This is a genomic window from Streptomyces ovatisporus (assembly GCF_042653885.1).
GTDB lineage: Bacteria > Actinomycetota > Actinomycetes > Streptomycetales > Streptomycetaceae > Streptomyces > Streptomyces ovatisporus.
On record NZ_JBHSFH010000012.1, the window covers coordinates 1 to 56,107 of the forward strand.

The 56,107-nt window shown below is 70.7% G+C and carries 51 protein-coding genes (1 of these 51 cut by a window edge); 28 read left to right on the forward strand and 23 right to left on the reverse strand.

Going from position 1 to position 56,107, the window contains the following annotated elements; translation table 11 throughout:
* Positions 1 to 139: 139 nt before the first annotated feature.
* From ACFPA8_RS20710 to ACFPA8_RS20740, 7 genes are all read left to right on the forward strand, one after another.
* Positions 140 to 793, forward strand: coding sequence for an HAD family hydrolase (locus ACFPA8_RS20710; RefSeq protein ID WP_386450713.1), 654 nt, complete (start codon positions 140 to 142; stop codon positions 791 to 793).
* A gap of 48 nt (positions 794 to 841) precedes the next feature.
* Positions 842 to 2,023, forward strand: coding sequence for an acetoin utilization protein AcuC (locus ACFPA8_RS20715; protein ID WP_386450715.1), 1,182 nt, complete (start codon positions 842 to 844; stop codon positions 2,021 to 2,023).
* A gap of 59 nt (positions 2,024 to 2,082) precedes the next feature.
* Positions 2,083 to 2,664 (forward strand): phosphatase, encoded by a 582-nt coding sequence (locus ACFPA8_RS20720; protein ID WP_386450717.1) that lies wholly within the window; start codon positions 2,083 to 2,085, stop codon positions 2,662 to 2,664.
* Positions 2,665 to 2,831: 167 nt separating this feature from the next.
* The gene (locus tag ACFPA8_RS20725; protein ID WP_158677109.1) at positions 2,832 to 3,041 is read left to right on the forward strand and encodes a helix-turn-helix domain-containing protein; all 210 of its coding nucleotides are present in this window, start codon (positions 2,832 to 2,834) and stop codon (positions 3,039 to 3,041) included.
* A gap of 151 nt (positions 3,042 to 3,192) precedes the next feature.
* Positions 3,193 to 3,291 (forward strand): 30S ribosomal protein bS22, encoded by a 99-nt coding sequence (locus tag ACFPA8_RS20730; RefSeq protein ID WP_003948845.1) that lies wholly within the window; start codon positions 3,193 to 3,195, stop codon positions 3,289 to 3,291.
* Between the two features lie 233 nt (positions 3,292 to 3,524).
* On the forward strand, positions 3,525 to 4,613 hold the full coding sequence (locus ACFPA8_RS20735) for an NAD-dependent epimerase/dehydratase family protein (protein WP_386450910.1): 1,089 nt from the start codon (positions 3,525 to 3,527) through the stop codon (positions 4,611 to 4,613).
* Entirely contained in the window at positions 4,606 to 5,652 is a 1,047-nt protein-coding gene (locus tag ACFPA8_RS20740) for a lysophospholipid acyltransferase family protein (protein WP_386450719.1), read from the forward strand. The genes ACFPA8_RS20735 and ACFPA8_RS20740 overlap by 8 nt, the downstream gene beginning before the upstream one ends.
* 121 nt (positions 5,653 to 5,773) lie before the next feature.
* On the opposite strand, the gene ACFPA8_RS20745 is transcribed toward ACFPA8_RS20740, so the two are convergent.
* The 3 genes from ACFPA8_RS20745 to ACFPA8_RS20755 all read right to left on the reverse strand — a co-directional run bounded on the left by ACFPA8_RS20745 (position 5,774) and on the right by ACFPA8_RS20755 (position 9,600).
* Positions 5,774 to 7,087: a DUF5667 domain-containing protein gene (locus ACFPA8_RS20745; protein ID WP_386450721.1), complete on the reverse strand. Its 1,314-nt coding sequence runs from the start codon at positions 7,085 to 7,087 to the stop codon at positions 5,774 to 5,776.
* Between the two features lie 280 nt (positions 7,088 to 7,367).
* Positions 7,368 to 8,234, reverse strand: a complete 867-nt coding sequence (locus ACFPA8_RS20750; protein WP_386450723.1) for an ECF subfamily RNA polymerase sigma factor, BldN family — start codon at positions 8,232 to 8,234, stop codon at positions 7,368 to 7,370.
* A gap of 409 nt (positions 8,235 to 8,643) precedes the next feature.
* Complete coding sequence (locus ACFPA8_RS20755) at positions 8,644 to 9,600, reverse strand: HAD family hydrolase (RefSeq protein WP_386450912.1); 957 nt, start codon at positions 9,598 to 9,600, stop codon at positions 8,644 to 8,646.
* Between the two features lie 271 nt (positions 9,601 to 9,871).
* Here ACFPA8_RS20755 and ACFPA8_RS20760 point away from each other — a divergent pair, with 271 nt between their 5' ends.
* From ACFPA8_RS20760 to hemB, 6 genes are all read left to right on the forward strand, one after another.
* Positions 9,872 to 10,108, forward strand: coding sequence for a glutaredoxin family protein (locus tag ACFPA8_RS20760; RefSeq protein ID WP_386450725.1), 237 nt, complete (start codon positions 9,872 to 9,874; stop codon positions 10,106 to 10,108).
* A gap of 229 nt (positions 10,109 to 10,337) precedes the next feature.
* Complete coding sequence (locus ACFPA8_RS20765) at positions 10,338 to 11,117, forward strand: redox-sensing transcriptional repressor Rex (RefSeq protein WP_386450726.1); 780 nt, start codon at positions 10,338 to 10,340, stop codon at positions 11,115 to 11,117.
* Positions 11,114 to 12,628: a glutamyl-tRNA reductase gene (locus ACFPA8_RS20770; protein WP_386450728.1), complete on the forward strand. Its 1,515-nt coding sequence runs from the start codon at positions 11,114 to 11,116 to the stop codon at positions 12,626 to 12,628. Before ACFPA8_RS20765 ends, ACFPA8_RS20770 begins: the two co-directional genes overlap by 4 nt.
* A gap of 142 nt (positions 12,629 to 12,770) precedes the next feature.
* Positions 12,771 to 13,772 carry a hydroxymethylbilane synthase gene (hemC, locus tag ACFPA8_RS20775; RefSeq protein WP_386450730.1) on the forward strand — a complete coding sequence of 334 codons (1,002 nt, stop codon included), beginning with the start codon at positions 12,771 to 12,773 and terminating at the stop codon, positions 13,770 to 13,772.
* Complete coding sequence (locus ACFPA8_RS20780; RefSeq protein ID WP_386450732.1) at positions 13,769 to 15,430, forward strand: bifunctional uroporphyrinogen-III C-methyltransferase/uroporphyrinogen-III synthase; 1,662 nt, start codon at positions 13,769 to 13,771, stop codon at positions 15,428 to 15,430. The genes hemC and ACFPA8_RS20780 overlap by 4 nt, the downstream gene beginning before the upstream one ends.
* On the forward strand, positions 15,427 to 16,431 hold the full coding sequence (hemB, locus tag ACFPA8_RS20785) for a porphobilinogen synthase (RefSeq protein ID WP_386450734.1): 1,005 nt from the start codon (positions 15,427 to 15,429) through the stop codon (positions 16,429 to 16,431). The genes ACFPA8_RS20780 and hemB overlap by 4 nt, the downstream gene beginning before the upstream one ends.
* Before the next feature lie 122 nt (positions 16,432 to 16,553).
* On the opposite strand, the gene ACFPA8_RS20790 is transcribed toward hemB, so the two are convergent.
* The 5 genes from ACFPA8_RS20790 to argS all read right to left on the reverse strand — a co-directional run bounded on the left by ACFPA8_RS20790 (position 16,554) and on the right by argS (position 22,787).
* Positions 16,554 to 17,348 (reverse strand): MerR family transcriptional regulator, encoded by a 795-nt coding sequence (locus ACFPA8_RS20790; RefSeq protein ID WP_386450736.1) that lies wholly within the window; start codon positions 17,346 to 17,348, stop codon positions 16,554 to 16,556.
* Positions 17,349 to 17,554: 206 nt separating this feature from the next.
* Complete coding sequence (locus ACFPA8_RS20795) at positions 17,555 to 18,358, reverse strand: SAM-dependent methyltransferase (protein WP_386450738.1); 804 nt, start codon at positions 18,356 to 18,358, stop codon at positions 17,555 to 17,557.
* 243 nt (positions 18,359 to 18,601) lie between these two features.
* Positions 18,602 to 19,282 carry a nucleoside/nucleotide kinase family protein gene (locus tag ACFPA8_RS20800; RefSeq protein ID WP_386450740.1) on the reverse strand — a complete coding sequence of 227 codons (681 nt, stop codon included), beginning with the start codon at positions 19,280 to 19,282 and terminating at the stop codon, positions 18,602 to 18,604.
* 16 nt (positions 19,283 to 19,298) lie between these two features.
* On the reverse strand, positions 19,299 to 20,768 hold the full coding sequence (locus ACFPA8_RS20805; RefSeq protein WP_386450741.1) for an FAD-binding protein: 1,470 nt from the start codon (positions 20,766 to 20,768) through the stop codon (positions 19,299 to 19,301).
* A 243-nt stretch (positions 20,769 to 21,011) separates the two neighbouring features.
* Positions 21,012 to 22,787: an arginine--tRNA ligase gene (gene argS / locus ACFPA8_RS20810; RefSeq protein WP_386450743.1), complete on the reverse strand. Its 1,776-nt coding sequence runs from the start codon at positions 22,785 to 22,787 to the stop codon at positions 21,012 to 21,014.
* A gap of 131 nt (positions 22,788 to 22,918) precedes the next feature.
* Here argS and lysS point away from each other — a divergent pair, with 131 nt between their 5' ends.
* The gene (gene lysS / locus ACFPA8_RS20815) at positions 22,919 to 24,703 is read left to right on the forward strand and encodes a lysine--tRNA ligase (RefSeq protein ID WP_386450913.1); all 1,785 of its coding nucleotides are present in this window, start codon (positions 22,919 to 22,921) and stop codon (positions 24,701 to 24,703) included.
* A 129-nt stretch (positions 24,704 to 24,832) separates the two neighbouring features.
* Here lysS and ACFPA8_RS20820 read toward each other — a convergent pair whose 3' ends face one another.
* The 3 genes from ACFPA8_RS20820 to ACFPA8_RS20830 all read right to left on the reverse strand — a co-directional run bounded on the left by ACFPA8_RS20820 (position 24,833) and on the right by ACFPA8_RS20830 (position 28,232).
* On the reverse strand, positions 24,833 to 26,362 hold the full coding sequence (locus tag ACFPA8_RS20820) for a DUF2637 domain-containing protein (protein ID WP_386450915.1): 1,530 nt from the start codon (positions 26,360 to 26,362) through the stop codon (positions 24,833 to 24,835).
* 127 nt (positions 26,363 to 26,489) lie between these two features.
* A complete protein-coding gene (locus ACFPA8_RS20825) occupies positions 26,490 to 27,194 on the reverse strand; it encodes a DUF3558 domain-containing protein (RefSeq protein ID WP_386450745.1) in 705 nt (234 codons plus the stop codon).
* 27 nt (positions 27,195 to 27,221) lie between these two features.
* A complete protein-coding gene (locus ACFPA8_RS20830) occupies positions 27,222 to 28,232 on the reverse strand; it encodes a hypothetical protein (RefSeq protein ID WP_386450746.1) in 1,011 nt (336 codons plus the stop codon).
* Positions 28,233 to 28,546: 314 nt separating this feature from the next.
* Here ACFPA8_RS20830 and ACFPA8_RS20835 point away from each other — a divergent pair, with 314 nt between their 5' ends.
* A complete protein-coding gene (locus tag ACFPA8_RS20835; RefSeq protein ID WP_386450748.1) occupies positions 28,547 to 29,740 on the forward strand; it encodes an RtcB family protein in 1,194 nt (397 codons plus the stop codon).
* A 150-nt stretch (positions 29,741 to 29,890) separates the two neighbouring features.
* Here the strand turns inward: ACFPA8_RS20835 and ACFPA8_RS20840 are convergent, their stop codons facing one another.
* The 3 genes from ACFPA8_RS20840 to ACFPA8_RS20850 form a co-directional block, all read right to left on the reverse strand.
* Entirely contained in the window at positions 29,891 to 30,652 is a 762-nt protein-coding gene (locus ACFPA8_RS20840; protein ID WP_386450750.1) for an SDR family NAD(P)-dependent oxidoreductase, read from the reverse strand.
* A 231-nt stretch (positions 30,653 to 30,883) separates the two neighbouring features.
* Positions 30,884 to 31,219, reverse strand: coding sequence for a YnfA family protein (locus tag ACFPA8_RS20845; protein ID WP_386450752.1), 336 nt, complete (start codon positions 31,217 to 31,219; stop codon positions 30,884 to 30,886).
* Positions 31,220 to 31,228: 9 nt separating this feature from the next.
* Positions 31,229 to 32,896, reverse strand: coding sequence for an FAD-dependent oxidoreductase (locus tag ACFPA8_RS20850; RefSeq protein ID WP_386450754.1), 1,668 nt, complete (start codon positions 32,894 to 32,896; stop codon positions 31,229 to 31,231).
* 100 nt (positions 32,897 to 32,996) lie between these two features.
* Between ACFPA8_RS20850 and ACFPA8_RS20855 the strand changes: the two genes are divergently transcribed.
* Positions 32,997 to 33,641, forward strand: coding sequence for a TetR/AcrR family transcriptional regulator (locus ACFPA8_RS20855; RefSeq protein WP_386450756.1), 645 nt, complete (start codon positions 32,997 to 32,999; stop codon positions 33,639 to 33,641).
* A 191-nt stretch (positions 33,642 to 33,832) separates the two neighbouring features.
* Positions 33,833 to 34,270: an SRPBCC family protein gene (locus ACFPA8_RS20860; RefSeq protein WP_386450758.1), complete on the forward strand. Its 438-nt coding sequence runs from the start codon at positions 33,833 to 33,835 to the stop codon at positions 34,268 to 34,270.
* Between the two features lie 125 nt (positions 34,271 to 34,395).
* On the opposite strand, the gene ACFPA8_RS20865 is transcribed toward ACFPA8_RS20860, so the two are convergent.
* Positions 34,396 to 34,950, reverse strand: a complete 555-nt coding sequence (locus ACFPA8_RS20865) for a hypothetical protein (protein WP_386450917.1) — start codon at positions 34,948 to 34,950, stop codon at positions 34,396 to 34,398.
* Between the two features lie 192 nt (positions 34,951 to 35,142).
* On the opposite strand from ACFPA8_RS20865, the gene hemL reads away from it, so the two are divergent.
* The 6 genes from hemL (at position 35,143) to ccsB (ending at position 41,761) form a co-directional block, all read left to right on the forward strand.
* Positions 35,143 to 36,459 (forward strand): glutamate-1-semialdehyde 2,1-aminomutase, encoded by a 1,317-nt coding sequence (gene hemL, locus ACFPA8_RS20870; RefSeq protein ID WP_386450760.1) that lies wholly within the window; start codon positions 35,143 to 35,145, stop codon positions 36,457 to 36,459.
* A gap of 101 nt (positions 36,460 to 36,560) precedes the next feature.
* On the forward strand, positions 36,561 to 37,205 hold the full coding sequence (locus tag ACFPA8_RS20875) for a histidine phosphatase family protein (RefSeq protein WP_386450919.1): 645 nt from the start codon (positions 36,561 to 36,563) through the stop codon (positions 37,203 to 37,205).
* 127 nt (positions 37,206 to 37,332) lie between these two features.
* A complete protein-coding gene (locus tag ACFPA8_RS20880; RefSeq protein ID WP_386450762.1) occupies positions 37,333 to 37,935 on the forward strand; it encodes a TlpA family protein disulfide reductase in 603 nt (200 codons plus the stop codon).
* Between the two features lie 7 nt (positions 37,936 to 37,942).
* Positions 37,943 to 38,758 (forward strand): cytochrome c biogenesis CcdA family protein, encoded by an 816-nt coding sequence (locus tag ACFPA8_RS20885; RefSeq protein ID WP_386450764.1) that lies wholly within the window; start codon positions 37,943 to 37,945, stop codon positions 38,756 to 38,758.
* Between the two features lies 1 nt (position 38,759).
* Complete coding sequence (resB, locus tag ACFPA8_RS20890) at positions 38,760 to 40,673, forward strand: cytochrome c biogenesis protein ResB (RefSeq protein WP_386450766.1); 1,914 nt, start codon at positions 38,760 to 38,762, stop codon at positions 40,671 to 40,673.
* Complete coding sequence (gene ccsB, locus ACFPA8_RS20895; RefSeq protein WP_386450768.1) at positions 40,670 to 41,761, forward strand: c-type cytochrome biogenesis protein CcsB; 1,092 nt, start codon at positions 40,670 to 40,672, stop codon at positions 41,759 to 41,761. The genes resB and ccsB overlap by 4 nt, the downstream gene beginning before the upstream one ends.
* Positions 41,762 to 41,818: 57 nt before the next feature.
* On the opposite strand, the gene ACFPA8_RS20900 is transcribed toward ccsB, so the two are convergent.
* On the reverse strand, positions 41,819 to 42,376 hold the full coding sequence (locus ACFPA8_RS20900) for a PLD nuclease N-terminal domain-containing protein (protein WP_386450770.1): 558 nt from the start codon (positions 42,374 to 42,376) through the stop codon (positions 41,819 to 41,821).
* 161 nt (positions 42,377 to 42,537) lie between these two features.
* On the opposite strand from ACFPA8_RS20900, the gene ACFPA8_RS20905 reads away from it, so the two are divergent.
* Positions 42,538 to 43,989 (forward strand): menaquinone biosynthesis decarboxylase, encoded by a 1,452-nt coding sequence (locus ACFPA8_RS20905; RefSeq protein WP_386450772.1) that lies wholly within the window; start codon positions 42,538 to 42,540, stop codon positions 43,987 to 43,989.
* Between the two features lie 56 nt (positions 43,990 to 44,045).
* Positions 44,046 to 44,942, forward strand: a complete 897-nt coding sequence (mqnP, locus tag ACFPA8_RS20910) for a menaquinone biosynthesis prenyltransferase MqnP (RefSeq protein ID WP_386450921.1) — start codon at positions 44,046 to 44,048, stop codon at positions 44,940 to 44,942.
* Between the two features lie 144 nt (positions 44,943 to 45,086).
* On the opposite strand, the gene ACFPA8_RS20915 is transcribed toward mqnP, so the two are convergent.
* The 3 genes from ACFPA8_RS20915 to ACFPA8_RS20925 form a co-directional block, all read right to left on the reverse strand.
* Complete coding sequence (locus ACFPA8_RS20915) at positions 45,087 to 45,719, reverse strand: rhomboid family intramembrane serine protease (protein ID WP_386450774.1); 633 nt, start codon at positions 45,717 to 45,719, stop codon at positions 45,087 to 45,089.
* A gap of 90 nt (positions 45,720 to 45,809) precedes the next feature.
* Positions 45,810 to 47,000 carry a hypothetical protein gene (locus ACFPA8_RS20920; RefSeq protein ID WP_386450776.1) on the reverse strand — a complete coding sequence of 397 codons (1,191 nt, stop codon included), beginning with the start codon at positions 46,998 to 47,000 and terminating at the stop codon, positions 45,810 to 45,812.
* 85 nt (positions 47,001 to 47,085) lie between these two features.
* The gene (locus tag ACFPA8_RS20925) at positions 47,086 to 47,757 is read right to left on the reverse strand and encodes a UbiX family flavin prenyltransferase (RefSeq protein ID WP_386450778.1); all 672 of its coding nucleotides are present in this window, start codon (positions 47,755 to 47,757) and stop codon (positions 47,086 to 47,088) included.
* 351 nt (positions 47,758 to 48,108) lie between these two features.
* On the opposite strand from ACFPA8_RS20925, the gene ACFPA8_RS20930 reads away from it, so the two are divergent.
* A complete protein-coding gene (locus tag ACFPA8_RS20930) occupies positions 48,109 to 48,564 on the forward strand; it encodes an Lrp/AsnC family transcriptional regulator (protein WP_386450780.1) in 456 nt (151 codons plus the stop codon).
* Between the two features lie 85 nt (positions 48,565 to 48,649).
* On the forward strand, positions 48,650 to 49,816 hold the full coding sequence (gene mqnE, locus ACFPA8_RS20935) for an aminofutalosine synthase MqnE (protein WP_386450782.1): 1,167 nt from the start codon (positions 48,650 to 48,652) through the stop codon (positions 49,814 to 49,816).
* 259 nt (positions 49,817 to 50,075) lie between these two features.
* On the opposite strand, the gene ACFPA8_RS20940 is transcribed toward mqnE, so the two are convergent.
* Together ACFPA8_RS20940 and ACFPA8_RS20945 are read right to left on the reverse strand one after the other, a co-directional pair.
* Complete coding sequence (locus tag ACFPA8_RS20940; RefSeq protein WP_386450784.1) at positions 50,076 to 51,368, reverse strand: NAD(P)-binding domain-containing protein; 1,293 nt, start codon at positions 51,366 to 51,368, stop codon at positions 50,076 to 50,078.
* Positions 51,353 to 52,795 (reverse strand): carboxylate--amine ligase, encoded by a 1,443-nt coding sequence (locus ACFPA8_RS20945; protein ID WP_386450785.1) that lies wholly within the window; start codon positions 52,793 to 52,795, stop codon positions 51,353 to 51,355. The genes ACFPA8_RS20940 and ACFPA8_RS20945 overlap by 16 nt, the downstream gene beginning before the upstream one ends.
* A gap of 144 nt (positions 52,796 to 52,939) precedes the next feature.
* On the opposite strand from ACFPA8_RS20945, the gene ACFPA8_RS20950 reads away from it, so the two are divergent.
* Positions 52,940 to 54,193: a glycoside hydrolase family 26 protein gene (locus ACFPA8_RS20950; protein ID WP_386450787.1), complete on the forward strand. Its 1,254-nt coding sequence runs from the start codon at positions 52,940 to 52,942 to the stop codon at positions 54,191 to 54,193.
* Positions 54,194 to 54,224: 31 nt separating this feature from the next.
* On the opposite strand, the gene ACFPA8_RS20955 is transcribed toward ACFPA8_RS20950, so the two are convergent.
* The gene (locus ACFPA8_RS20955) at positions 54,225 to 55,436 is read right to left on the reverse strand and encodes a GNAT family N-acetyltransferase (RefSeq protein WP_386450788.1); all 1,212 of its coding nucleotides are present in this window, start codon (positions 55,434 to 55,436) and stop codon (positions 54,225 to 54,227) included.
* A protein-coding gene (locus ACFPA8_RS20960; protein WP_386450790.1) for a YveK family protein crosses the window boundary here: on the reverse strand, positions 55,433 to 56,107 show its end. Its footprint extends 711 nt past the window's final position; 675 of the gene's 1,386 nt are visible here — the last part of the coding sequence; its start codon lies off the right edge, out of view; it ends in the stop codon at positions 55,433 to 55,435. Before ACFPA8_RS20960 ends, ACFPA8_RS20955 begins: the two co-directional genes overlap by 4 nt.

Below are 56,107 nucleotides of genomic sequence, written 5' to 3' on the forward strand. Positions count from 1 at the left end.
TAAGCCTTTCAGCGCCGATGGTACTGCATGCGGGAGCGTGTGGGAGAGTAGGACACCGCCGAACTATCTTTGGAGAAAGCCCCGTTGACGGGATACCACGTCAACGGGGCTTTTCTCATGCCCACGTACAGTTGCCTGCATGGGCAGGTATGACATGGTCGTCTTCGACAACGACGGTGTACTGGTGGACAGCGAGCCGATCTCCAATCGGGTGCTCGCTGCTTTTCTCACCGAGTCCGGTCACGCGACAACGTACGAGGAATCGATCCGGGACTACATGGGCGCGGCTCTGCACCGGGTGCACGACGTCGTGCTGGAGCGCTCCGGGAAGAGGCTCCCCGAGGACTTCGACGACATCTTCCACGCCCGCGTGTTCGCCGCCTTCCGGCAGGAGTTGGAGCCGGTGGCCGGCGTGCCCGAGCTGCTGGCGAAGCTGGATGCGGAGGGACAGCCGTACTGTGTGGCGTCCTCCGGAAGTCACGAACGCATCCGGGTCACCCTGAAGAAGGCGGGGCTGTACGAACACTTCGGCGAGCAACGCATCTTCAGCTCGCAGGACGTGGGGCGGGGGAAGCCTGCGCCGGATCTCTTTCTCCATACGGCCGATGCGATGGGGGTCCGCCCGGAGCGGTGTGCCGTCGTCGAGGACAGTCCCCTGGGCGTGCTTGCCGCAGTTGCCGCCGGGATGGACGTGTACGCGTATGCCGCGATGACGCCCCGGGAGCGCCTCTCCGCCGCCGGTGCACGTGCGCTCTTCGACGACATGGGCGAATTGACGGCGCTGCTGGCCTAGGCGCCGGGCAGCTTCGGTGTGCGGCACCGCCCCCGGTACGGTGTCGGGATGAGCGGTGGCGCGCAGTTGATGTGGGACGAGGCAGTCACGGACTACGACTTCGGCCCGGGGCACCCGATGGATCCGATTCGCCTCGCTTTGACGATGCGGCTCGTCGAGGCGCTCGGCCTCGACGCCCAGAAGGGGCTGAAGGTCTCCGCAGCGAAGTCGGCAGGGGATTCGACCCTGCGGCTCGTGCACCGGCAGGACTACATCGACGCGGTACGCACGCTGTCCGCGGACCCCGGCTCTGCGAACGGCGAGTACGGGCTGGGCACGCCGGACGATCCGGCCTTCGCGGGCATGCACGACGCGTCCGCCCTCATCGCCGGACAGTCCGTGGCCGCTGCTGAAGCGGTGTGGCGGGGCGAGGTGAAGCACGGCGTCAACTTCGCCGGCGGGCTGCACCACGCGATGCACGCGTCGGCGGCGGGCTTCTGCATCTACAACGACGCTGCGCTGGCCATCGCGCGTCTCCTGGAACAGGGTGCCGAGCGGGTCGCGTACATCGACATCGACGTACACCACGGTGACGGCGTCCAGGACGCGTTCTGGAACGACCCGCGTGTGCTGACCGTCTCGCTGCACGAACACCCCCGCATGCTCTTCCCCGGAACCGGCTGGCCCGAGGAGAACGGCGGACCGGAAGCGGAGGGCGGGGCGGTGAACCTGGCCCTCCCCGCCGGAACGGGTGACGAGGGCTGGCTGCGTGCTCTGCACGCCGTGGTGCCCCAACTGCTCGCGGACTTCCGGCCTCAGGTGCTGGTGACCCAGCACGGCGCCGACACACACTTCGAGGACCCTCTCGCGCATCTCGCGGTGAGCGTGGACGCCCAGCGCGTCGCCGCCGAATCACTCCACGACTGGGCCCACGAGTACGCGGACGGGCGGTGGCTGGCGCTCGGCGGCGGAGGCTATGCGGTGGTCGACGTCGTGCCGCGCACATGGACGCATCTGGTGGCGATCGCCGCGGGCGCGCCGCTGCCGCCGGAGACGGAAGTGCCGGAGTCCTGGCGCCAGTTGGTCTACGCCCGTACGGGAAGCCCTGACGCTCCACGGCGGATGACGGACGGCCGGGACGTGGTCGTACGCAAGTGGGAGGAGACGGGGTACGACCCCGCCGATCCGCTCGACCAGGCGGTTCGCGCCACGCGCAACGCCAGCTTTCCCGCACGCGGGATGATGCCGTAGCGGGTCTGCACCTCCGGGAGCGGGACGTCCCGGCCTCACGTCGGCACGCGCCCGGGGCGATGGGGCGACTCGCTACGAGTGCGCTGATCGTCCAGGGCCCGAACGCGTCCGGAAAGCAAGGCAGTTGCCGACCCCCTCGCTCCGGAGATCCGGTGTCTGTCGTTCCGGCCGGGCGGATTCCGGGCTCTGGACGCGGGAACCCGAGCCGACTCCTGGGCCGCTACGCCTCATTCGTCCCAGGGCTCTCGTCGGTGTCGTGCACTGTTCTCGCATCAGAACAGTGGAGACGTGTCGACATAACGACCCGGTTCGGCGTACGCCATCTCATCGCCGGCCATGCGTCAGGGGCTGCGTCGATCCGCGGCGCCGGAGCGCGTTCGGGCCGTGGTGCGCCGGGAGTTCACACCCGCTCGCACCTCCCGGACCGTGAGCGCCTCGCTGCCGCGAAGGCGGGGGTTGGGCCCCTGCGTGAGGTGGTCGGCGGTGGTCGCCAACGAGTCTGCGCAGCAGGTCAGTTGGGTAGTAGAACCATCGGGCCCGATACGGAGGGCGACCCGTCGGCTCTCGGGCCGCGCGCGGCGGAAGGCTCGCGGTGGCGCCTGTCGATGACGCTGCGCGGTCCGGCTACTACCGTCTGCTGACGCGCTATGTACTCAATCGGGCCCGTCTGTCACAGTAGGAGACCGATCGCTACTCCTCTTCCCCACTTGCATCACCCGCCCCTAATCTGGGGAGGAGCGCGCATGCGAGCGGGAGTCGCCGGAAGGGGAAGCCGGTGACCGACATGTGCGGAAGGTTCAGGTGTGACATGGCTGCTGGCAAGGGACCTCTCAACGAGGTCAACTTTCTGACCGTGGCGGAAGTCGCCTCGGTGATGCGAGTGTCCAAGATGACCGTGTACCGGCTGGTGCACAGCGGTCATCTGCCGGCGATCCGGGTGGGAAGGTCATTCCGGGTCCCAGAGCAGGCCGTCCATGAATACCTCCAGGAGTCGTACGTGGGGGTGGAGACCGCCTGACGGTGGCCCGCTGACCCACCCTCGGATTACGAGCTGCACCCCGTGGCGGGTAGGCTGGACCTCATGTAGGTCGTGTGGGCTCGGACGCCCCGCGCCGAGTGAAGGCAGTTCCCTCCGCATCGGCGGGGATGATTTGTGAGCGAGGGTAGTCGTGGGCTCTGTTATCAAGAAGCGGCGTAAGCGGATGGCCAAGAAGAAGCACCGCAAGCTCCTCAAGCGCACGCGTGTGCAGCGTCGCAACAAGAAGTGAGCGAGCGCCGGGTACGTAAGTGACCGCCGTTCTGTCGCCCGCACCGAGGTGTGCGGGATGGCAGGGCGGCGGTTTCGTCTGTCCTCGCTCCTCCCGTCTCCCGTCCGTCTCCGGTTCTGTCCGCACGGACCGGTTTCGGGGGCGGGAGTGAGGACAGGCGGTACACGGAAGGCGCAGCCGCGCCGTCGAGCCGCAGTACGGACGGACCGTGAGCGGGCGGCATGGGAGGAATCTTGGGCAGGGTCGTGCTCGTCACCGGGGTCGCCCGCCAGCTCGGCGGGCACTTCGTCCGCCGTGTGCAGCGCGAGCCCGACGTGGAGCGTGTCGTCGGTGTGGACGTGCTCCAGCCCTCGCACCACATGGGCGGCGCAGAGTTCGTGCGGGCCGACATCCGGCAGCCCGAGATCGGCAGGGTGCTGGCGGAGCACGGTGTCGACACGGTCGTGCACATGGACGTCCACGGGACGCCGCTGGCCGTGCCGGGCAGCGGCAACCGCAGCTCGGTGAAGGAAACCAACGTCATAGGGACGATGCAGCTGCTCGGCGCCTGCCAGAAGGCGCCCTCGGTGCGGCGGCTCGTCGTGAAGTCGACGACGAGCGTGTACGGCGGCGCGCCCCGCGACCCGGCGCTCTTCGACGAGTCGACGCCCGCCAAGTCGCTGCCCAGCGGCGGCTTCTCGAAGGACGCCATGGAGGTGGAGGGGTACGTACGGGGGTTCGCCCGGCGCCGCCCCGATGTGTCGGTGACGGTGCTGCGGTTCGCGCACGTGTTCGGTCCGTCGGTCGACTCTCCCCTCGCGGCGTACTTCGCCCTGCCGGTCCTCCCGACGGTGCTGGGGTACGACCCGCGGCTGCAGTTCGTGCACGAGGACGACGCCGTCGAGGTGCTGCGGCTGGCTGCCCGTGAGCCGCGGCGCGGCACCCTCAACGCGGGGACCTTCAACATCGCCGGTGAGGGCACTCTGCTGCTCTCCCAGTGTGCGCGGCGGCTCGGCCGGCCGACGGTGCCGCTGCTGCTCCCCGCCATCCGGTGGGGCAGGACGCTGCTGCAGTCGGTCGGGGCGACCGACTTCTCGCCGGAACAGGTGCGGCTGCTGACCCACGGCCGGGTCGTACGTACGGTGCAGATGCGCGAAGTCCTCGGCTTCGAACCCCGGTACACGACGGCGGAGACGCTGGACGCCTTCAGCCGCAGCAAGGGTCCGGGGCTGCTGCCGCCGGAGGCTCTCGCGCGCACTGTCGACAGGCTGGCAGGGCTGGTACGTCCCGCTCCTGCGGGAGAACGAGAGCGAGAGGGCGAGGAGGCCGGAAGGCATGGGTGAGGCGAAGGTCATCCCGTTCGGCTCTCCGGACGACGAATCCGGGCGTGGCCGCCGCGGCAACGCGCAGGGCGGACAACGGGGTTCGGGCGGCGCGGGCGCTGCCGGAGCCTCCGGACACGAGCCGGGTGCGGGGCCGGCGGACTCGGCGGAGCCCGGAGCGGGCGGTCCGGGCGCGGAGACCGGCAGTGCGGTACCGGGCGGGACCTGGGACCAGAAGGTCGCACAGGGCCTCGCCTTCCTGCGCCGGCGGGTGACGGGGGAGTACGAGGTCGACGACTTCGGATACGACCCGGAGCTGACCGACCAGGTGCTGATGTCGCTGCTGCGCCCGCTGTACGAGAAGTACTTCCGCGTCGATGTACGGGGCGTGGAGAACATCCCGGACGACGGTTCGGTTCTGGTCGTCTCCAACCACTCGGGCACACTGCCCCTCGACGGGCTGATGCTTCAGGTCGCCGTCCACGACAACCACCCCGCTCAGCGCCATCTGCGCCTGCTGGCGGCTGACTTGGTGTTCATGCTGCCGGTCGTCAACTCGCTCGCGCGCAAGGCGGGTCACACGCTGGCATGCGCGGAGGACGCGGAGGCGCTGCTGGGCAGGGGAGAGGTCGTCGGGGTGATGCCGGAGGGGTTCAAGGGCCTGGGCAAGCCCTTCTCGGACCGCTACAAGCTGCAGAGGTTCGGACGCGGAGGCTTCGTCTCGACGGCACTGCGGGCGGGGGCGCCCATCGTGCCGTGCTCGATCGTCGGGGCCGAGGAGATCTACCCGATGGTGGGCAACTCCCGTACGCTCGCCCGGCTGCTGGGCTTTCCGTACTTCCCCGTCACGCCGACGTTCCCCTGGCTGGGGCCGCTCGGCGCCGTACCGTTGCCGACGAAGTGGACGATCCAGTTCGGTGAGCCGATCGAGACGGACGGGTATCCGGCGGGGTCGGCCGACGACCCGATGCTGATGTTCAACCTCACGGACCAGATCCGGGAGACCATCCAGCACACGCTCTACAAGCTGCTCGTGCAGCGAAGGTCTGTGTTCTTCTGAGGACTTCGGCGGGGCGGCCCGTGGTCCGCCCCGGTGTGGCGCGTCAGGCCGAAGGCCCCTCCCCGCGCCCGGTCTCGTACGTCCGGGTGCACAGGAAGGGGCCTCGGGCCCGCGTGCGCGGTCAGTCGTCCCTCGTCGAGAGATCCCGCAGGTCGGGCAGTACCTCCGGGAGGATGGGCGGAAGGGTGACCTCGGAGCCCGGCAGCGGGCGCCCGCCTTCGCCGGAGGCCGGGCGGGAGGGATCGCTGTGCTGGTCCCCGTCCGGGTCCAGGAGGCCGCCACCGCCGATGAGTTCGCCCGAGCGCGGCGTCGAGCCGGACGGCGCGGGCGCGTCGCTCGTCTCGTCCTCCCGCTCGCGGGTGTCCTGGGAGCCGGCGGAGGAGCGGGGCTCGGGGGAACCGCCCTTCTCCGTACGGTCCGCACCGTCCTTCCGGGGAGTGCGCGGGGCGTCCTGTGCCGGGTCGGCGAGGAGCCCGGCGAGCGGCTCGATGTCGTCGTCCATGGCGTCGAGGACGGAACTGACCTCGTCGCGCACGTCCGAGAGCTGGGGCGGCAGCCGGTCCTTCATCCGGGACCAGCTCGCCCCGTGGTCCGCGCGGAACGACGAGAGGGAGCGCATCGGTTCGATGCTGCCGTCCCTGGCGTACGCGGCGCTGAGCAGCCTGTGGCCGTCGGCTGCCTCGTTGCGCATTCCGGAGAGGGCGCGGCGTACGTCCGCGAGCGACTCGTAATCCAACTCGGCGCCGCCTCTTGCCCGTTCCATGAGCCGGCGGGCTTCCTGCATGCGCGTCGAGGCATGGTCGAGGTGGACGAGGCCGCGGTTGGCCTCGTCGTCGGCCATGTCCAGGCGGAGGTCCTCCATGCCGCGCTTGAGGCCGTAGAGCGAGTCGCCGGGGAGGGCCTCGCTGCTCGCCGCGGCGACGCCGCCGAGAGCGGAGGCGGCCACACCGACACCGAGACCACCGGCGGCGAGTCCCTTGGTCAGCCGGGACCGTGGGCGGAGCTTGCTCATGGGGCCGGGGGCCGGTGCGCGGTGAGCGCCCTTCTTGCCGCGTCCGTCCCGCTGTTCGGGGACCTGACGGGCGCGTGCCTCCGGTGAGGCGAACTCGGCCTCCATGGCGGCGATGAGCTGCGCCCGCTGGACGGTCTTCACTTCCGGGGCAAGCGCGGGTCTGGGCAGCTCTCCGAGTCTGTCCGCGACCTCCAGGAGCCGGGTGTGCTCGGAATCGCCGCCACCTCCGTACGAGGTGTCGGCACCGCCTCCGCCAGTCCCGCCCCCGCCGGTCGCCGGCGGAGGTTCAGGGACGGCCTGAAAGACACGTGCGCCCCCGTCTTCCGCCGTTCGGCCGGCCGCCGTCGCCTCTTCGAGCTCGTGCTCGTCCAAGGCCCCGGCGAAGGCGGTTGCCCGCCTGCTCGTGGCTACGGACCCGATCACGGGCGGCACCTCCTCTCGTCAGCACGGTCCACTCCCCGGCACGATTGGAAGGTCTGAGGCAAAACCGCTCGTCTTCACTCGGAAGGGTGAGTGACTACTTGCGCGCCACGGTTGCGGGGAGTCTGCAACTCCCACAACGAGCCGCAAGCCAGTCGGGTTACGGACTCACGATGATGTGACCGCATGCGTCGTGAGGGTCACTGAAGGTCACCGGACTGCCGCTTGCAACGGCCTTGCCGGCAGCGGCAGTTCCGGACGGTCCTGCGGGTGCGGGGTGCCCTCAGCGGGCGTCCTGCGGGAGCAGACGCGCGAGAGTGCGGACCGCCCTGTACTGCAGGGTCTTGATGGCGCCCTCGTTCTTCCCCATGGCACGTGCGGTCTCCGCGACCGAGAGCCCCTGCAGGAAGCGGAGCGTCACGCACTCCTGCTGCTGGGGGTTGAGCCGGCGTACGGCCTCCAGCAGCGCGGCGTTGGAGAGCGACTCGAGGACGGAGTCCTCGGGGCTCCGCTCGACCTCGTTCGCGTCGAGCATCTCCCCGGTGGTCACCTCCAGCCGGAACCGGCTGGACTTGAAGTGGTCGGCGACAAGGTTGCGCGCGATGGTGACCAGCCAGGCGCCGAAGTCACGGCCCTGCCAGGTGAAGGTCCCGATGCGCCGGAGAGCCCGCAGGAACGTCTCGCTTGTGAGGTCCTCGGCCGTCGCCTTGCCGCCCACGCGGTAGTAGATGTAGCGGTACACGGTGTCGCTGTACTGGTCGTAGAGGCGGCCGAAGGCCTCGGACTCGCCGGACTGGGCGCGCTCGACCAGGTCCATCATCCGGCGGCTGTCGGTGTCGGTCGCGGCGGGACGGGCCCGGCGGGCGGTCGAGGTGCCCGCGCTGCCCGAGGCGCCACCGCGGGTACGTCTGCCGATGTTCCCGGCAGGGGCCGCGGCCGCGGTCGACTGCGCCGCACCCGCGGGGGCGGCGCCCGCCGTTGATCGGTCGTTCAGCGCGTGGCGACGGCCGGCGGGGACGGGTGCGGCCATGGCGAACGCGGGGACGGCGTACGTGTGGGGGACGAGTGCGCATAGCCGGCCGACAGCGGCAACGACCGTGCTGCGCAGCGTAGCCAGGCCCGAGGCGTCAACCCCGACGTGTGGGTACACGGGACTCCCAGAGGCAGAGCTTCCATCACGTGCAGTACGGAACCGTTCGACCCGGATTGGGACGGGTGGGTACCGATTGCGTCTGAGGAGAATAACGCTTCGTGCAGACAGTGCTACGCGTAGTTGCTGAAATCGCCGGTTCAGTCGGTTGTGTTACGCATTGGTGCCTACCTGGCACTGACTGTGATCGGCTCTATGACCGCTTCTTGTTCGCAGTTTGTCGTTTGAGTGACGTGTTGTGCTCGAAGGTCCGAAGCGTGACTGGCGGGAGCGGGGGTCGGGCGAGACGCCTGAATTGCCTCACGTCGCGGGCGCGCAGAGTGAGTTCGTGCAGCGGGCGCGGGGGGAGGGCGCGGGTCTTGAGGCGGCGCTGTCGCGGGCTGAGGCCCTGGACGAGGCCTCTGCGGACTCAGCGCCGGCGTCGCTGCAGGGCGACCGCGGCGGCGGCACCGCCTGCCACCGCGCCGACTCCGGCAGCCGCGGGGATGCTTGCCTTCGCCGCCTTGCGCGCGGTGCGGTAGTCGCGCAGCCGCCAGCCCATTTCGCGGGCGTGACCGCGAAGCCGGCTGTCAGGATTGATCGCATACGGATAGCCGACGAGCGAGAGCATCGGTATGTCGTTCGCCGAGTCGCTGTAGGCCGCGCACCTGCCCAGCTCCAGATCCTCCGCGGCGGCGAGCGCCCGTACGGCCTCCGCCTTGGCCGGGCCGTGCAGCGGCTCTCCGACCAGTCTGCCCGTGTACACGCCGTCGACGGACTCCGCGACGGTGCCCAGGGCGCCCGTCAGGCCCAGCCGGCGGGCGATGATCGTCGCCGTCTCCACGGGGGCAGCCGTGACGAGCCAGACCTTCTGGCCGGCGTCGAGGTGCGCCTGGGCGAGGGCGCGGGTGCCGGGCCAGATGCGGCCGGCCATGTACTCGTCGTAGATCTCCTCGCCGATGGCGGCCAGTTCACTGACGCTGTGGCCCTGGACGATGGAGAGTGCGCTGGACCGCACGTCCTCCATGTGTCCGGCGTTCTCGCTGCCCGCCATCCGGAACCAGACCTGCTGCCAGGCGAAACGGGCGAGTTCGCGCTTCTCGAAGAAGTCGCGCTTGTAGAGGCCCCTGCCGAAGTGGAAGAGGGCGGCACCCTGCATCACGGTGTTGTCGAGGTCGAAGAAGGCGGCCGCGCGGGTGTCCCCGACGACCGGGAAGACCTCGTCCTCGGGCCCGGCCGCGGGCAGTTCGCGCCCGGCCTGCGCCAGCTCCTGCTTCCTGGCGGCCTCTGCCGAAGCCTCACCCGCCAGCACACTGCGCGCAGTTGCGGACCGGCTGCGGTGCGCGAGCCAGGCCCAGGCGCGTCGGGGAGAGGAGCGGGAGAGCATGCCATCGAGGATAGCCACCGCATGCGCCGGTCCTGTTACGGCAGGGTGTCCGGCTGTGGGCGATCAGGCACACGGACGGGACGCGTCCGGGGCCTGCGGCTGCCGGGGAGAGGGGAGAGTCAACTCACCGGCCGGACGGGGGCTTCGCGCAGGTCGGCGTGGTGCCGGGTGGAAGGGCGCCGGCTCGCGGAGGGGACCGGAGGCGGGGATGCCGGATGTGAAACGGGGCGGACGTGCCGTGTGGTGTCCGCGAAGCGTGACAATGGCGCGTATGAGGACTGTCACGCTGATCGGGAAGCCCGGCTGCCATCTGTGCGACGTCGCGCGGGACGTCGTCGTCCGGGTCTGCGAGGAGACCGGGGCCGCCTGGGAGGAGAAGGACATCAACCAGGACGAGGAGCTGTACCGGAAGTACTGGGAGCAGATCCCGGTTGTGCTGGTGGACGGCGCGCAGCACGATTTCTGGCGGGTGGACCCGGAGCGGCTGCGGAAGGCCCTGGCCGGCTGAGGCGCCGCGCACGGGCGTCGCGCACGGGCCGGCCGCTCCGTCGTGAAGTGGGCGTGAGGAGTGGCTCGTGTTGCTGCCGGGGCATGTGGCGCCGGTCACGTTGAACGGACAAATCGGACACCAGCTTTGTGCACGCGTTCACAAAGGCATAGCCTGGTCGCGACGGAGCGGTCCGGGCGCGCACCCGGCGAAGGATCGCTCACCGCTTCGCGCAACCGGCAGGAGCACCGTGGCAACTGGCCGAAATCACCGACCGGCGACGAGCCGGAGCCGAGGAATCCCCGAGGCCACCGTCGCCCGGCTACCGCTGTACCTGAGGGCGCTCACCGCACTGTCCGAGCGCTCGGTGCCCACGGTCTCCTCCGAGGAACTGGCTGCCGCTGCCGGGGTCAACTCCGCCAAGCTGCGCAAGGACTTCTCCTACCTCGGGTCGTACGGCACCCGCGGTGTCGGCTACGACGTGGAGTACCTCGTCTACCAGATCTCGCGCGAGCTGGGACTGACGCAGGACTGGCCCGTCGTCATCGTCGGTATCGGCAACCTCGGCGCCGCCCTCGCCAACTACGGGGGCTTCGCCTCCCGCGGCTTCCGTGTCGCCGCGCTCATAGACGCCGACCCCACCCTGGCCGGGCGCACCGTGGCGGGCATCCAGGTCCAGCACACCGACGGCCTCGAGCAGATCATCGCCGACAACGGCGTCTCCATCGGCGTCATCGCCACTCCCGCGGGGTCCGCGCAGCAGGTGTGCGACCGGCTGGTGGCCGCCGGTGTCACCTCGATCCTCAACTTCGCACCCACGGTGCTGTCCGTGCCGGAGGGTGTGGACGTACGCAAGGTCGACCTCTCCATCGAGTTGCAGATCCTCGCCTTCCACGAGCAGCGCAAGGCCGGCGAGGAAGCCCCCGAGGAGGAGGAGACCGCGCCTCCGGCGGCTCCGCCCGCCGCGGCAGTGACCAAGCGCTCCGAGCCCGGACCAGACGGGGACGTCCCCGCCGTGATGCCTGCATGAGTCTGCTGGTCGTCGGGCTGAGCCATCGCAGCGCGCCGGTGAGCGTGCTGGAGCGGGCCGTACTCGCCCCGCAGGTACGCGGGAAGCTGCTGCAGGACGCGGTGAGCGCGGAGCCTGCGGCGGAGGCGGCGGTGCTCTCGACGTGCAACCGGATCGAGCTGTACGCCGACGTGGACAAGTTCCACGCCGGGGTCGCCGAGCTCTCGACCCTGCTCGCCCAGCACAGCGGTGTCGGACTGGACGAGCTGACTCCTCACCTGTACGTGCATTACGAGGACCGGGCAGTCCACCATCTGTTCTCCGTGGCCTGCGGCCTGGACTCGATGGTCGTCGGCGAGGGGCAGATCCTCGGCCAGATCAAGGAAGCGCTCGCGCTCGCGCAGGACCAGCACACCGCGGGGCGCCTGCTGAACGATCTCTTCCAGCAGGCGTTGCGTACGGGGAAGCGCGCGCACAGTGAGACGGGCATCGACAAGGCCGGTCAGTCGCTGGTCACTTTCGGTCTCGAACAGCTCGCCGGTCCCGTGCCGGTCGGGGAGTGGGTGCGCGGCAAGCGTGCCCTGGTCATCGGCGCGGGATCGATGTCCTCACTGGCGGCCACGACGCTGGCGCGCGCCGGTGTGGCCGAACTGGTGATCGCAAACAGGACGCTGGACCGCGCCGAACGGCTCGCCACCGGCCTGACGTCCGGGCTCGCAGCGGGCGCGGCACCCGCTGCCGCGCTGAGCGGCGGCGACGGCCCCCGAGCGCACGCCCTGCCGATGGACGGGATCACGGCGGAGCTGCCCCGCGCGGACGTCGTCGTCTCCTGCACCGGCGCCACCGGGCTGGTCCTCACACTCGACGCCGTACGCGACGCACTCGCGCAGCGGGCCCAGGACAAGACCTCGTCGCGTGCGTCCGCCGAACCGATGGCTCTGCTCGACCTGGCCATGCCGCGCGACATCGACGCCGCCCTGCACCGCTCCGGGACCGTCGGGGTCCGGCTCGTCGACATCGAGTCGCTGGCCGGAGCGGCCGCGGACGCGCCGCTGGCCGCCGACGTGGACGCGGTGCGCGGCATCGTCGGCGAGGAGGTGGCCGCCTTCGGCGCCGCTCAGCGGGCGGCGACGATCACGCCGACCGTCGTCGCTCTGCGCACCATGGCGGCCGACGTCGTCGCCTCGGAGATGGCGCGGCTCGAAGGACGCCTGCAAGGGCTGGACGACAAGCAACGCGCGGAGATCACTCAGACGGTGCGCCGTGTCGTGGACAAGCTGCTGCACGCCCCGACGGTGCGCGTGAAGCAGCTCGCGGGGGAGCCCGGCGGCGCCGGCTACGCCGACGCACTGCGCGAGCTCTTCGACCTCGACCCGCAAGCGGTCGCCGCGGTCAGCAGCAGTCCGGCACCGGAGGGCGTCCCGCCGAAGGGCGTTCCCGCGCCCGCAGAGGCGCCGGACCGCGCAGCACAGCACGCTCCGGGACGTACGCCGGAACGTTTTCCGGATCCGACGACGGGCGGGCGGCCATGAGTACGGCCCACACAGGGCGAGGCGGCGGACAGCGGGTCCGGCACCACGGGCCCGGCAGGCACGAACGGCACTCGCAGGCCGGGCAAGTCAACGATGGACGCGTCCCGTGCGGAAGCGCGGACGGGCACGACGAGGTGAGCGCATGACCCACACGCCAGCAGCACCGGCCCTCCGGCTGGGCACCCGGCGGAGCAAGCTCGCCATGGCCCAGTCCGGCCTCGTGGCCGAGCAGGTGCGCCGGGTGACGGGACGTCCCGTCGAGTTGGTCGAGATCACGACGTACGGAGACACCAGCAAGGAGCACCTGGCCCAGATCGGCGGCACCGGCGTCTTCGTCACCGCGCTGCGCGACGCGCTGCTGCGCGGTGAGATCGACTTCGCGGTGCACTCGCTGAAGGACCTGCCGACCACGCAGCCCGACGAGCTGACCGTCGCGGCGATCCCGGCACGCGCGGACGCCCGTGACGTGCTCATCGCCCGCGACGGCCTGGACTTCGAGCAGCTGGCGCTCTCCGCGCGTACGACCGGGAAGGCCGCGACGGTCGGTACCGGCTCGCCCCGCCGGATGGCGCAGCTGAACTCCTGGGCGCGGTCCCTCGGCGCGCAGGTGGAGACGGTGCCGATCCGGGGGAATATCGACACGCGCATCGGGTATGTGCGCTCAGGCGAACTCGACGCAGTGGTACTGGCAGCCGCCGGGATGGAGCGCACAGGCCGTCTCGACGAGGTCACCGAGCTGCTCAGCCCCGACGCTGTACTGCCCGCCCCCGGCCAGGGGGCACTGGCCGTCGAGTGCGCGTCCGCCAACGCGTATCTGGCTGTCCAGCTCGCCGAGCTCGACGACCCGTACACACGGGCCGCCGTGACCGCTGAGCGAACCCTGCTCGCCGCCTTGGAGGCCGGCTGCAGCGCGCCTGTGGGCGCACTCGCCGACCTGCTGGGCGACGGGCAGGCTGTCACCGAAATGCGCCTGCGTGGCGTCGTCGGAACCATCGACGGCGAGACGCTGGTGCAGCTGTCCACCACCGGTCCCGTACCGGCATCCGCCGACGGCACGACGGTCCCGCAGAACATGGGCCGTGAGCTCGCCGACGAGATGCTCGCCAAGGGTGCGGCCGGTCTGATGGGGGAGCGAGCACTTTGAGCCCCACCACTGCCCACAATTCGACAACTCAGCACCTCTACGGTGCACACGGACACGTCACCTTTCTCGGTGCCGGGCCCGGAGACCCGGGTCTGCTGACGCTGCGCGCCGTCGAGGCACTCGCGCAAGCCGATGTGCTTGTGGCCGACCCCCAGGTGTACGACGTCGTCCGCACCCACGCTCGGGCAGGGGTGGACACGCCGCTTCGGAAGGCTGACGACGCGTCAACTTCCCCCGCGCCCGCGGGTGGTGCAGCAGATCTTGCCATGGCTGCCGCACGCGCGGGCAAGCGGGTGGTGCGTGCGGTCACGGGTGATCCCGGGCTGGACGCCGATGCCGCGAGGGAGATGCTGGCATGCGCGGCGGAGGGCATCCCCTTCGAGGTCGTGCCCGGTATCGCGACCGCTGTGGGCGTCCCCGCGTATGCGGGCGTGCCCCTGCGGAATGGCCACGGCACCGACGTCCGCTTCATCGACGCGCGTACAGCGGACGAAAGATGCTGGACGGAGGTCGGCGCGAGCGATGCCACGGTGGTCGTCTCGACCACGCTGGAGTCCGTCGTCTCCGTCTCGGGCGAACTGGTCGCGGGCGGCCGCAAGCCGGAGACCCCGCTGACGGTCACCGCCGCGGGCACCACCACCCGCCAGCGCACCTGGACGGCGACGCTCGGCACCATCGGGCAGGTCCTGAAGTCCGCGAAGGTGCTTCCGTCCTCCGACGGCGGCCAGTCGGTGATAGCCGTGGTCGGGGAGCGCAGCGCAGCCGCGGAACGGCCGCAGCTGGCGTGGTTCGAGTCCAAGCCGCTCTTCGGCTGGCAGGTCCTGGTACCTCGTACGAAGGAGCAGGCGGAGTCGCTCTCCGACCAGCTGCGCAGCTACGGCGCCGTGCCGGCCGAGGTGCCGACGATCGCCGTCGAACCGCCGCGTACACCGCAGCAGATGGAGCGGGCCGTGAAGGGCCTGGTCACGGGGCGGTACGAGTGGATCGCCTTCACCTCCGTCAACGCGGTGAAGGCTGTGCGGGAGAAGTTCGAGGAGTACGGACTGGACGCCCGCGCCTTCGCCGGGATCAAGGTCGCGGCGGTCGGTGAACAGACCGCCAAAGCGCTCGTCGAGTTCGGCGTGAAGCCGGACCTGGTGCCCAGCGGCGAGCAGTCCGCCGCCGGGCTGCTGGACGACTGGCCGCCCTACGACCCGGTCTTCGACCCCATCGACCGCGTCTTCCTGCCGCGGGCCGACATCGCGACGGAGACTCTCGTGGCCGGGCTCATCGAGCTGGGCTGGGAGGTCGACGACGTCACCGCGTACCGCACTGTGCGGGCCTCGCCACCGCCCGCCGAGACGCGTGAGGCCATCAAGGGCGGCGGCTTCGACGCGGTGCTGTTCACCTCGTCCTCGACGGTGCGGAACCTCGTCGGCATCGCGGGCAAGCCGCACAACGTCACCGTCATCGCCTGCATCGGACCGGCCACCGCCAAGACGGCGGAGGAGCACGGCCTGCGGGTCGACGTCATGTCCCCCGAGCCGTCGGTGCACAAGCTGGCGGAGGCCCTGGCGGACTTCGGCGCCAAGCGGCGCGCGGAGGCCGTCGCCGCGGGCGACGCCGTGAAGAGGCCGAGCGAGAAGCGCCCGGCCCGGAGGAGGGCACGTACATCTTGAACAGCGAGCACCCCGCCGCCGCGGGGGGTTTCCCGGCCGCGCGCCCACGCAGGCTGCGCACGACACCGGCCATGCGCCGCATGGTCGCCGAACACCGGGTGCACCCGGCCGACTTGATCCTGCCCGTCTTCGTACGGGACGGCATCAGCGAGCCGGTACCGGTCTCCTCGATGCCGGGCGTCGTGCAGCACACGCGGGAGACGCTGAAGAAGACCGCGGCTGAGGCCGTACGGGCGGGCGTCGGCGCAATCATGATCTACGGCGTGCCGAAGGAGGAGGACAAGGACGCGGTCGGCAGCTGCGGCACCGATCCCGACGGAATCCTTCAGGTCGCGCTGCGGGACGTGCGGTCCGAGGTCGGCGACGACCTCGTCGTCATGTCGGACCTGTGCCTGGACGAGACCACCGACCACGGCCACTGCGGCGTCCTCGACGCGGACGGCAGGGTGGACAACGACGCGACGCTGGAGCGGTACGCGCAGATGGCCTGCGTCCAGGCGGAAGCCGGCGCCCATGTGCTGGGCCCCAGCGGCATGATGGACGGCCAGATCGGCCACGTGCGCCGGGCGCTGGACGAGGCGGGCCACCTGGACGTGTCGATGTTCGCCTACACCGCGAAGTACTCCTCCGCCTTCTACGGGCCGTTCCGTGAGGCCGTCGGCTCGTCGCTGAAGGGCGACCGCCGTACGTACCAGCAGGACCCGGCCAACTCCCGCGAGTCGCTGCGCGAGCTCTCGCTCGACCTCGCGGAGGGCGCGGACATGGTGATGGTCAAGCCGGGCCTGCCGTACCTGGACGTGCTGCGCGACTTCGCCGACCGGGTCGACGTGCCTCTCGGCGCCTACCACATCTCAGGGGAGTACTCGATGGTCGAGGCCGCCGCGCAGAACGGCTGGATCGACCGGGACGCGGCGATGCTGGAGACCCTGACCAGCTTCAAGCGGGCGGGCGCGGACCTCATCCTGACCTACTGGGCGCTGGAGGCCGCGGGCAAGCTGTAGCGGCTCGCGCCGCGGCGCGGGCGCAGCGAGCCGCCGGCCTCGATCACGTACGGGCGCACAACCGGGGGCGTGCAGTTGCAGGAGCGTGGCGGAGGCCCAGCGGTCGGCGCTTCCCAGCGCGTTCACCCGTCACGCTCCTCGAGCAGTTCGATCGTGCGGCGCACCGCCGCGGCCTGGGCGGGGGCGAAGTCGGCGAAGAAGGCGTGCGCGAAGCCGCCGTCCTCGACCGCCTTCCCGACGTCCGAGCCGGTCATCGCCTGCGCCACTTCGTCCGGGATGCTGTCGAGGACGGCCCGCGCGGTCCTCTCCACCCGGGGATCGTCCTCGGCGGCCTCGGCCAGTTCGTCGAGCTGGGCGTAGACCTCGTAGGCGCGCCGCATGGCCTCCGGGTCGGCGCTGAGGCTGTGCATCATGGCGTCGAGCCAGCTGCGGTCGCCGCCCGGTGAGCCGGTTTCCAGCAGGGCGAGCAGCTCCCGCTCCTTGGCCGCCATGGCCGGTTCGGGGCCCGGCAGCCGAGCGGAAGCCCTGGCCATGTCCTCGAAGAGGGCGGCGAGCTCGGGGGAGACGGGGGACTCGGCCGGGAGCCGCCCTTCCTCGGCCTGAAGCAGCAGCTGCGCCAGCCGTGCGCGGCGCTGCCGGATGGCCTGCTCCTGGCGGGCCAGGTCGGCGTCGAGCTCGGCGAGCACCTCGGACAGCTCTTTGCCGACGTCGTCGGCGAGCACGTCCCTGACCTCGTCCAGGCTGAGTCCCAGTTCGGTGAGCCGACGGATCCGTGCGAGCTCGGCGGCGTCGCGCAGCGAGTACTCCCGGTAGCCGTTGGACTGCCGCGGGGGTTCTGCCAGCAGGCCGATGCGGTGGTAGTGCCGCACGGCGCGGGTGGTGATGCCGACGATGCCGGCGAGCTCTCCGATGCGCATGCCTTCAGTAGAAACGTTGTCGCCACGACAAGGTCAAGCGGCACGGTTCACGGCTGACGGCGTCGGGCGTACCGACGGGGTGGCCCCATGGGCCCGGGTGGCCCGGACCTCGGGTACAGCGGGGCAGCCGGGGCCGGCCGGAGGCGGGCGGCGTTTCACCGCCCCCGGCGGGAGCGGGGCGGGACCCCTGAAGCGGTCCTGTCGGCTCAGGGCTTGCGGCCGATGCCCGCGTAGAAGAAGGCGTCGGCGTCGGTGATTCCGGACTCGCCGTCGGGGCGCCAGCGGTGCGTCGAGGTCAGGCCCGGCTCGATCAGCTCCGTGCCGTCGAAGAAGCGCAGCACCTCAGGCTTGGTGCGTATCTGTGCCGGGGTGCCGCTCTGCCGGTAGACGTCGACGGCCTTCTGGGCCGCGGGGTTGAAGTCGGGGGTGGCGTGCGAGAGCACGAGGAAGCTGCCGGAGGCGAGCCGGTCGACCATCGACCGTACGATCTCCTGCGGCCGGTACTCGTCCGGGAGGAAGTGCGTGACGGCGAGCATCGACAGCGCCACCGGCTTGTCCAGGTCGATGACTTCGCGCAGCCGCGCGTCGTCGAGGACGGCGTCGTGCCGCAGGTCGGCGTGTACGTAGGCGGTGCGGCCCTGCGGGCTGCTGAGGGTCAGCGCGTCGGTGTACTCCAGCACTGTCGGGTCGTTGTCGGCGTAGACCACGCGGGCGTCCGGGGCGGCCTCCTGGGCGACCTGGTGCAGGTTGGGCGAGGTCGGGATGCCGGTGCCGATGTCGACGAACTGCCTCACCCCGTACTCGCGGGCGAGGGTGCGCGTGGCGCGGTGCATGAAGTCGCGGTTCGCCCGGGCGCCGGTGACGATGAAGGGGAAGACCTCCTTGACCTTCTCGGCCGCCTCCTGGTCGACCGGGTACCAGTCCTTCCCGCCGAGGTAGTAGTCGTACATCCGGGCCGAGTGCGCTCGGCTGGTGTCGATCTGGGGAGGCTGTGCGCCGGAACCGGTCATCGCTGTTCTTCCGTTCCTCTTCTGCCGTCGCGCCGGAGGAGCACCGGCGGCGTGCGCCGGACTGTCCGGCGTCCGCGCGAGTGTCAACGTGCTCATGGTGCAAGCGAGTTGAAGGTACCAAGGGGCGTGTGGCGCTTGAAGCGCAGGCTGGAGGCTCTCACGTAATCGCCGTGGTTCGGACGCGAATCCGGCGCCGGTCGCCGGGTCACGCGCCGGGCGCCGGGTCACGCGCCGGGCGCAGGGTCACGCGCCGGGCGCCCGCCCGGTCCCGGCGCCGTGCTCGCCGGGAGGGAGTTCCACGACGAGGTCCGCCGCCTCCCGTCCCGGAGCGATCAGCCGGGCGTTGGCCTCGTCCGAGCGGTGCACCCAACTCTCGGCCTCGGCCCGGCTCTTGCCGTACCGCACATGGCGGTCGATCAGCCGGCGCAGACGCACGTCCTCGTCCAGGCTCACCCACCAGCAGGCGTCGAGCAGCGGCCGGACGGGCCGCCACTCCGGCGAGTCCAGCAGCAGGTAGTTGCCCTCGGTGATGACGAGCGGCACGTCGGGCGGCACCGGCAGCGAACCCGCTACGGGCTGTTCCCACTCCCGGTCGAAGCCCGGGGCGTAGACGGTCTCGCTGCTCGGTGTGCGCAGCCGCCGCAGCAGAGCCGCGTAACCGTGTGCGTCGAAGGTCTCCGGGGCGCCCTTGCGGTCGAGGAGGCCGAGGCGGCGCAACTCGACGTCGGCCAGGTGGAAACCGTCCATCGGGACCTGTACGGCCCGGCTCGGGCCGAGCGCATCGGCGAGGAAGGCGGCGAGTGTGGACTTGCCGGCGCCCGGCGGCCCCGCGATCCCGAGGATGCGGCGGCCGCCGGCGTCGGCCGACTGCCTTGCGAGCGCGAGCAGTCGACTGTGCTGACGGACGGTCTGCCGGCGTATCAAGGCGGTTCCGCGGACCCTAGAAGATGCCCTGGCCGGGGGTGAGGATGCCGGACGGGTCGTAGCGGTGACGGGCCGCCGCGAGCGCCGGGAAGGCGGGACCGAAGTGGTCGCGCCAGTCGGACTGGTCGAAGGGGACGGAACCCACCGGGTACTGCTTTCCGCCTGTGCCGCGCACCCGTTCGTACGCCGCGCGGTTGTCGGCGAGCAGGCGCTTCACGGTGGCCGGGTCGCCGGGCGGGCCGGTGCGCAGGACGGCAAGCAGGTACGGCACGGGGTCGGAGGGCATCCGCAGCATCGGCGTACGCAGCACCTTCCGGCTCAGGGGGTAGAGCAGCACGACGCCGCTCGACCCGATGTCCTCGGGGCGGAGGTCCCCGAGGATGTCCGAGGCCAGCTCCTCGACGTCGGAGGAGGGCAGCAGGAGGTTGAGCCAGGGGTGCGGGTCGTCCCAGACCCCCGTCTCCTTCTGTTCCGCGACGGAGGGGGCGAGCCTGTCCAGGAAGGTGTAGTAGTCCAGCGTCTCCGCGGTCATGCCCGCCTGTTCGAACCGCAGGCCCGCCAGGAGCGCGTCGTCGTCCGGCTCGGGCCCGGCAGGAGGGCCGTATGCGACGGCTTCCAGAACGTGGACGCGGAAGGCGCCCGTGTCGTCGGGGAAGACGAGTCCCTCGACGTAGTCGAACCGGTGCTCGGTGATCAGCCGCCGCTGGTCCTCCAGGTACACGCCCAGTTCCGCGTACGGGAGTTGGAAGTGCCGCACGGTCTCCGGTGCGGGCACAAGGCGGACCGTCGCGCTGACGACGACGGCGCACTGGCCAAGACCGGCCCGTACGGCGTCGAACAGGTCCGCGTGCCGGGTGGGGGAGCAGCGGACCAACTCGCCCGCGCCGGTCACCACTTGGAGCTCGGTGACGTTGTCGGTCTGGGCGCCGTGCCGGTGGGTCTGGCCGCCGAGGCCGCCCACGGAGAGCGTGCCGCCGACGGACAGTTCGAGGTAGTCGGTGAAGACCGGCGGCGTGAGGCCGTGCCGCAGCGTGGACTTGGCGACCTGGCTCCAGCGTGCGCCGGCGCCCACAGTCACGGTGCCGCCGCTGACTTCCCCGATGTGGTCCAGCGGGGTCGTCTCGATGACCAGGCCGCCCTCGACCTGGGCCTGGCCGAACGTCGTGTGGCCCTGTCCGCGCGGGGCGACGGAGATGCCGTGGCTGCGGCAGAACCGCACCATCACCACGATGTCCCGGACCGAACCGGGACGGAGAACGGCGGCGGGCCGGCGGTGGACGATGTGACCGAAGTCCTCGGCGGCGGCGTCGCGTGACGCGTCGTCGGTGAGCAACGACCCGTCCAGCGGCGGCACTTCGTGGAACGGAGCGTTCCGGGAACCTGGCCGCTCCGTCGCCCAGGCCCGCGCGGCCGGGTCGAATCCGACGACGGCGGCTGCCGTGGCCAGGCCGTACAGTGCGGTCCGTCTGGTCGGTTCCGAGCGCATGCGTGTCCTCCTGGGGCCGGCGGATGAAGGCGTCTCAGGCGGTGGATGCTACTTGCAAGCAGATGCGCGTGGCGGGCGGTTCGGCGGGGCGACCCCCGGGAGGGTGAGCGGGGGAGGCCGGTTTCCGGGACGCCGTACAGCGCCGCCGCCGCTCTCTGCGGAGGTCAGGGGCCGGACCCGGGGGCGGTTTCCGGCCGCTCCCGGGCGCGCGCAGCACGTGCCGCCCCGTCAGATCCTCGACGGTCAGAGCCGCTCGGGCGTCCGGATGCCGAGCAGCGTCATGCCCTCGCGGAGGGTGCGGGCCGTCAGGTCGCAGAGGAAGAGGCGGTTCTCGGCCACCTGCTGCGACTCCGCCTTCAGCACGGGGCAGTTCTCGTAGAACGGGCCGAAGAGCGTGGCCAGTTCGTACAGGTACGCCGCCAGCTTGTGGGGTTCGTAAGCCTCGGCGACCGCGGTGAGGGTGTCCCCGAACTCGTCCAGGTGCAGGGCCAGGGCACGCTCGGCCGGCTTCAGCGTCAGTGTCGGATGCACAGCCGGCTTCAGCTCGCCCGCACGGCGGAAGATGGACCGGACCCGGGCGTAGGCGTACTGGAGGTAGACGCTGGTGTCGCCCTGAAGGGAGACCATCCGGTCGAGGTCGAAGACGTAGTCGCGCGTCATCGAGTTCGACAGGTCGGCGTACTTCACGGCACCGATGCCGACCTGGGCCGCCCGCTCCTCGATCTCCTCCTCGGTGAGGTCCTGTGCCTTCTCCCGTACGACGACGGCCGCACGCTGCTTCGCCTCGTCCAGCAGATCCACCAGCCGTACGCTCTCGCCCTCCCGGGTCTTGAACGGCTTGCCGTCCTTGCCCAGGACGGTGCCGAACGCCAGCTGCCGCGCCGCCCCCGCAGGGAGCCAGCCGGCGCGCTGCGCGGTCTCGAAGACCATGCGGAAGTGCAGCGCCTGCCGGGCGTCCACCACGTAGAGGACGGTGCCGGCGCCGAGCTTGCCGATGCGGTCGCGGATCGCGGCGAGGTCGGTGGCGGCGTATCCGAAGCCGCCGTTGGACTTCTGCACGATCAGCGGAGTGGGCGTGCCGTCGGGGCCCTTGACGTCGTCGAAGAAGACGCAGAGGGCTCCTTCGGAGCGCACGGCGACGCCTGAGGACTCCAGGTCCTTCACGACCTGCTGGAGATCGTCGTTGTAGGCGCTCTCGCCGACGATGTCCTCGTCGTGGATCTCGACGTCCAGGTCTTCGTAGACGGCGTGGAAGTACGTCTTCGACTCGTCGACGATCTTGTGCCAGAGGTTCCGGGTCTCCTCGTCGCCGGCCTGGAGGGCGACCACGCGGTCGCGTGCCCTGGCCTTGAACTCCTCGTCGGAGTCGAACAGCAGGCGGGAGTCCTTGTACAGCCGGTTGAGGCGGGCCATGGCGGCTTCGCCCTCGTCCCGGGCGTCCGCGGTGTCCGACGCGTGGTCCAGCTCGTGCGGGTGCTCGATCAGGTACTGGATGAGCATGCCGAACTGGGTGCCCCAGTCGCCGATGTGGTGGCGCCGGATCACCGTCTCGCCCCGGTGCTCCAGGATCTTGGTGACGGCGTCGCCGATGACGGTCGAGCGCAGATGCCCGACGTGCATCTCCTTGGCCACGTTCGGCTGCGAATAGTCGATCACCGTGGTGCCGGGCGATTCCGCGTACGGGACGCCCAGCCGCTCGTCGTCGGAGCGGGCGGCGAGGTTGCGCAGGACACTCGCGTCCGAGACGACGATGTTGAGGAAGCCGGGACCGGAGACCTCGACGGAGGCGATCTCCTCGTTGGCCGGAATGCTCTCCACGACCAGGCCCGCGAGCTCCCGCGGGCTGGTCTTGAGGCGCTTGGAGAGCGCCAGCATGCCGTTGGCCTGGAAATCGGCCCTGTCGCTCCGTCGCAGCATCGGGTCCAGCCAGTCGGCGGGGGTCTCCTGCGGCACCGAAGCCGAGAGGGCCTCCGCGAGGCACTGGTGGAGCGTGGCGGCGAGCGAAGGGACCGAGGCCATGAATGCGAGCCGTTCCGTACGTGGGTGGCTGGGTCAGCAGGCCCGAGTATCCCACGCGCCGCCAGGGCCGGGCACGCGAGTATCCCAGCGGCGAGCAGCCCCCGCACAGTGGGAGAATGGGCCGCGCAGACATGCGTCGCCGGAGCAGAGAGAAGGAAGTGCCGGAAGTGGATCGGACCACCACCGAGACCGACTGGGTCTCCCGTATCGCGGATGACGTCGTCGCCGAAGCGGAGCGTCGCGCGCCCGGGAAAGCAGTGGTCTGCGCCTCCGGGCTCTCCCCCTCCGGCCCGATCCACCTGGGCAACCTCCGCGAGGTGATGGTCCCGCACCTGGTCGCCGACGAGATCGCGCGGCGCGGCGTGGAGTGCGAGCACATCGTCTCCTGGGACGACTACGACCGGTTCCGCAAGGTCCCCGTGGGCGTCGAGGGCGTCGACGAGTCCTGGAACGAGCACATCGGGAAGCCGCTCACCTCGGTGCCCGCCCCCCGCGGCAGCGCCCACGGGAGCTGGGCCGCGCACTTCAAGGCCGCGATGGAGGAGTCCCTCTCCCAGCTCGGTGTCGAGTACCGCGGCATCAGCCAGACCGCGAAGTACACCTCGGGGGCCTACCGCGAGCAGATCCTCTTCGCGATGCGTGAGCGTGAGCGCATCGACGCCGTGCTGGAGCGTTACCGGACGCTGGACAAGGCCGCGGCGGGCGGCAAGAAGCAGCAGCAGAAGAAGAAGCAGGGTGAGCCGGACGCCGCCGAGCTGGAGGCCGCCGAGGGCTCCGGCGCGGCCTCCGAGGACGACGGCTCGGGCGCCGGCGGCGGGGCGTACTACCCGTACAAGCCCTACTGCACCGCCTGTCTGCGCGACACGACCACGGTCACCGCGTACGACGACGGGACGACAGAGCTCACGTACAGCTGCCGGTGCGGGCACAGCGAGACCGTCCGACTGAACGAGTTCGATCACGGCAAGCTCGTCTGGAAGGTCGACTGGCCGATGCGGTGGGCGTACGAGGGCGTGGTGTTCGAGCCGAGCGGCGTCGACCACCAGTCGCCCGGGTCGTCCTTCGTCGTCGGCGGTCAGCTCGTCGAGGAGATCTTCGACGCCGAGCAGCCCATCGGCCCCATGTACGCCTTCGTCGGCATCAGCGGCATGGCGAAGATGTCGTCCTCGAAGGGCGGCGTGCCCACGCCCGCCGACGCGCTGGAGATCATGGAGGCGCCGCTGCTGCGCTGGCTGTACGCACGCCGGCGGCCCAACCAGTCGTTCAAGGTGGCCTTCGACCAGGAGGTCCAGCGCATGTACGACGAGTGGGACGCCCTGGAGCGGAAGCTGGCCGCCGGACAGGCGCAGCCGGCCGACGCCGCCGCCCATCTGCGTGCGTCGACCACCGCTGCGGGCCCGCTGCCCTCGACGCCGCGTCCGCTGCCGTACCGGACCCTCGCCTCCGTCGTGGACGTCACGGCGGGCAACGACGAGCAGACGCTGCGCATCCTCAGCGAGCTGGACCCGGAGCGTCCGGTCCGTTCGCTCGACGAGGTGCGCCCGCGGCTCGACCGCGCGCAGCGCTGGATCGGCACGCAGGTCCCGGCCGAACAGCGCACGCGCGTACGGGCGGAACCGGACACCGCGTTGCTGGAGTCGCTCGACGACGAGCAGCGGGAATCGCTCCGGCTGCTGCTGGACGGCCTCGACGACCACTGGTCGCTGGAAGGACTGACGCAGCTCGTCTACGGCGTTCCGAAGGTGCAGGCCGGGATCGAGCCGGAGGCCAAGCCGACGCCCGAACTGAAGGTGGCGCAGCGGTCGTTCTTCGCGCTGCTCTACAAGCTGCTCGTCGGGCGTGACACGGGTCCGCGGCTGCCGACGCTGCTGCTGGCCGTGGGAACGGACAGGGTGCGCAAGCTGCTCGGGGCGTGAGCCCGGGCCGGGGGCCACGGGGGGCCGGGAGTCCGGTGCCGGGTGGGCCGGGCCCGGCACGAACAGGGTGGGGCCGCTGCGTCCGCACTCGCGGTGTGCGCCCGGTCGGCCGCCGCGGGGCGGGAGAGGTCAGCCCGCGAGGCCCATCTCGGTGTTGTAGCGCTCCCTGAACTCCCGCATGTAGGTGCGGAGATAGCTCTCGCTCAGCAGGGAGCCGTCGGCGTTCGTGACGCCGTGCGCTTCGTGCAGGGCGCGGGAGAGCTGGCGTGCGTTGGGGAAACTCGCCTGCGAGGCGACGAACTGCCGGTAGGCGTTGAAGTAGAACTCGTCACGCGGCACACCGTCGGGTATGCCGACGGGCTCGGCGTCCTCGGACACGGACGTGGCGGCGGGAGCCGGCGGTACGGGCTCCTGCTCGGGAAGGAAGTCGTACTCGTAGTCGTCCTCCTGCTGCCGGGCCCTCCCCGCCGGACGGGCCTGCTGCTCCTGGGGCTGCGCGGCGGGCGTGGGTTCCACGAACAGCTGCTGCTCCTCGACGCGTTGAGGCGGCAGATAGGCGGGTCCGCCGTTCACGGGTGCGTTCGAGTTGCCCAGCGCACGGCGGCGGCCGGGACCCACCGGAACGGTCACCTGCGGGTTCGAGGACTGCGGCCCGGCGTGGGTGTACTCGGAGACGGGCGCCCGAGCCTGTGCGAGCCCGGGCTCGGGTACAGGTTCGGCGGTCGGTTCCCTTTCCGTGACGGCCTCTTCCCGGGCCGGCGGTCTGCGGGACGGGGCGGGTGCCGGCTCGGCGGCCGCGCCCTGCGGGTGGTCGGCCCCACCGGACATGAACTGCCTGTTCTCCGCGGCCAGTTCGCGTTGTCCGGAGGTGAACTGCCCGTCCCCGTCAGGTGCCTGGGCCCTCGCGGTGAGTTCCGGGCGCCGCTGTTCCTGTTCACGCTGCCCGCCCCGCAGGGCGCCGGCGCTGCCGGAAGCAGCCGCCGAACGGGACGCCACAGCAGGCGCGTCGATGCCGGCCGCCGCCAGACCCTGCGGTCCGGTCTCGGACAGCGGTACGCCGTAACGGGCGAGCTTGAGCGGCATCAGCGACTCGACGGGGGCCTTGCGCCGCCAGTTGCGTCCGAACCGCGCCTGCAGCCGGGCCTCGTAGACGAGCCGGTCCTGTTCCATGCGGATGACCTCGTCGTAACTGCGCAGCTCCCACAGCTTCATCCGGCGCCACAGCCGGAAGGTCGAGGGGAACGCGAGCAGCCAGCGCGAGACGCGTACGCCTTCCATGTGGCGGTCGGCCGTGATGTCGGCGATGCGCCCGATCGCGTGCCGGGCGGCCTCCACGGAGACGACGAAGAGGACGGGGATCACCGCGTGCATCCCGACACCGAGGGCGTCGGGCCAGGCGGCGGCGCCGTTGAAGGCGATGGTCGCGGCGGTCAGCAGCCAGGCGGTCTGACGCAGCAGCGGGAAGGGTATGCGGATCCAGGTCAGCAGCAGGTCGAGGGCGAGCAGTACGACGATGCCCGCGTCGATGCCGATGGGGAAGAACGGGGCGAACGCGCCGAAGCCCTTCTTCTCGGCGAGGTCGCGCACGGCGGCGAACGAACCGGCGAAGCCGATCGCGGCGATCGTCACGGCACCGATGACGACCACCGCGACCAATATGCGGTGTGTACGAGTCAGTTGTACGGCCTGCACTGGAGTTGTCCCCCACCCTCGGAAACCGGCGCGGCGCACCAGACTGGCACACGCGTCAAGTCCCCGCCGCACCGAGCACGGCGGGGGACCGGCCTCACTTCAGGGACGCGACCGCTTCCCCGGCCGCCTTCTCGGCGTTCTTCCCGAGGTCGGCGGCCTTGGGAAGCTTGGCGTCCTCGAAGCCGGCGCCCGAGTAGTCGACCGAGACGACGACGTTCGCCTCACGCACCACGAGGCGTTCCTCACGGAAGCTCTCGGACTTCTCGCCGTCCTTCTTGTCGACCTCGTAACTGACCGCGGTCGCCTGCTCGCCGATGCCCTTGACCGGCTCGGTCTTGAGGTCCTTGTTGGCCTTGTCCGTCTTGAGGGCGTCCACCTGCTGCTGAAGGAAGGCGCCTGCGAGCTTGTCGCCGGAACCGCGGGAGGCGTCGGAATCGAAACGCTTGAGGGAGACGGTCAGCTGCCGGTAGTCGAACTTGTCGAGGCCGCTCCACAGGCAGCTGCCCGAGTCCTGGGTGTTGCCGGTGCCGATGCGCTTGCCGGAGGCGTTCTCCGTCTTCGGCGTCAGCTTCTTCACCGTGTCCTTGGAGACCGTTCTGCAGGCGTCCGGGAGCTCCTTGAACTTCACGGGAGCCGCGCTGGGAGTGCTCTCTCCCTGCTCGGAGGAGGCCGGCTCCCCTCCGGACTCGGAGGAGCAGCCTGCGACCAGCAGGGCCGGAAGAACGACTGCCGCGCAGGCGAGCGTACGGGCGGAACGCGTGGCGCTTCGCGGTGAGGTTCGCTGAGCTGTACGGGGCATGGTTCCTTCGCTTCCAGTCTGTCTGCGTCAGTTGTCGTCGAAGTCCGCGGCGAGCTCCTCGGCAACGCTGCGGGCCTTCTCCTGCAACTCGGCGCTGTCCGGGGTACGTCGCTTGTCGGTCAGCCACTGGTCGTAGGTGACCGTGGCGATCACGTTGGCGCTCCGGAAGACGAGCGTAATGTCCCGGTGGACTCCGGAGTCGCCGGTGTCCAATTGGTCGTCGATGTAGGCGTTGTCACCGATGTCGTCGAGCGTACGAGGGGAAAGGTCCGCGTCAGGGGAGGCGGAGGGCTCGCTCTCGGACTCCTCCGGGCCGGGAGAGCCGTCGCTGTTGTCGGATTTCTCACTCTCGCCGCCGGGGTCGCCGCCGCCTTCGCCGCCGCCCTTGCCGTCGGTGCCGCCGTCACCCGCGTCCCCGTTGTCGCCTTCGCCGGGTTCGGTGCTTTCCTCCGCCTTTTCCGCTTCGCTGCCGTCCCCTTCGCCGCCGTCCCCTTCGCCGCCGTCCCCTTCGCCGCCGTCGCCCTCGTCGGCGGGGGGCTCGCTCTCGGTGGGGATCTCCGCCTGGCCGGCGCGCTCGTCGTACAGCAGCTGCGCCTGCTCGTCGTCGCTCACCGCGGGGTCGTAGGAGACCACGCGCTCGAAGTCGACGGTGAGGTTACGGGTGGCCAGGCTGTTCGTGCTCTTCCAGCGGCAGCCGGCGCGACGGTCGGTGTCGTAGGTGGCGATCGCCTCGCCCTCGTACGGGGAGTCCTCGTCGTCGCTCTCCGTCCCCTTGCCGGGGGTGCTGCTGCTGCCTTCCGTCGCGCCTTCGGCGTCCGGGAGGAGCTTCTTGAGGGTGCCGAGGCCGACGGCTCCGCAGGGCTCGGGGAGCGTGCGGTACCTGCCGGGCGGGGCCGAGGTTTCGGGGGTGCCGGAGCTGCCGGCCTCGGTGTCACCGCTGCCGTCCTCGTCCGGTGAGCTTGTGCAGGCGGTGAGACCGCCGGAGAGCATGACGACCAGCGCGACGCCGGTGACGTACGTCCTTGCCCTCCGCTGCACTGTTCTGCCTCCTGGTCCGGCCCTGCCGTCGGTGGTGCTGCTTCGTCCTGGTGGTGCTGCCCGTCGGCCGGTTCGTCCGGCGGCCGGACGGCGACGGCGGACTCCGCGGGCGGTGGCGCGCGAAGACGCCGGGCCCGCCCGTCCGCCCCGCCGGAAAAGCGTTGTCGCCGTGGCGGTGCCACGGAACACAATGTCTATCGCACGCACGGCTCGGCCGTCCGGTCGCGCGGTGCCTATGTTGCGCAAAGTCCGCTTTTTCCTTTTCCGGACTTCTTGCGTTCGTCTGCGCTTCGTTCATGGGGGAGTTGAGGGAGATGTCCTACACCGAGGTCGCCGGTGCCCGGGTGCCCATCCGGATGTGGGCCGACCCGGCAACCGTCGAGGACGGAGCGATGCAGCAGCTGCGCAACGTCTCGACACTGCCCTGGATCAAGGGTCTCGCGGTGATGCCGGACGTCCACTACGGCAAGGGCGCCACCGTCGGCTCCGTGATCGCCATGAACGGCGCCGTGTGCCCCGCTGCCGTCGGCGTGGACATCGGGTGCGGCATGTCCGCGGTGAAGACCTCTCTCACCGCGAACGACCTGCCCGGTGACCTGTCCCGGTTCCGCTCGAAGATCGAGCAGGCGATCCCGGTGGGGCGCGGGATGCACGACGAGCCCGTGGATCCCGGCCGTCTGCACGGCTACCCGACCGCGGGCTGGACGGACTTCTGGCAGCGGTTCGACGGGATCGCGGAGGCCGTCAGGTTCCGCCAGGAGCGGGCCACCAAGCAGATGGGCACGCTCGGGTCCGGCAACCACTTCGTCGAGGTCTGCACCGACACCGACGGGGCGGTGTGGCTGATGCTGCACTCCGGGTCCCGGAACATCGGCAAGGAACTCGCCGACCACCACATCGGTGTCGCGCAGAAGCTTCCGCACAACCAGAACCTGGTCGACCGCGACCTGGCCGTCTTCGTGGCGGACACCCCGCAGATGGCGGCGTACCGGAAGGACCTGTTCTGGGCGCAGGAGTACGCGAAGCACAACCGCGCCGTGATGATGGGGCTGCTGACGGACGTGGTCCGCAAGGAGTTCAAGAAGGCCGGGCCGCGGTTCGAGCCCGAGATCTCCTGTCACCACAACTACGTCGCGGAGGAGCGGTACGACGGCCTGGACCTGCTCGTGACCCGCAAGGGCGCCATCCGCGCGGGCTCCGGCGAGTACGGCATCATCCCCGGCTCAATGGGGACCGGGTCCTACATCGTGAAGGGGCTCGGCAACCCCGCGTCGTTCCAGTCCGCTTCACACGGGGCGGGCCGGAGGATGAGCCGGAACGCCGCGCGCAAGCGCTTCTCCGCGCGGGACCTGGAGGAGCAGACGCGGGGCGTCGAGTGCCGGAAGGACTCCGGAGTCGTGGACGAGATCCCCGGCGCGTACAAGCCGATCGAGAAGGTCATCGACCAGCAGCGCGACCTCGTGGAAGTCGTCGCGAAGCTGAAGCAGGTCGTCTGTGTGAAGGGCTGAGGCACGGACGCGGCTCAGCGCCCGGGCGCACCCGGGCGCCGAGCCCGTCGGGGCTCGGCGCCCGGCGGAGCCGCCGCCCGAGGTGGTCCGGTGAGCGGCGGCGCCGTGGGGCGCCACGGGGCCGTGGCGCGCTGTGCGCCGCCGACGGCGTCAACGCTCGCGGTGCACCTTCGAGTTGGACGCCTGTGCCCGCGGACGGACGACGAGCAGGTCGACGTTGACGTGCGGCGGGCGCGTGACCGTCCAGGTGATGGTGTCGGCGACGTCCTCGGCGGTGAGCGGCTCGGCCACTCCCTCGTAGACCTTGGCGGCACGTTCGGCGTCCCCGCGGAACCGGGTGAGGGCGAACTCGTCCGTCTTCACCATGCCGGGCGCGATCTCGATGACGCGTACCGGCTGCCCGCACAGCTCCAGGCGCAGTGTCTCCGCGAGCACGTGCGCCCCGTGCTTGGCCGCGACGTAACCGCCGCCGCCTTCGTACGTGGCGTGCCCGGCGGTGGAGGAGACGACCAGCACCGTGCCCTCGCCCGAGGGGGATTCGACCAGCGCGGGCAGCAGCGCCTGGGTGAGGTGCAGCACGCCGAGGACGTTGACCTCGTACATCTGGCGCCAGTCGGCCGGGTCCGCTGTGGCGACCGGGTCGGTGCCCAGGGCGCCGCCGGCGTTGTTGATCAGGACGTCGCAGCGGTCGAGTTCGGCGGCGAAGGCGTCGACGGCTGCTCTGTCGGTGACGTCCAGCGGGCGTGCGACAGCTTCGTGGCCTGCGCCGGTCAACTCCTCGGCCAGCGCGTCGATCCGGTCCAGCCGCCGGGCCGTCAGGACGACGCGGTAGCCCTCCTCGGCCAGTTGACGTGCGGTGGCGGCGCCGATGCCGCTGCTGGCGCCGCTGATGACAGCAGTGCGGTTGGTCATGGCGGAAAGGCTACGTGCGCTGTCCAGAGGGAGGGGCTGCGACAGGGGGCGCACCGCGCCTCCTGCGGCCGTGCGCCCGGTGGCGGGCAGACCGCCGCGGCGGAGACCGCGTGATCACGAGATCACGCCCGCTGCTTCGGGACCGTCGTCTCAGGTGGCCGGGGTCCGAGGTGGCCGGGGTCCGAGGTGGGACGCCGGAGCCTGCACGGCGAACCGTCCCGGACGCTTCCGTCAGTGTCCGCGCGGCGCATACATGATCACTGCGACCCCGGCGAGGCAGATGAGAGCCCCCGTCACGTCCCACCGGTCGGGGCGGAAGCCGTCCACGACCATGCCCCAGGCCAGTGAGCCCGCGACGAAGACGCCCCCGTACGCGGCGAGGATCCGCCCGAAGTCCGCGTGGGGCTGGAGCGTGGCGACGAGGCCGTAGAGCCCCAGGGCGATGGCACCGCCGCCGATCCACACCCACCCCCGGTGCTCACGTACGCCTTGCCAGACGAGCCAGGCACCGCCGATCTCCAGGAGCGCGGCGAGGGCGAACAGGGCAACGGAGCGTCCGACGAGCATGGCCGCAGGCTACGCGGCACGCAGCGCCGCGGTACCCGTCCACTGGGCGAGAGCGTGCCGCAGACCTTCCAGGTCCGGGGCGTCGGACGCCCAGGCGATGTAGCCGTCGGGACGTATCAGCAGCGACCGTGTCCGCTTGCCGCCCTCCCCGCCTGCCGACTGGGCGTGCACGACGAGATCCTCGTCCACCACTCCCGGGGCCGGACCGGCGCCCGGCGGCGTGACGAGGACGAACTTGCCCTCCCGCAAGACCTCGTAGAGACGACCGCAACTCGGCCCGGGGCCCAGCGCCAGGTCGGGAGCGCGCTTGCCGACGAGGGGGTGGGAGCCGCGCGGAGACGCATACGAGATGCCGATACCCGAGACGGTACGCACAGCGTGCCGGCCCAACGGGCCCACTGCGTTGATGAGTCCGGCACCAGCCGCCCGCAGGGCCCGGAGCGCTGCGGAGCGGGCGAGGGCGATCCGGATGATGGCGCCGCTGGCCCGCAACGCCTGGGTACCGACCGGATGACGCTCCTCGTGGTAGGTGTCCAGCAGCCGGTCCGGCACGCGGCCGTGCAGGACGGCGGAGAGCTTCCAGCTGAGATTGGCCGCGTCCTGCAGGCCGGTGTTCATGCCCATGCCCCCGGCGGGGGAGTGGACGTGAGCGGCGTCCCCGGCGAGGAGGACCCGGCCGACCCGGTAGCGCGGGGCCTGGCGTTCGTCGCTGTGGAAGCGGGAGATCCAGCGGGGGTCGTGCATCCCGAAGTCGGAGCCGAGCGCCTGACGGGTGAAGTCGCGGACCTCGTCGAGACCGGCCGGCTCGCTGTCGGGTAGCTGCCGGTTCCGGTTCCAGCCGCCCACGCGGTACCAGCCGTCGCCGAAGCTTCCGATCAGGGCGAACGCATCGTCGACGGCGTCGAACATGAAGGGCTGCTGCGGCGGTTCGGCCAGCCGGACGTCGGCGAGCACGATGGAACGGATGACGGACTTGCCCGGGAAGGGGAGCCCGAGCGCCGCCCGGACAGTGCTGCGCACACCGTCGCAGCCGACCAGATACGACGCGCGCAGAGTGGCGGACGAGACGGACGAGACGGACGAGCCGGACGGGACGGATGAGGCGTCGGACGCGGCCGACATGGCCGCCGCGGCCGACACGTGGGCCGTGTCCGACGCGGCGGGAGCGTGGGCTCCCCCGCCGTCCGCCGCAGCCTCGTCCCGCTCGCCGGGCGTCGTGACGTCCACCTCGACGCCCGTCTCGTCCTGGCGCAGGCCGGTCACCTCAGTGCCGTACAGGAAGGTCACCCCCGCCTCGCGGGCCCGTCGCTCCAGCAGCTTCTCGACCTCGAACTGCCCCACGACGAGGACGTACGGATAGCGGCTCGGCAGCGTCGTCGGATCGAGCACCGCACGCCCGAAGATCCCCAGCCCCTGTGCACGAGCGCCCCGCTCGGCCAGTTCGTCGCCCACCCCCCGGGCGTCCAGCTGCTCCAGAGTGCGGGCATGCACGACCAGTGCCCGCGAGAGGTTGCTGATGCCCGCGTCGCGCTGTTCGACGAGCGTGACCCTGTGCCCGGCCGACGCGAGGTCGCCGGCGGTCAGCAGGCCGGTGGGACCCGCGCCCACGACGATCACGTCAGCGGCGTCGGCCTGTGACGTACCGGCCCGCCGGCTCTGTGCGCTGCTGCGTGTCATGGCGCCTCCCCTGATGCCAACGCTTGTTGGTCAACGCTTGTTGGCAACGTAGACGCCCCGGATCTGGTCTGTCAACACGCGTTGGCCTACAGTTGTTGGCATGGACGCAGAGAAGGCCGCCGAGCAGAGGACGAGAGCAGCCGACGCGGGCGCGGCGGTGAACGTCGCCGTCGCCGGTGGGGCGGCCGGTCCGCACCGCCGTTCCGAGGCGACGAGGGCCGCCATCCTCGACGCCGCCCGCGACCGCTTCGCCGCCGACGGCTACGAGCGCGCGACGATCAGGGCCATAGCGCGTGACGCCGGTATCGACCCCTCGATGGTGATGCGCTACTACGGCAACAAGGAGGGTCTCTTCGCCGCCGCCTCCGAAATCGACCTCCGGCTGCCCGACTTGAGCGGCACGCCGCACGAGGAGACCGGTGCCCGGCTCGTACGCCACTTCCTCGACCGCTGGGAGGGCGACGAGACCTTGAACGCGCTGGTGCGCGTCAGTGTCACCAACGCGGCGGGCGGCGAGCGGCTCCAGGCCGTCTTCCGCGACCAAGTGGCCCCGGTGGTCGCCGCCGTGTGTCCGGATCCGGCCCAGGTCCCCACGCGTGCGGCCCTGCTCGCCTCCCAGATCCTGGGGATGGCCCTGGCGCGGTACGTGCTGAAGCTGCCGCCCGCGGTCGACCTGGACCACGAGGAGATCGTGGAGTGGCTGGCGCCGTCGGTTCAGCGGTACCTGACGGCGGAACGGCCTTGAGAGCCCGGGCTGTTCCGCCGGGCCGCCCCGTGGGCGGCTCGCCCCCGCCGCCGTCGCGGCCCGGACAGACCGGACAGCCCGGCGGCAGCGGCGCGGCGCAAGTGACGTTCCGGCCCCGATGAGTTGACCCGGGGCGCGTGGGTACCCGGGAGGCCACGGACGGATCCCCAGCTGATGAGAGGTGTCATAGCGTGTCGTCCTCCCTCGTAGAGACCGTGGATGTCGAAGCTCCGCTCGGCGTTACCTGGGCCCTGTGGCACGACGTGGCGGAGTGGCCGAAGTTCCTCCGGCACGTGAAGGACGTCGTCCGCATCGACAACCGGTCCTTCACGTGGTGGCTCGATCTTCCGGGGGCCGACAAGAGCTTCACGGCTGAGATCACCGAACTCGTCCCGCAGGAGCGCATCGCCTGGAAGACCACGGACGGTGTCGAGCACGCCGGCGTCGTCACCTTCCACCGCCTCAGCGACACGTCGAGCAGGGTGACGCTGCAGATCGAGTACAACCCGCAGGGTTTCGTGGAGCGGCTGGGCGCGCTCACCAACCTCGACTCCGCGCTGACGAATTACGACCTGGGGGAGTTCAAGTTCAAGGCGGAGACCGCCGCGGGCAACCCCGCGAAGCTCTGAGCCCCCGCCGCGCAGACCGCGTGACGGGCGTCCGCCCCGCCGGGAGTGCGCTGTCAGCCGGGCTCAAGTCCGTCGCGCCGGCCGGGTCGTCGAGCCGGGCCCGGGCCGGGGCGGCGCCGGGAAGGTCAGGGCCACACCAGGCAGTACGGCTGGTGTCCCGCCATGTGCAGGCGGTCCGAGAAGTCCTGCCACTCGTGCAGCAGTTGGTAGACGTTGTAGGCGTCCTGAGGGCCGGAGCGGTCCGGCACGGTGGACCAGATGAAGGCTGCCGCGCCCACCGACTCCTCGCCGATGCCGCGCAGCGGGTCGACCACGGTCATGGGCAGTTTCACGACTGCGTAATCCGGGTGCAGCACGACGAGTTCGAGCGGCGGCACCCGGTGAAGCGGTATGCCTTCGATGCCGGTGAGCACCATGGCGGCCATCGTCTCCGGCTTGATCTTCGTGAACATGCCGTGGCCCAACTCGTCGCCGCCGAGCTCCTCGGGGCGCATCGAGACGGGGACCCGTGCGGCCGTCGCTCCGTCCGGGGCGCCGAAATACTTGTAGGTCACCCCCACTCGGCCGCCACCCTTGCTGATTCCAGTGTCCTTCTCCACCGCGTCTCTTCGATGGCGTCCCCTTGCGCGCTCCGGACCGAGGTCCCCGGTGCCCTCGCCCAGTCCTCCACCGCGCTGCATGTCACCACCCGACCACTCGCGGCTTCCGCCGCGCAACCCGATCATCGTGTCAGAGACCTCCCCGCCTCACGGGTCGTGAAACGCCCCGCAGCGTCCGGGTAATCCCCGCGTTACCCGGCCGGTACCTCCCGGACCACCCATACCTCACGTACCTCCCGCTGGGACGCCGTTCGGTCAGGACGCTCTGACACCATGGCCCTTGTGACTTACTCGTACGAGGCCCCAGTATCGCAGTCGCTCTTCGACCGTGCCGCCGCTGTGACACCAGGAGGCGTGAACTCTCCGGTGCGCGCGTTCCGCGCCGTGGGCGGTACGCCCCGGTTCATGGTGTCCGGAGCCGGTCCGTACCTCGTCGATGCGGACGGGAGGGAGTACGTCGACCTCGTCTGCTCGTGGGGGCCGATGATTCTGGGTCACTCTCATCCCGAAGTGATCGCGGCCGTCGGGGAAGCGGTGGCGCGCGGCACCTCCTTCGGTACGCCCGGCGAGGACGAGGTGCGGCTCGCGGAGGAGATCACCGACCGGATCGAGCCGGTGCAGCAGGTGCGTCTGGTCTCTTCCGGCACGGAGGCGACGATGTCGGCGATCCGCCTGGCACGCGGTTTCACAGGGCGCGCGAAGGTCGTGAAGTTCGCCGGCTGCTACCACGGTCACGTGGACGCGCTGCTGGCGTCGGCCGGTTCGGGGGTCGCCACGTTCGGACTGCCCGACACTCCGGGGGTCACCGGTGCCCAGGCCGCCGAGACGATCGTGCTGCCGTACAACGACATCGAGGCCGTCCGTGCGGCGTTCGCGGCACAGCCCGACGAGATCGCGTGCGTCATCACCGAGGCGGCTCCGGGGAACATGGGCATCGTGCCGCCGCTGCCCGGCTTCAACGCCCAACTCAGTGAGCTGTGCAGGCAGTACGGCGCGCTCTACGTCTCCGACGAGGTGATGACGGGCTTCCGCGTGAGCAGGCAGGGCTGGTTCGGGATCGACGGCGTGACGCCCGACCTGATGACCTTCGGCAAGGTCATGGGTGGCGGCTTCCCGGCCGCGGCCTTCGGCGGACGGCGCGACGTGATGGAGCACCTCGCACCGTCCGGACCCGTCTACCAGGCCGGGACGCTCTCGGGGAACCCGGTCGCGACCGCCGCCGGCGTCGCGCAGCTGCGTCTGCTGGACGACGCGGCGTACGAAGCGGTGGACGCCGCGTCCGAGCAGCTGCGTGGTGCTGTCGCCGAGGCGCTCGGCAAGGCGGGCGTCGCACACCAGTTGCAGGTCGCGGGCAACATGTTCTCGGTATTCTTCACCGACTCGCCGGTCACGGACTACGAAGGGGCCAAGGCCCAGGACGCCTTCCGCTTCACGGCGTTCTTCCACTCGATGCTGTCGCAGGGTGTCTATCTGCCCCCGTCCGCCTTCGAGTCGTGGTTCGTCTCGACCGCACATGACGACGGAGCACTGGAGCGGGTGGCCGAAGCGCTGCCCGCCGCCGCACGAGCTGCAGCGGAGGCGACCGCATGAGCACAGAACGCAGGACGACCGCCGCAGGCGGTCCCGGCGAGGACGCGAGAGAGACCGCGGGCCGGGCCGGTCGCGACGGGACCGTCACCGTCGTGCACGTGATGCGGCACGGCGAGGTCGAGAACCCCACCGGCATCCTCTACGGGCGGCTCCCCGGCTACCACCTCTCCGAGCTGGGCCGCCGGATGGCCGACCGGGTCGCCGAGCACCTCGCCGGACGTGACATCACGCATGTCGTCGCCTCCCCCCTGGAACGCGCACTGGAGACGGCCGAGCCGATCGCCAAGACGCACGGACTGGACATCGCCACGGACGACGGCCTGATCGAGGCCGACAACGTCTTCCAGGGGAGGGCGGTCGGTGTGGGAGACGGCGCTCTGCGCAGACCCGCGAACTGGCGGCATCTGTTCAACCCCTTCCGGCCGTCCTGGGGCGAGTCGTACGTGCACCAGGTCGTCCGGATGAGGGCCGCCCTCGACGCAGCGCGGGACGCGGCACGGGGACACGAGGCGGTCTGCGTCAGCCATCAGCTGCCGATCTGGACGCTGCGCAGCTTCGTCGAGCGGCGCAGGCTCTGGCACGACCCGCGACGCCGGCAGTGCACCCTGGCCTCGCTGACCACCTTCACCTTCGACGGCGACAAGATCGTCTCGGTCGGCTACACGGAGCCGGCGCGCGATCTGGTGCCGCCGCACCTCCGGGCGGGCGCGCGAGGCGCCGGAGGAGGCGGAGGGCGGGGGGCCTGAGGCCACCGGACCGACTCGACGTACGAGGACGTGCCGCTCATGCCCGCGCGTACCCGCCGAGCAGGCCGTGCGCACCGGACACGGGGGGCGGGAAAGATCCCTTCGGGAGCCATGCGAAACTTTTCACATGAGTAGGATCCGCACCCTCCGTCAACGCTCTGTCCTGCTGGTCGCCATGGTCGCGGCGGGCGCGTCGGTGCTCGCCGGGTGCGGCGAGGGGGAGACCGGATCGTCCTCCGGCGACAAGAACTTCGTGCAGGGCACCGGCCAGATCACCAAGGTGCCCAGTGGGGAGCGGCAGGCCGCTCCCGCCCTCTCGGGCAAAGGCGTCGACGGCGAGCGGCTGAACCTGTCCGAGTACAAGGGGAGAGTCGTCGTCCTGAACGTCTGGGGCTCCTGGTGCCGTCCCTGCCGCGACGAGGCGCCGAATCTGGCCAAGGTCGAGAAGGAGACCGACGACAAGGACGTCCAGTTCATCGGGATCAACACTCGCGACCTCGACCGTGCCAACGCCGAGGCTTTCGAGCGCAACTACGAGGTCGAGTACCCGAGTTTCTTCGACCCCAGCGGCAAGCTGATCCTCCGCTTCCCCAAGGGCAGCCTCTCCCCGCAGGCCATTCCGTCGACGCTGATCCTGGACCGCAAGGGCAGGATCGCCGTGCGGGCGCTGAAGGAACTCAGCGAGAGGGAACTGCGTTCGGCGCTCGACCCGTTGACGGCGGAGAAGTGACCACGGCATGAGCGTGCTCGCCGACACCGCTGATGCCGCCGCCGTCGTCACCACGGCCGCCGCAGGTTCGAGCGGGGTGAACCACACGGTCCTGAGCGGCGCACTGCTGCTGGCCGTTCCCATCGCGGTGCTCGGCGGTCTCGTCTCCTTCTTCTCCCCGTGCGTACTCCCCCTGGTCCCCGGCTACCTCAGCTACGTCACAGGGGTCAGCGGCACCGATCTGGCGCAGGCCAGGCGCGGCCGGATGCTCCTCGGCGCGGGCCTCTTCGTGCTCGGTTTCACTGCTGTCTTCGTCTCGGGCGGTGCCCTCTTCGGTGGCTTCGGGGCGACGCTGCAGGAGAACCGGACGGTGATCTCCCGGGTACTGGGGGCGCTGACGATCCTGCTGGGGCTGGCGTTCATGGGCGCACTCGGCCCGCTGTCGCGCTTCACGTCCCGCGAGTTCCGCATCCACCGCAGGCCGGCTGTCGGACTGGCCGGGGCACCCATGCTCGGTGTGCTGTTCGGGATCGGCTGGACGCCGTGCATCGGGCCGACGCTCGCCGCCGTGCAGACCCTCGCCTTCAACGAGGCCAGTGCCGGCCGCGGGGCGCTGCTGACGGTGGCGTACTGCGTCGGTCTCGGCGTCCCCTTCGTCGTCGCCGCCATCGCCTTCCGGCGCACCCTCGGCGCCTTCGGCTGGGTGAAGCAGCACTACGCGTGGGTGATGCGGACCGGCGGCGCGATGCTGGTCGTCGTCGGCCTCCTGCTCGTCACGGGGGCCTGGGACCGGATCGTGTACGACCTGCAAGTCTGGTCGTCCGACTACACCGTGGGAATCTGAGATGCGTACGACGTCCATCGCCTCCGGCGACAGCGGCTCCTCCGAGAACACCGGCAGCGACGCCGCCGGCACCGCCGGGGAGGAGAAGCGGCTGGCGCGCGAGGCCGCCTCACAGCTGGACCAGCTGGACCAGGAGTCCCAGCGCTCGACGCTCTCCACCGCACCGGGTGAGGACAGGCTCAACGTCCCCTCCATGAGCGCCGTCGGCTGGGCCCGCTGGATCTGGCGGCAGCTGACCTCGATGCGCGTCGCCCTGATCCTGCTCTTCCTGCTCTCCCTCGCCGCGATCCCCGGCTCCGTCATCCCGCAGACCGACGTCGACAGCGTCAAGGTCGAGGAGTTCCGGAAGAAGCACGACGTCCTCTCGCCCGTCTACGAGAAGCTCCAGCTCTTCGACGTCTACACGTCGGTGTGGTTCTCGGCGATCTACATCCTGCTGTTCATCTCGCTGGCCGGCTGCATCGTGCCGCGGACCTGGCAGTTCGTCGGGCAGCTGCGGGGCAGGCCCCCGCGTGCGCCGCGCCGCCTGGACCGGATGCCCGCCTACACGACCTGGCACACCGGCACCGCGCCGGACGACGTCCTGAGCAGGGCCTCGAAGCTGCTGGGCAAGCGGCGCTTCCGGGTGCAGCGTGACGGTGACGCCGTCGCCTCCGAGAAGGGCTTTCTGCGGGAGGCGGGCAACCTCGTCTTCCACATCGCGCTGATCGTGCTGCTGCTGGCCTTCGCCGCCGGGCAGCTGTGGAAGTCCGAGGGCGGCAAGCTGATCATCCAGGGGGACGGTTTCTCCAACACCCTCACGCAGTACGACGACTTCAAGTCGGGTTCCCTCTTCGACGCGGACGACCTGGACTCCTTCGGCTTCACCCTCGACCGTTTCCACGCCACGTACGAGGAGAGCGGCCCGGAGAAGGGAACAGCCCGCGACTTCCGCGCCGACGTCTCGTTCTGGAAGGGCGCGGACGGCAAGGAGAAGCAGAGTTCGATCGAGGTGAACCACCCGCTCGAGGCAGGTGACACCAAGGTCTATCTGAACGGCAACGGCTACGCCCCGGTGGTCTCCGTCAAGGACGGCGAGGGCAGGACCGCCTACCGGGGTCCCGTCCCCTTCCTGCCGCAGGACGGCAATCTGACCTCGTCCGGGGTCGTGAAGGTCACCGATTACCGGAACGCGAAGGGATTCAAGGACCAGCTCGGATTCCAGGGCTTCTTCGTGCCGACCTTCGGCGGCTCCGGTTCCGGCTCGATGTTCTCGCAGTCCCCTTCCCTGAAGTACCCGGTGCTCTTTCTCACCGCCTACCACGGTCCCCTCGGGTTCGAGAGCGTGTACCAACTCGACACCGAGCCCATGAAGCAGTTCAAGGAAAAGGACGGGAAGCCGCTCGCGAAGAAGATCCTCCCCGGTGAGTCGATGAAGCTGCCGGACGGAAAGGCCTCGCTGAAGTTCGAAGGCGTACGGAAGTGGGCGCAGTTCCAGATCGTCCATCAGGTCGGCAACGGCTGGGCGTTGGGCGGTGCGCTCGCTGCGATCGGCGGGCTCGCAGGATCGCTGTTCATCCAGCGGCGCCGCGTATGGGTGCGGGCAGTCGAGGGGCCGGACGGCCGTACCGTCGTGGAGATGGCCGGTCTCGGCCGCAGCGAGTCCGCGAGACTTCCCGAGGAGCTGGGCGACTTGGCGCTCGCCCTGCAGACCGATGCCCCGCCGACGCATGCGGAGGCCGCACAGCACACGGACGCCGCACAGCACACCGACGCCGAAGAGGAACGCGAAGAGGACGCCGACGCCGGGCAGGACCCGGCCCCGGCCGCCTCTGGTCCGGCGTCCCGATCCGCGTCCGGCACCACGCCCGGCAAGACCACCGAAGCAGGCCCCCAGGACGGCGCCGAAGCCTCGCCGCGAGGAGAACGCCAGTGAACATCGCTGCCGCAACCAACGAGAGTCTCGCCGAGATCAGCAACTACCTGATCTATTCGGCGATGGCCGTCTACACGCTCGCCTTCGTCGCACACATCGCCGAGTGGGTCTTCGGCAGCCGCAGCAAGGTGGCCCGTACGGCAGCCGCCTTGAGCGGCGGACGCGAGAAGGGGAGCGAGGACGCCGCGCCCGCTGTGGAGGTACGGACAGGCGGGAGCACTTCCGTACTGGAGCGCCCCAGGATCGTCGTGCGCTCCTCGTCCGGCCGCCGCGGCGACCTCCCCGACGGCCCCGGCGCCTCGGGCGGGGACGAGCAGGGCGACCTGTACGGCCGGATCGCCGTCTCGCTGACGACGCTGGCGTTCCTGCTGCACGTGGCGGGAGTGCTCGCCCGTGCACTGTCGGTGCAGCGTGCCCCCTGGGGCAACATGTACGAGTTCTCGACGGCCTTCTCGATGGTCGCCGTCGCCGGCTACCTCGGGTTCCTCGTCGCGAAGAAGAACGTCCGCTGGATCGGCCTGCCCCTGGTCACGACGGTGCTGCTCGACCTGGGTCTCGCCGTCACGGTGCTCTACACCGAGAGCGACCAGCTCGTGCCCGCACTCCACTCCTACTGGCTGTGGATCCACGTCTCGCTGGCCATCTGCTGCGGCGCGCTGTTCTACCTCGGCTTCGTGGCGACGGTGCTCTACCTCTTCCGGGACCGCTACGAGACGAAGCTGCTGGACGGAGGCACCCCCGGCGGCTTCGCCACGTCCGTGCTGGAGCGGCTGCCGTCGTCCTCGTCGCTGGACAAGTTCGCCTACCGCATCAACGCCGCCGTCTTCCCCTTCTGGACGTTCACCATCGTCGCGGGCGCCATCTGGGCGGGCGACGCCTGGGGCCGCTACTGGGGCTGGGACCCGAAGGAGGTCTGGTCCTTCATCACGTGGGTCGCGTACGCCTGTTACCTGCACGCCCGTGCCACAGCGGGCTGGAAGGGCCGCAAGGCCGCGTACCTGGCGCTGCTCGCCTTCGCGTGCTTCCTCTTCAACTACTACGGCGTGAACATCTTCTTCAACGGCAAGCACAGCTACGGCGGCGTCTGAGCCGTCCCGGTCCTCTCGCCCCCGCCGGCGCTCCCGGGCCGCTGCCGGCCCGCCCGTTCAGCGGGTCTGCGGCGGCTCGTCCGTGCCGTTGTCCCTGTGCCGTGACTCCTCCTCGCGGCGGCGCAGTTCCGCCTCCTGCCGCGCGGGGTCGGGCTTCGACGTGCTGTCGGCGGCGCCGTCCGCGGGTGCGGGCCCGGGCGCCGGCTCCGCGTTCGTGCCGCGCTCGCCGCCGTCGGCCGGAGGGGTGTCGTCCGTGCCTGCCTGGAAGGTGCGGCCGGATCCCGCGTCGCTCCCCGGCTCGCTTCGCCCGCCGTCGGACTGCGGACCGCGGGGCGGGGCGCCGTCGTCGAGGGACTTCAGGAACTCCGGGTTGTCGTCGGGCGCGACCCACCTGCGCTCGTCGGGACGAGTCGCACCGTACGGGGCGTTCCGGCGAGGACGTCCGACAGCGAACCAGGCGATCGGGCCGAGCAGCACCTGGCCGAAGAGCAGGATGACGATCACCCACACCACCTTCGGCAGCTTGCGTACCTCTTTCTCCGGTGTGTTCAGGCAGTCGATGAAGGCGTAGATCCACACCGCCAGGACGAGGATGAACGGCAGGTACCTCAGCATGTGTGACGCCCCCTAGGCGAGCTGACTCGGCGCGGCGGGCCAGTTGTGCGGTTGGCGCGGTTCGCGTTGCGGTTCACGTACGTAAGCCAGCGTAACGGTGTGCCGTCCGGCCCCGGGGGCGGGCGGCGAAGGCCGCAGTGCCATACCGGATACTGGGGCGCATGGCTTACGACGATCTCCGCTCGCTGCTGCGGGCGCTGGAGCGGGACCGGGACCTCAAGCGCATCAAGGCCGAGGTGGACCCGCACCTGGAAGTCGGGGAGATCGTCGACCGGGTGCAGAAGTCCGGCGGTCCGGCGCTGCTGTTCGAGAACGTCAAGGGGTCCTCGCTGCCGCTCGCCATGAACGTCTTCGGGACGGACCGCCGTCTGCTGAAGGCGCTGGGCCTGCGCTCCTACGACGAGATCAGCGAGAAGATCGGCGGTCTGCTGAAGCCCGAAGTCCCCCAGGGGTTCATGGGGATGCGGGAGGCCTTCGGCAAGCTCGGCGCGATGGCGCACGTACCGCCGAAGAAGGTCAAGGACGGGCCCGTACACGATGTGGTGGTGCAGGGCGACGACGTCGACCTGGATCAGCTGCCCGCCCTGTTCACCTGGCCCGAGGACGGCGGCTCCTTCTTCAACCTCGGCCTGACGCACACCAAGCACCCCGAGACCGGCGTACGCAACCTCGGTCTCTACCGGCTCCAGCGGCACGACCGCCGCACCATCGGCATGCACTGGCAGATCCACAAGGACAGCCGCAACCACTACCAGGTCGCTGCCCGGCGCGGCGAGAAGCTGCCCGTCGCCATCGCCTTCGGCTGTCCGCCCGCGGTGACGTACGCGGCGACGGCGCCGCTGCCCGGAGACATCGACGAGTACCTGTTCGCGGGCTTCACCCAGGGCAAGCGGGTCGAGATGGTCGACTGCAGGACCGTGCCGCTCCAGGTTCCCGCCAACGCGGAAGTGGTGCTGGAGGGCTGGCTGGAGCCCGGGAAGACGCTGCCGGAGGGCCCGTTCGGCGACCACACCGGCTTCTACACGCCGCAGGAGGACTTCCCCGCGCTGACGATCGACTGCGTGACGATGCGCAAGCGTCCCGTCTTCCAGTCGATCGTGGTGGGCCGGCCGCCGACGGAGGACGGGCCGCTCGGGCGGGCCACGGAGCGGTTCTTCCTGCCCCTCTTCAAGATCATCGTCCCGGACGTCGTGGACTACCACCTTCCCGAGGCGGGCGGGTTCCACAACTGCATGATCGTCTCGATCGACAAGAAGTACCCCAAGCACGCACAGAAGGTCATGCACGCCATCTGGGGCGCCCACATGCTCTCCCTGGAGAAGCTGATCATCGTCGTGGACGCCGGATGCGACGTACGCGACCTGCACGAAGTCGCATGGCGGGCGCTCGGGAACGTCGACTACTCCCGTGACCTGACCGTCGTGGAGGGCCCCGTCGACCATCTCGACCACGCCTCGTACCAGCAGTTCTGGGGCGGTAAGGCGGGCATCGACGCGACCGCGAAGCTGCCCGAGGAGGGCTACACGCGCGACGGCGGCTGGCCGCACATGATCGAGTCCGACCCGCGGATCGCCGAACGCGTCACCGCGCGCTGGAAGGAGTACGGCCTGTGAGCGGCGAAGCAGTCGCAGGCGACGGCGGCGCCGAGCCCGGTGGGGCCACCGCGCCGGTGCCGGCGGGGAGCCCCCGCCCGCAGGGAGGCGTACGGGCGTTCCTGCGCCTGGTGATGATCGAGCACTCTGTCTTCGCACTGCCGTTCGCCTACATCGCCGCGCTCACCGCGATGTCCGAGAAGAGCGGAGCCGTCCAGTGGCGTGAACTGCTGCTCGTCACCGTCGCGATGGTCGGCCTGCGCACCTTCGCCATGGCCGCGAACCGGATCATCGACCGCGAGATCGATGCCCGGAATCCGCGCACAGCAGGACGCGAGCTGGTCACCGGTGCGCTGTCCGTGCGGTCGGCGTGGGCGGGTGCCCTCGTCGCGGTCGTCGTCTTCCTCGGGGCGTGTGCGCTGCTCAACCCGCTCTGTCTCGCTCTCGCGCCCGTCGCCGTCGTCCCGATGGTCGTCTATCCGTACGGGAAGCGCTTCACCGACTTCCCGCACGCCATCCTCGGCCTCGCGCAGGCCATCGGGCCGATCGGCGCGTGGATCGCCGTGACCGGCGCCTGGTCGTGGGACGCGGTGGTGCTCGGACTCGCGGTCGGCGTGTGGATCGGCGGCTTCGACTTGATCTTCGGCTGCCAGGACGTCGCAGCCGACCGTGCGCACGGGGTGCGGTCCGTCCCGGCCCGCTTCGGGATCGCGAGGGCGCTGTACGGGGCGCGGGTCAGCCATGTCGTCACCGTGGCGCTGCTGGGCTGGTTCGGCCGGCTCAGCGGGGCGGGGGCGTTCTACTGGCTGGGTCTGCTGATCGTCGCCTGCGCCTTCGTCTACGAGCACTCCATCGTCAAGCCCGGTGATCTCTCCCGGCTCAACCGGGCCTTCTTCACCGTCAACGGGTTCATCGGCATAGCCCTGTTCGTCTGCGCGCTGCTCGACCTCGCTGTGCGCGGGCTGGGCGTCTGACCGTCCGGGCGTCGTTCGGTGTGATGCCGGTGGCTGGCAGCACTGCCTGCCGGCGAGCGGCCCGCTGCGGGCACTCGGGGTGCCCGCACGCAGTGCGTCAGTGCCAGGCGGCAGTGCGGCGCGGCAGTGCTTCAGTGCGATGCGTCAGTGCCAGGCGGGCTTGGCGCCGCCGGGTACTCGTCTGGCCGACGTCAGGAAGGCCGCCACGATCCCGCCGACCAGCCCGAACAGGTGCCCCTGCCAGGAGATCCCGCCGTCGGTGGGCAGCACCCCCCACAGGATCGAGCCGTACAGGACGGCGACGACGCCGCCCATCGCCACGTCGGTGATGCGGCGGTCCACGAAACCCCGCACCAGCAGATAGCCGAACAGCCCGAAGATCAGGCCGGAGGCGCCCGCCGTGTTGCTCGCGTCCGGAGCCACCAGCCACACGCCGACGCCGCTCACCACGATGATCGTCAAGGCGACGGCAAGGAACCGTGCCGCCCCGCGCAGCGCCGCGAGGAAGCCGAGGACGAGCAGCGGCAGCGTGTTCGCCACGAGGTGACCGAAGCCGAAGTGCATGAACGCGGCCGGCACGACGTCGACCAGCTCGCTCTGCTGACGCGGCACGATCCCGAAGGTGTCCAGCGCGTGGCCGGTCACGTAGTCGACGGCCTCCAGCACCCAGAGCAGGGCGACCCAGGCCAGGATGAGCTTGGCCGCAGTCCTGGCGCCCCCGCCGGTGAACCTGCCGCTGCTGGTGCTGTCGGTGTCGGACCCTGATCCGTACGCCATCGAGTCTCCCCTTGAGAGAGTGGGCGGAGCCGATGCCTTTGCTGTGGAAACGTGGCAGACGGCACGCGTGTTCCGCCCTCCAGGATGGCGTCAGAAATTCTCCGTGCCCAGGGCGCCGTACATCAGTGCCGCCACGAGGTCCTGCGGCTCGAGTTCCTTGGTGCCGCCGGGCGCCGTCACGGGCACCGCGTCGCCCCCGCTGAATTCCACGCGCAGCGGCAGGCTCCGTCCGGTGCCGGTGAACTGGTCGAGGTCGAGTGTGAGCGTCGTCAGCTGACCGCGCCGGATGTCGAGATCGGCTGTGACGTCGCGGTCCGGCACCCGGCGGGGATCGATCTCGGCGCCCAGCGGCTTCAGCGCCGCGACGAGGTCGTCGGCGGCCTCGTCACCCGGAAGTGTGAGCCGGACGCGCTCTGCTCCGTCGTGCTCGCCCCGGTCGGAGAACTCGGCGTGTTCGCGCAGCAGTTCCTGCACTCCCGTCACGAACTCCCGCTGGGACTGTCCGTCGAGCGCGGAACCGATGGTCACCGCGTCACGGATCTCGCGGGTGCGCCTGGCCTGTTCTCTCTTCCGCTCGGCCCTGGCGGCCTCGGCCTTCTCCGCGTCCTCACCGCGCTTCCTGTCCTCGGCGCGCTTCTCGTCGTCGGCGTCCTGTGCGCGCGCCGCGAGCATCTCCGCGGTACGCGCGAAGTCGTCGAACGCCTCCGGGTCCACCCGCACCCATTCGCCGTCGAGCGCGTCCTTGGCCGCACCGAGCGTGGACGGCAGGTCGTCCGTGAGGCCGACGATCTCCGACGCCGTCCGGCGGGCGTGCTTCGAACCCTCCGCCTGGCGCACGAGCGAGCGCAGGCTCACCCGCAGATAGAGCTTGTCCTGCACGGACTTGACGGCGGCGATGTCCTTGCCGCCGAAGTTGAGCGCGGCCGCCACGTTCGCCGCGTCCGACTCCGGCATCTCCTTCAGGGGCATCTCCTCGTCCCCCGACCCGGCCGCCACGGTCAGTTCCGCGCGTGCGAGCCGGAGGGCGTCCCGGTACGGCACCGGCTTGCCGCGTGCCTGCGTGAGGAAGCCGTGGGCGCGCCGCGGCGAGCCGTCGACGGAGACGGTGACGGTGGACGCGGACTGTTCGCCGAGTTTCACCACGGCGTTCCGGACCTTCATGCCGGTCGTCAGACGTTCCGCCGCGCTGCACGCGACTGCCGAGCCGGCCAGCAGCGCGGCACACGAGGCAGCGGCGGTGAGCCGCAGCCGGGGACGTCGGGACGGACGGGAGAACTGCATACCGGAAGCCAACCGCATCACGTGCCTCCGACGCCAGTCGGAGGACCGGGCCCGCGCCGGGCCGGTCCCTCCGCCGCGAGCCGCTTCAGGCCCCGCGTCCGGGTCCGGCCAACTCCCCTTCCCAGCGCCGGTAGAGCTTGTGCGGGACGCCTGCCGCGTCCAGCGCGCGTCCCGCGACGAAGTCGACGAGTTGCTGCACGGTGCTGCCGCCCGCGTAGAAGGCGGGCGACGCGGGGAGCACGACCGCGCCCGCCTCGTCCAGCGAGACGAGGTGCCGCAGCGTCTGCCCGTTCAGCGGTGTCTCCCGCACGCCCACGACGAGGGGCCGGCGTTCCTTGAGGGTGACCGACGCGGCGCGCTGCAGCAGGTCCTTGGACAGGCCGAGCGCGACGCCGGCGACGCAGGCGGTGCTGGCCGGCACGATCAGCATCCCGCGTGCCGGGTACGAGCCCGAGGAGGGTCCGGCTGCAAGATCACCTGCGGGCCAGTGCCGTACGGCGGAGACGTCCGGGTCGAAGGCGTCCGGCCTGCCGTCCGCGCCGCGGGCGAGCCAGCGGTGCAGGTCTTCGTCGGCATGGCCGTCGCGGAAGGCGTGGCCGGTCTCGTCGAGGATGGTGAGTCGTGCTGCCCGGCTCACGATGAGGTCCACCTGCTCACCGGCGTGCAGCAGTGCCCGGAGTACGGCGGCGGCGTACGGCGTTCCCGAGGCGCCGGACACCCCGACGACCCACGGGCAGCGATCGGTCGTTGCGGTCACGCCACCGAGCGTACGCGGGGGCGCAGCGGGCCAGACCGGCGGGAAAGGCCGAGGGGAGGCCGGGGCGGGACCGGGGGAAGGCCGGAGAACAGCGGTGAGGGCCAGGCAGTGCGCGGCGGGCACGGCGCTCCGGTGAACGGACCCGCAGCGGTACGGCGAGGGCCTGCGGAAGCGCTTGAGCAGAGGTGTCTGAGGGCGAGCGAGCCCCATGCCTTAGATTCGTTACCGGAGATTTCAAAGAACCACGCTTCCCTGCCGGGGAGGAGCCTTCCCCTGCTTCGGGCGGGGTGGCCCCACTCCGCCGGCGGCGAGGACAGTCCAGGCATTCGGCGACGGAAGGCACCAGGACACATGGACGCGGTGGACAGGCAGCTCATTCAGGCACTGCGTGAGAACGGCAGGGCCTCATACGCCGAGCTGGGCCGGCTCGTCGGCCTCTCCGGCCCCAGCGTCACCGATCGCATCAACCGTCTCGAGACCGCCGGTGTGATCACCGGCTACCGCGCCACCGTCGACGCCCGCTCGCTCGGTCTGGGCGTCACCGCCCTCATCGGTATCCAGCTCAGCGACGCGACGGACCACGAGGACGTGGCGGGGCGGCTGCGGGACCTGACCGAGGTCGAGGACTGCTGGTTCATCGCCGGAGACGACTCGTACATGCTCAAGGTCCGCGCCTCGGACGTGGACGCCCTGGAGACCCTCATCCAGCGGCTGTCCGGCACGAAGGGCGTCTCCCGGACGCGGACCACCGTCGTGCTGTCGACGAAGTGGGAGAACAGGGTCGGCGAACTCCCTCAGGAGGTGTGAGCGGAGCAGACCGGCCGATCGGTCTGCCGCCGCGGGGAGTAGGCTCCAGAAGGCGCTCGAAGCACACATCCGAGGAGGGCGACGCATGGACGCTGGGCTCAAGCGCGAGCTGGAGGAGAAGGTCCGCGCAGGTGAACGGCTTACGCGCGAGGACGGCCTGGCCCTCTACGAGAGCGACGACCTGGCATGGCTCGGCGGTCTCGCCCACGAGGTGCGAACCCGCAAGAACGGCAACGTCGTTCACTTCAACATCAACCGCCACCTCAACATGACGAACGTCTGCACGGCCTCGTGCGCGTACTGCTCCTTCCAGCGCAAGCCCGGTGAGAAGGACGCGTACACGATGCGCATCGAGGAGGCCGTGCGGCTCGCCAAGGCGATGGAGGGCGAGAACCTCACCGAGCTGCACATCGTCAACGGCCTGCACCCCACGCTGCCTTGGCGTTACTACCCGCGCTCGCTCAGCGCCCTCAAGGAGGCGCTGCCGGAGACCGTGTCGCTGAAGGCGTTCACGGCCACCGAGATCCACCACTTCGAGAAGATCTCCGGGATGGACGCGAGCGAGATCCTCGACATCCTCATCGAGTCGGGCCTGGAGTCGCTGACGGGCGGCGGAGCAGAGATCTTCGACTGGGAGGTCCGCCAGCACATCGTCGACCACGAGACCCACTGGGAGGACTGGTCACGCATCCACCGCCTCGCGCACCAGAAGGGTCTCAAGACCCCGAGCACGATGCTGTACGGCCACATCGAGGAGCGCCGGCACCGCGTCGACCACGTCCTGCGGCTGCGTGAACTGCAGGACGAGACGGGCGGGTTCCAGGTCTTCATCCCGCTGCGCTACCAGCACGACTTCGTCGACATGCAGGACGGCAAGGTCCGCAACAGGCTTCAGGCGCGCACCACGATGGCGTCCGGCGCGGAGGCGCTGAAGACGTTCGCGGTGTCCCGGCTGCTGTTCGACAACGTGCCGCACGTGAAGGTCTTCTGGGTGATGCACGGCGTCCAGACCGCCCAACTCGCCCTCCAGCACGGGGCGGACGACATGGACGGCTCCGTCGTCGAGTACAAGATCACGCACGACGCCGACAACTACGGGACGCCCGACAAGCTCACCCGTGAGGACCTGCTCGAACTCATCCGGGACGCCGGGTTCCAGCCTGTGGAGCGCAACACCCGGTACGAGGTTCTGCGCGAGTACCCCGGGCCGGACCCCGAGCGTCGCGAATCGCCGCAGCCGATGCGCATCTGAGCACGAGCGCCTGGGCGTCCGACGCCGGCTCCGGGGCAACCCGGGGCCGGCGTCGGGTTCGCCGAGGAGCGGGACGCGTTGACCGAACAGGACGTGCACCGGTGTCGTGAGCGGGTGGTCGCGACCTGTCCATCACTCTGCCGTGCTGCGCGCCGACGACCGGGAGACCGCCCGGGAGGGCCTGGTCTCCGGCCTCCCGGCGGCCGCCGACGCGCTGCGCACGTCCTGAACGGGGTGTTCCGCTCCCGCGCCGTACGGGTCAGCGCCGTACGGCCTGGCCGGTCAACTGCCCCTCCGTGATGCGGTGCTGCTCGATCGTACGAGCGCGGGCGGCGTGCGGGACGGTCGCCAGCCGGGGTGCGGCCAGCCGCCGCTGAACGCCCTGCACGACCCGCTCGGCGGTGAACGTGGCGCCGTAGACGAAGCGCATCGAGGGGCCGTACGCCGGTGCCGTGAGCAGTCCGGCGAAGAACAGGCCCGGGTGCGAGGACTCGAACCGCCCGTTCAGCTCGGGAGCGTCGCTGCTGCCCACCCGGTGCAGGATGGCGCGTACGGAGTCGTCCAGCATCGACAGCCGGGAGAGCCGGGGGGCGAAGCCGGTCGCCGCCACGACGTGGTCCGTCTCGACCGTGCGCACGATGCCGTCGGTGGACTCCAGACGCAGACGCACCTGGTCGCGCACCAGCTCGGCGGCGGTCAGACGGCTGCTGAGCAGGACCGGCACCGCGAACTCGAACCGGTCACGCAGCCACCACGCACCGGCCGGCCCCAGCGCCGTGCGGGCGATGTGCACGCGCAGCCCCGCCGGCAGCTTGCGCACCGCCCAGGGGATCTCCGACCACGCCCAGCTCGGCCAGCCGGTCCCCAGCCCGCAGTGCGGGTCGCGGATCGCCTTGAACACGGAGCGCTCCAGCGGCTGCGGCGGCGTGTTCCAGTTGATGCGGTCGGCGCGGGCGACCACTCGTACGTGAGCGCCCTCCTCGGCGAGCAGCGCCGCGGACTCCAGCGCCGCCTGCCCGGCGCCGATCACCGTGACGTCCTTGCCCTTGAAGCGGGACAGATCGCGGTGGTGGCTGCTGTGCGAGACGAACTCGGAGGGCAGCTTGCGCAGCGGCCCCGGCTTGTGCACGAACGGCATGACACCGACGGCGAGCGCGACTGTGCGCGAGACGAGCACTTCGCCTTCGGCGGTCTCGACGCGGAACCCACGCGCGCAGGGAACGACCGAGGTGACTGTCTGCTCGTCCGCGGGCGGAGCCGCCCGCTTGCCGAACCACTGCCCGTACTCGGTGAACGTACCGATGGGCAGGGGCCGTCCGTGTTCGACGGTGATTCCGCGTGCGGCGCAGTAGGCGGCCAGTGTGTGAGTACCGGCGGGGTCGGAGAGGTTGGAGGACCACGGCTCGGACTTGAGGAACATGCCCTGTGGCATGTGGTCGCGCCACGAGGCCATGGGCCTGCCGAGGACGCGCAGGTTGAGTCCGGCGGCGGCGGCGTGCGAGGCGATGGAGAGGCCGTAGGGCCCGGCGCCCACCACTACGAGGTCGTACATGCGTTTCCTTCTCTCTGATCATTCACTGATCGCTCATCACGAGGGGTGCGGAAATGCGGTGCCGGAGGCAGTGCCGCTGCCGCACAGGCCGGCAGTCCCGGGAGCCTCTTCCTGACGCTCCGCCAGACCTTCGACATGCAGTGGACGAACCACGCCGCTGCCATGGCGAAGAACGGACGGGGGTCGTCGAAGGAGAACCAGGCGCCCTCCACCCGGCCGCGCCGTCCCCGCACCCTGTGCTCCCGCGCGCCCCCGCGGCCGTGCTCACAGCCGTGCTCACGGCCGTGCTCACGACTGTGCTCACAGCCAGGGGGGCGGGCGGGAGCACGACAAGAGCCCCGGTCCCTGTCACCGGTACGCAGCCCGAGGGAGGCGGTGGTGACCAGCGCGGACAGCAGGGCGTAGTTCTCTGCGACGAAGACCCGGCCCGGTCCGCCGCGTTGTGCGGGCACGGCACGTCCGGTGAGGTGCAGATGCTGCGCGCGTACGACGTCCAGCCCGGTGTCGTCGGTGAACAGCCGGAACTGAGCACCTGGGCGCGGATTGAAGTCCAGCAAGTGGTAGGTGCCGGTGACCGGGTCGAGTCTGAAGTCGAGATCGAGGATGCCGCGGTAGTCGACCTCCGCGGCCAGCCGCGCCGCCGCCTCCTCCACCTCGCGGTTGGCGAGCCAGGTGCCGACGGCCGTCATGCCTGTCCGTGGTGGCCAGGACATCTCCTTGCGGCCCGCGCCTCCTGTGAGGAACCGCCCCCGTTCGGCTGCGTAGCCGTGGAAGAACCAGTCCGTGCCGTGCCCTCCCGGAATGCGGCGCTGCAGCAGCAGTTGACTGCCCGCTTGAGCGCTGCGCCCGAAGAGCTCGAAGGCGTCCTCGGGAGTCCGTACGAGGGTGGTGCTGCGCATGCCCTCGGGAAGCAGCCACGGACGGCTCCACTTCGCCACCGCCGGCAGTCCGAGCGCGACGGCCTGGCCGGCCGCCTCGCCGGCGCTGCGCGGCGCCACCGTCGTGGGGTGCGCGATGCCCGTCTCCCGGCAGAGCAGCGAGAGTTCCGCCTTGTCGGCGACGCGTGCGGGCAGACCGGGCGAGATCCCCGGCAGCAGGTAACGGCCCGTCAGCCGGGGTGAGAGTGCGGCGACGGCCAGTGCGCTGCGGTCGTCCAGCGCGATGAGCACGGCAGGCCGGCCGATGGATTCGGAGATGCGGAAGAGCGCCGATTCCAGTTCCGCCTCCGACGTGCCTCCTGGCGGCAGGGCGTGCACCCGGTGCAGGAAACGGCAGCGGCCCAGCGGCCCTTGTGCGGACTCCAGCGCGACATGGACCTTGATCCCCGTACGGCCGAGCGATCTGACAGCACCCAGAGTTCCGTGGTGGAACTGATTGGGATCGAGCCGGAGCAAAAGGACGGGGACTTCCGTGTCGAACGTCGGCATGGGTATGTCCTTGCGTCATGAATGGGGCGAACAGGGAGAAAATCTCTCCATTGGGATATCAGATCGCACTACGCCGTTCCGGAGGGTGAGGTCTGAAAAGCGTGTTTCGCGACGTGCGAACGTCGCCGACAGATCGGAGGAGCGATGGGGAGCCCCAAACGCCGCCGAGTCAAAGGGGTTTGTGGCGTCGTCTTCGGTGCCGGGCTCCTTGCCTCCTGTAGCGTCATTCCGGTGGGATTGCCTGAATTTGAACCGCAGACGTTCATTCGTGGTGCCGCACAGCCCGTCGACGGCACCGCACCGGACGCGCGGAGGCCCGCACCGGCGCCGTCGTCGAATCCGGCCCCGGCTCCCTCCCCGGACCCGGCGCCGATGGTGGGCGCGTTTCTCCGGTCCGACGAGCGCGGCGTACGTGCCATCGAGGGCATGCAACGCTGGCTGGGCGGTACGGACCTGCGCGTCGGGCACACCTATCTGCCCGGTGACCTGTGGTCCAACATCGAGGGGCAGCCCCGCTTCCTCGCTCCGTGGGCGAAGTGGCGAAGCGCCGAGCGGGACCGCATGTTCGTGCTCAACGTGCCGATGCTCGAGCGGAACGAAGAGGGGCTTCCCGACGACGAAGTGCGCGATCTGCTCCGCGCGGGAGCGTCCGGGCGCTTCGACTCCCACTTCCGGACGCTCGCCGAGCGCCTGGTGCGCATGGACCTCCAGGACACCGTGGTCGTGCTCGGCTGGGAGATGAACGGCACGACCTACAGCCACCGTTGCGGTCCCGATCCACAGGCGTGGAAGCGGTACTGGCAGCGCGTCGTGGAGGCGATGCGCTCGGTCCACGGCCAGAAGTTCAAGTTCGACTTCACACCCAGCCGCGGCCGGGACGCCGTCCCGTGGCCCGAGTGCTACCCGGGTGACGACTTCGTCGACATCATCGGGATGGACACCTACGACCAGCCGGCCGGAGAACCGTTCGAGACGCACGTGCACGAGGCGTACGGACTTCAGGCCCAGGTCGACTTCGCGGCCGAACACGGCAAGGCCGTCTCCTATCCGGAGTGGGGTCTCTTCCGCAACGGCGACAACCCCGAGTACGTGAGCCGGATGATCGACTGGTTCGAACGGCACCAGCCGCTCTACCAGACGATCACCGACTATTGCCCGCACGGCGTGTGGCAGTGCTCGCACAACCCGGACTCGGCCGAGGCGTACCGCGGTGCCTTCTTCGGCCGTCCCGGCGGCGACGGGCAGGCACCCGGCCCGACCCCCACCCCGGCGCCGGAGCGGCCCGTGGAACCCGTGCCCTCGGACCGTCCGTCGCGGAAGCCGTGGGTCGACAAGTGCATCAGCGGTACCGACATCTGCATCCGGATCGACAACAAGCTGCCCGACTGGATGGACTGACCCGCTGAATCCCCCCAAGACGGCGGGGCCCTCACCCCGCCGTCTTCTCGTTCTCCCTCTCGGCCTGCCGGTTGCCGGTGCGTGTCCGCCACATCCACCCGCCGCCCGCGGCCTGCTGCCGGACCAGCTCCGCGGCGAAAGCACGTCCCAAGATCTGCGCCGTGTGCACCCCCAGGGCGGGTGCCATCTCACGACGGGCCAGTACGAACCGCTGGTTCGGCACGGGGACCGGCTGCCAGCGCAGCTTGTGGGCCTCCGTGCCGCGCAGCAGGTTCAGCGTCCTGCGGCCGCTGCTGTCGGCGTACGACGCGTCGTGCCGCAGCAGCATCGTCGTGATGTCGAGTCGCGCGGCGCGCAGGCGCGGGTGGGCGCCGTAGAGGTAGCCGCAGACCATGTCGGCGGAGGTCAGGCTGATGTCTGAGGCGACGGTCTCCTCACCGAGCCGGTACTCGGTCAGCACCGCGTCGCCGCTCGCCGCCAGTCTCCGTACTGCGCGCTGGAGATGGGCACGGAAGCGGGGCCGCAGATGCTCGGGCGTCACCCCCCGGCCCTCCCACTGCAGTTCGTGCAGACGCAGCATGGTCCGTACTGCGGCGGCCGCCTCCGGGGGAGGGACCGTGTGCTCCTGGACGCCCATCTTGTCGATCTTGCGCAGCTTCTGGCGGGTGCGCTTGGCGCTGGGCGCGGGGAGCCGTTCCAGCAGGGTCTGCATGGAGACGCCCGGCAGCTCCAGGCACACGGAGTCGCGAAGCTTCTGCCGCGTCCCGGGCCATGCGTCGTAGAGCCGCTCGACTGCCGCGCCGGGACGCACTTCGCGGAAGTCGATCACCGCACCACGGGCCACCCGGTGAAGCGCTCTGGCCAGGACGGGGGCGGCCTCGGGGCAGCTGTCGTCGAGCAGGACGTCGCAGAAGTCGGTGATGTCACCGCCGAGAGCGACCAGTGTGGGCAGCGGGGTGTAGGTCAGCATCATCGGTGCCGCACCGACGAGTTCACCGCCCCTGCTGACCAGCACGACGCGCAGCCGCCCGGGTCTGCCGTAGGAGAGCCACCAGGAGTACAGCCAGGCGTGACTCTGGAACGCGGTGGCGGGCTTGCTGCGGCTGCGCAAGTCCTCCCACCGCATGGCCAGTTCGCCGAAGAGGTCCGGATCGCGGAGGAGCGTCGCAGTCGTCGCAGCGCTCGCGGTCCTGCCGGTCCTCGTGGCAGCGGTCCTCCCGGACGTGCGGACAGCGGTGGTCATCGCACCGGCTCCGCCCGCTTGTCGCTGCTGCGGCCGCTGCTCGCGGATGCGGACGCGGTCGCGCTGCTCTGGGAGGCACGGCCCTCGTCGGCGCCGCCCGCAGCACCGGCGTCCGGAACGGCGGCGTCCGCCGGGCCGTCCGGCATGGGACGACGCCCCCGCTGCGGACGGACGAGCAGGACGAGGCCGCCGAGCAGCCCACCCGCACAGCCGCCCACCGCCACGGCGACGGATGAGGACGGAGAGACGGGCGCCGCCGGGGCCACGGCATCGGAGAGGACGGTCAGTCTCGCCCCGGTCCGCTTGACGCTCGCCTTGGCCGTACTCGCGAGGGCTTCGGCGACCGCGTCGGCATTCTCGGCGGCCTGCTTCGGCCGGGCGGAGGTGGCGGTGATCTGCACCATCGGCGCGTCCGGCGAAGTGGTGGCCTGAACGGTGTCGTTCAGGGTGCCCCGGCGCAGATCCGCCTTGTCCTCGGCTTCGGCGAGCACGACCGGATCGGTGGCGACCTTGCCGTACGCCTGTGCGTATCCGAGGGCCGAGGCGGCGTCCGACCGTCCGGCCGGAGACACGACCACGTAGCTGATGGCCGCGTACTGCGGCGGAGTCGTCGAGGAGTAGACCGCGCCACCGGCGGCCCCGAGCACGAGGCACAGGGGCAGCGGCCACCA

Bases quoted from the DNA above. Each gene is read 5' to 3' on its own strand.
- ACFPA8_RS20710 (WP_386450713.1), top strand. From the start codon at position 140: ATGGGCAGGTATGACATGGTCGTCTTCGACAACGACGGTGTACTGGTG.
- ACFPA8_RS20715 (WP_386450715.1), top strand. From the start codon at position 842: ATGAGCGGTGGCGCGCAGTTGATGTGGGACGAGGCAGTCACGGACTAC.
- ACFPA8_RS20720 (WP_386450717.1), top strand. From the start codon at position 2,083: ATGGGGCGACTCGCTACGAGTGCGCTGATCGTCCAGGGCCCGAACGCG.
- ACFPA8_RS20725 (WP_158677109.1), top strand. From the start codon at position 2,832: ATGGCTGCTGGCAAGGGACCTCTCAACGAGGTCAACTTTCTGACCGTG.
- ACFPA8_RS20740 (WP_386450719.1), top strand. From the start codon at position 4,606: ATGGGTGAGGCGAAGGTCATCCCGTTCGGCTCTCCGGACGACGAATCC.
- ACFPA8_RS20755 (WP_386450912.1), bottom strand. From the start codon at position 9,600: ATGCTCTCCCGCTCCTCTCCCCGACGCGCCTGGGCCTGGCTCGCGCAC.
- ACFPA8_RS20760 (WP_386450725.1), top strand. From the start codon at position 9,872: ATGAGGACTGTCACGCTGATCGGGAAGCCCGGCTGCCATCTGTGCGAC.
- ACFPA8_RS20770 (WP_386450728.1), top strand. From the start codon at position 11,114: ATGAGTCTGCTGGTCGTCGGGCTGAGCCATCGCAGCGCGCCGGTGAGC.
- hemC (WP_386450730.1), top strand. From the start codon at position 12,771: ATGACCCACACGCCAGCAGCACCGGCCCTCCGGCTGGGCACCCGGCGG.
- ACFPA8_RS20790 (WP_386450736.1), bottom strand. From the start codon at position 17,348: ATGCGCATCGGAGAGCTCGCCGGCATCGTCGGCATCACCACCCGCGCC.
- ACFPA8_RS20795 (WP_386450738.1), bottom strand. From the start codon at position 18,358: ATGACCGGTTCCGGCGCACAGCCTCCCCAGATCGACACCAGCCGAGCG.
- ACFPA8_RS20805 (WP_386450741.1), bottom strand. From the start codon at position 20,768: ATGCGCTCGGAACCGACCAGACGGACCGCACTGTACGGCCTGGCCACG.
- argS (WP_386450743.1), bottom strand. From the start codon at position 22,787: ATGGCCTCGGTCCCTTCGCTCGCCGCCACGCTCCACCAGTGCCTCGCG.
- lysS (WP_386450913.1), top strand. From the start codon at position 22,919: ATGCGTCGCCGGAGCAGAGAGAAGGAAGTGCCGGAAGTGGATCGGACC.
- ACFPA8_RS20825 (WP_386450745.1), bottom strand. From the start codon at position 27,194: ATGCCCCGTACAGCTCAGCGAACCTCACCGCGAAGCGCCACGCGTTCC.
- ACFPA8_RS20835 (WP_386450748.1), top strand. From the start codon at position 28,547: ATGTCCTACACCGAGGTCGCCGGTGCCCGGGTGCCCATCCGGATGTGG.
- ACFPA8_RS20840 (WP_386450750.1), bottom strand. From the start codon at position 30,652: ATGACCAACCGCACTGCTGTCATCAGCGGCGCCAGCAGCGGCATCGGC.
- ACFPA8_RS20845 (WP_386450752.1), bottom strand. From the start codon at position 31,219: ATGCTCGTCGGACGCTCCGTTGCCCTGTTCGCCCTCGCCGCGCTCCTG.
- ACFPA8_RS20850 (WP_386450754.1), bottom strand. From the start codon at position 32,896: ATGACACGCAGCAGCGCACAGAGCCGGCGGGCCGGTACGTCACAGGCC.
- ACFPA8_RS20855 (WP_386450756.1), top strand. From the start codon at position 32,997: ATGGACGCAGAGAAGGCCGCCGAGCAGAGGACGAGAGCAGCCGACGCG.
- ACFPA8_RS20865 (WP_386450917.1), bottom strand. From the start codon at position 34,950: ATGCAGCGCGGTGGAGGACTGGGCGAGGGCACCGGGGACCTCGGTCCG.
- hemL (WP_386450760.1), top strand. From the start codon at position 35,143: ATGGCCCTTGTGACTTACTCGTACGAGGCCCCAGTATCGCAGTCGCTC.
- ACFPA8_RS20875 (WP_386450919.1), top strand. From the start codon at position 36,561: ATGCGGCACGGCGAGGTCGAGAACCCCACCGGCATCCTCTACGGGCGG.
- ACFPA8_RS20880 (WP_386450762.1), top strand. From the start codon at position 37,333: ATGAGTAGGATCCGCACCCTCCGTCAACGCTCTGTCCTGCTGGTCGCC.
- ACFPA8_RS20885 (WP_386450764.1), top strand. From the start codon at position 37,943: ATGAGCGTGCTCGCCGACACCGCTGATGCCGCCGCCGTCGTCACCACG.
- resB (WP_386450766.1), top strand. From the start codon at position 38,760: ATGCGTACGACGTCCATCGCCTCCGGCGACAGCGGCTCCTCCGAGAAC.
- ACFPA8_RS20900 (WP_386450770.1), bottom strand. From the start codon at position 42,376: ATGCTGAGGTACCTGCCGTTCATCCTCGTCCTGGCGGTGTGGATCTAC.
- ACFPA8_RS20905 (WP_386450772.1), top strand. From the start codon at position 42,538: ATGGCTTACGACGATCTCCGCTCGCTGCTGCGGGCGCTGGAGCGGGAC.
- ACFPA8_RS20915 (WP_386450774.1), bottom strand. From the start codon at position 45,719: ATGGCGTACGGATCAGGGTCCGACACCGACAGCACCAGCAGCGGCAGG.
- ACFPA8_RS20920 (WP_386450776.1), bottom strand. From the start codon at position 47,000: ATGCAGTTCTCCCGTCCGTCCCGACGTCCCCGGCTGCGGCTCACCGCC.
- ACFPA8_RS20930 (WP_386450780.1), top strand. From the start codon at position 48,109: ATGGACGCGGTGGACAGGCAGCTCATTCAGGCACTGCGTGAGAACGGC.
- mqnE (WP_386450782.1), top strand. From the start codon at position 48,650: ATGGACGCTGGGCTCAAGCGCGAGCTGGAGGAGAAGGTCCGCGCAGGT.
- ACFPA8_RS20940 (WP_386450784.1), bottom strand. From the start codon at position 51,368: ATGTACGACCTCGTAGTGGTGGGCGCCGGGCCCTACGGCCTCTCCATC.
- ACFPA8_RS20945 (WP_386450785.1), bottom strand. From the start codon at position 52,795: ATGCCGACGTTCGACACGGAAGTCCCCGTCCTTTTGCTCCGGCTCGAT.
- ACFPA8_RS20950 (WP_386450787.1), top strand. From the start codon at position 52,940: ATGGGGAGCCCCAAACGCCGCCGAGTCAAAGGGGTTTGTGGCGTCGTC.
- ACFPA8_RS20955 (WP_386450788.1), bottom strand. From the start codon at position 55,436: ATGACCACCGCTGTCCGCACGTCCGGGAGGACCGCTGCCACGAGGACC.